51 protein-coding genes (1 of these 51 running past the window's edge) are annotated in these 57671 nt (G+C 38.2%); 43 read left to right on the top strand and 8 right to left on the bottom strand.

The window, feature by feature from the left end; genetic code table 11:
• Positions 1 to 318 precede the first annotated feature (318 nt).
• From noc to BKP57_RS10625, 4 genes are all read left to right on the top strand, one after another.
• Positions 319 to 1203 (top strand): nucleoid occlusion protein, encoded by an 885-nt coding sequence (gene noc / locus BKP57_RS10640; RefSeq protein ID WP_072741514.1) that lies wholly within the window; start codon positions 319 to 321, stop codon positions 1201 to 1203.
• A gap of 237 nt (positions 1204 to 1440) precedes the next feature.
• The gene (locus BKP57_RS10635) at positions 1441 to 2214 is read left to right on the top strand and encodes a ParA family protein (protein ID WP_050350593.1); all 774 of its coding nucleotides are present in this window, start codon (positions 1441 to 1443) and stop codon (positions 2212 to 2214) included.
• Positions 2195 to 3031: a ParB/RepB/Spo0J family partition protein gene (locus BKP57_RS10630; protein WP_050350594.1), complete on the top strand. Its 837-nt coding sequence runs from the start codon at positions 2195 to 2197 to the stop codon at positions 3029 to 3031. Before BKP57_RS10635 ends, BKP57_RS10630 begins: the two co-directional genes overlap by 20 nt.
• A gap of 461 nt (positions 3032 to 3492) precedes the next feature.
• Positions 3493 to 4200, top strand: a complete 708-nt coding sequence (locus BKP57_RS10625) for a DUF554 domain-containing protein (protein ID WP_050350595.1) — start codon at positions 3493 to 3495, stop codon at positions 4198 to 4200.
• Between the two features lie 700 nt (positions 4201 to 4900).
• Here the strand turns inward: BKP57_RS10625 and yyaC are convergent.
• A complete protein-coding gene (yyaC, locus tag BKP57_RS10620) occupies positions 4901 to 5521 on the bottom strand; it encodes a spore protease YyaC (RefSeq protein WP_072741513.1) in 621 nt (206 codons plus the stop codon).
• Positions 5522 to 5609: 88 nt separating this feature from the next.
• Between yyaC and BKP57_RS10615 the strand changes: the two genes are divergently transcribed.
• From BKP57_RS10615 to rpsR, 7 genes are all read left to right on the top strand, one after another.
• Positions 5610 to 6635 carry a YkvI family membrane protein gene (locus tag BKP57_RS10615; RefSeq protein ID WP_050350597.1) on the top strand — a complete coding sequence of 342 codons (1026 nt, stop codon included), beginning with the start codon at positions 5610 to 5612 and terminating at the stop codon, positions 6633 to 6635.
• 27 nt (positions 6636 to 6662) lie between these two features.
• Positions 6663 to 7682 carry a mechanosensitive ion channel family protein gene (locus BKP57_RS10610; RefSeq protein ID WP_082240870.1) on the top strand — a complete coding sequence of 340 codons (1020 nt, stop codon included), beginning with the start codon at positions 6663 to 6665 and terminating at the stop codon, positions 7680 to 7682.
• A 183-nt stretch (positions 7683 to 7865) separates the two neighbouring features.
• Positions 7866 to 8063, top strand: coding sequence for a DUF951 domain-containing protein (locus BKP57_RS10605; protein ID WP_050350598.1), 198 nt, complete (start codon positions 7866 to 7868; stop codon positions 8061 to 8063).
• A gap of 243 nt (positions 8064 to 8306) precedes the next feature.
• A complete protein-coding gene (ychF, locus tag BKP57_RS10600) occupies positions 8307 to 9407 on the top strand; it encodes a redox-regulated ATPase YchF (protein ID WP_072741512.1) in 1101 nt (366 codons plus the stop codon).
• A gap of 166 nt (positions 9408 to 9573) precedes the next feature.
• A complete protein-coding gene (rpsF, locus tag BKP57_RS10595) occupies positions 9574 to 9864 on the top strand; it encodes a 30S ribosomal protein S6 (RefSeq protein ID WP_050350600.1) in 291 nt (96 codons plus the stop codon).
• Positions 9865 to 9879: 15 nt separating this feature from the next.
• Complete coding sequence (gene ssb, locus BKP57_RS10590; RefSeq protein ID WP_050350601.1) at positions 9880 to 10368, top strand: single-stranded DNA-binding protein; 489 nt, start codon at positions 9880 to 9882, stop codon at positions 10366 to 10368.
• Between the two features lie 17 nt (positions 10369 to 10385).
• Entirely contained in the window at positions 10386 to 10616 is a 231-nt protein-coding gene (gene rpsR, locus BKP57_RS10585) for a 30S ribosomal protein S18 (RefSeq protein WP_050350602.1), read from the top strand.
• 22 nt (positions 10617 to 10638) lie between these two features.
• Here rpsR and BKP57_RS10580 read toward each other — a convergent pair whose 3' ends face one another.
• Positions 10639 to 11286, bottom strand: coding sequence for an MFS transporter (locus BKP57_RS10580; RefSeq protein WP_072741510.1), 648 nt, complete (start codon positions 11284 to 11286; stop codon positions 10639 to 10641).
• The gene (locus tag BKP57_RS10575) at positions 11270 to 11563 is read right to left on the bottom strand and encodes an MFS transporter (protein ID WP_257786714.1); all 294 of its coding nucleotides are present in this window, start codon (positions 11561 to 11563) and stop codon (positions 11270 to 11272) included. The genes BKP57_RS10580 and BKP57_RS10575 overlap by 17 nt, the downstream gene beginning before the upstream one ends.
• 1088 nt (positions 11564 to 12651) lie before the next feature.
• Here BKP57_RS10575 and BKP57_RS10565 point away from each other — a divergent pair.
• Positions 12652 to 12873: a hypothetical protein gene (locus tag BKP57_RS10565; RefSeq protein ID WP_050350605.1), complete on the top strand. Its 222-nt coding sequence runs from the start codon at positions 12652 to 12654 to the stop codon at positions 12871 to 12873.
• Between the two features lie 476 nt (positions 12874 to 13349).
• On the opposite strand, the gene modA is transcribed toward BKP57_RS10565, so the two are convergent.
• Both modA and BKP57_RS10555 read right to left on the bottom strand, forming a co-directional pair.
• Entirely contained in the window at positions 13350 to 14138 is a 789-nt protein-coding gene (gene modA / locus BKP57_RS10560) for a molybdate ABC transporter substrate-binding protein (RefSeq protein ID WP_050350606.1), read from the bottom strand.
• Between the two features lie 76 nt (positions 14139 to 14214).
• Complete coding sequence (locus BKP57_RS10555) at positions 14215 to 14700, bottom strand: DUF1189 family protein (protein WP_050350607.1); 486 nt, start codon at positions 14698 to 14700, stop codon at positions 14215 to 14217.
• A gap of 446 nt (positions 14701 to 15146) precedes the next feature.
• On the opposite strand from BKP57_RS10555, the gene BKP57_RS10550 reads away from it, so the two are divergent.
• The 11 genes from BKP57_RS10550 to BKP57_RS10500 all read left to right on the top strand — a co-directional run bounded on the left by BKP57_RS10550 (position 15147) and on the right by BKP57_RS10500 (position 29664).
• Positions 15147 to 16088, top strand: a complete 942-nt coding sequence (locus BKP57_RS10550; RefSeq protein WP_050350608.1) for a YybS family protein — start codon at positions 15147 to 15149, stop codon at positions 16086 to 16088.
• A gap of 106 nt (positions 16089 to 16194) precedes the next feature.
• The gene (locus tag BKP57_RS10545) at positions 16195 to 18165 is read left to right on the top strand and encodes a DHH family phosphoesterase (RefSeq protein ID WP_050350609.1); all 1971 of its coding nucleotides are present in this window, start codon (positions 16195 to 16197) and stop codon (positions 18163 to 18165) included.
• Entirely contained in the window at positions 18162 to 18608 is a 447-nt protein-coding gene (gene rplI / locus BKP57_RS10540; RefSeq protein ID WP_050350610.1) for a 50S ribosomal protein L9, read from the top strand. Before BKP57_RS10545 ends, rplI begins: the two co-directional genes overlap by 4 nt.
• 113 nt (positions 18609 to 18721) lie before the next feature.
• Entirely contained in the window at positions 18722 to 20080 is a 1359-nt protein-coding gene (gene dnaB / locus BKP57_RS10535) for a replicative DNA helicase (protein WP_050350611.1), read from the top strand.
• A gap of 608 nt (positions 20081 to 20688) precedes the next feature.
• Positions 20689 to 21975 (top strand): adenylosuccinate synthase, encoded by a 1287-nt coding sequence (locus tag BKP57_RS10530; protein WP_050350612.1) that lies wholly within the window; start codon positions 20689 to 20691, stop codon positions 21973 to 21975.
• Between the two features lie 739 nt (positions 21976 to 22714).
• On the top strand, positions 22715 to 23419 hold the full coding sequence (gene yycF / locus BKP57_RS10525; RefSeq protein ID WP_050350613.1) for a response regulator YycF: 705 nt from the start codon (positions 22715 to 22717) through the stop codon (positions 23417 to 23419).
• A 9-nt stretch (positions 23420 to 23428) separates the two neighbouring features.
• The gene (walK, locus tag BKP57_RS10520; RefSeq protein WP_050350614.1) at positions 23429 to 25261 is read left to right on the top strand and encodes a cell wall metabolism sensor histidine kinase WalK; all 1833 of its coding nucleotides are present in this window, start codon (positions 23429 to 23431) and stop codon (positions 25259 to 25261) included.
• Positions 25261 to 26604 (top strand): YycH family regulatory protein, encoded by a 1344-nt coding sequence (locus tag BKP57_RS10515; RefSeq protein ID WP_050350615.1) that lies wholly within the window; start codon positions 25261 to 25263, stop codon positions 26602 to 26604. Before walK ends, BKP57_RS10515 begins: the two co-directional genes overlap by 1 nt.
• Positions 26605 to 26607: 3 nt before the next feature.
• Complete coding sequence (locus BKP57_RS10510; RefSeq protein WP_050350616.1) at positions 26608 to 27552, top strand: two-component system regulatory protein YycI; 945 nt, start codon at positions 26608 to 26610, stop codon at positions 27550 to 27552.
• Positions 27549 to 28334 (top strand): MBL fold metallo-hydrolase, encoded by a 786-nt coding sequence (locus BKP57_RS10505; protein WP_050350617.1) that lies wholly within the window; start codon positions 27549 to 27551, stop codon positions 28332 to 28334. Before BKP57_RS10510 ends, BKP57_RS10505 begins: the two co-directional genes overlap by 4 nt.
• A gap of 112 nt (positions 28335 to 28446) precedes the next feature.
• Positions 28447 to 29664, top strand: coding sequence for a S1C family serine protease (locus tag BKP57_RS10500; RefSeq protein WP_050350618.1), 1218 nt, complete (start codon positions 28447 to 28449; stop codon positions 29662 to 29664).
• Between the two features lie 1050 nt (positions 29665 to 30714).
• Here BKP57_RS10500 and BKP57_RS10495 read toward each other — a convergent pair.
• Positions 30715 to 31089 (bottom strand): DoxX family protein, encoded by a 375-nt coding sequence (locus BKP57_RS10495; protein ID WP_050350619.1) that lies wholly within the window; start codon positions 31087 to 31089, stop codon positions 30715 to 30717.
• Positions 31090 to 31456: 367 nt separating this feature from the next.
• Here BKP57_RS10495 and BKP57_RS10490 point away from each other — a divergent pair, with 367 nt between their 5' ends.
• The 18 genes from BKP57_RS10490 to cysC all read left to right on the top strand — a co-directional run bounded on the left by BKP57_RS10490 (position 31457) and on the right by cysC (position 51918).
• Positions 31457 to 33172 (top strand): ABC transporter ATP-binding protein, encoded by a 1716-nt coding sequence (locus BKP57_RS10490; RefSeq protein ID WP_072741507.1) that lies wholly within the window; start codon positions 31457 to 31459, stop codon positions 33170 to 33172.
• A 528-nt stretch (positions 33173 to 33700) separates the two neighbouring features.
• On the top strand, positions 33701 to 34363 hold the full coding sequence (locus tag BKP57_RS10485) for a peroxiredoxin (RefSeq protein ID WP_050350621.1): 663 nt from the start codon (positions 33701 to 33703) through the stop codon (positions 34361 to 34363).
• 637 nt (positions 34364 to 35000) lie between these two features.
• The gene (locus BKP57_RS10480) at positions 35001 to 36413 is read left to right on the top strand and encodes an MBL fold metallo-hydrolase (protein ID WP_050350622.1); all 1413 of its coding nucleotides are present in this window, start codon (positions 35001 to 35003) and stop codon (positions 36411 to 36413) included.
• Positions 36414 to 36740: 327 nt separating this feature from the next.
• Positions 36741 to 37688: an IS110 family RNA-guided transposase gene (locus tag BKP57_RS10475; RefSeq protein ID WP_232231385.1), complete on the top strand. Its 948-nt coding sequence runs from the start codon at positions 36741 to 36743 to the stop codon at positions 37686 to 37688.
• 5 nt (positions 37689 to 37693) lie between these two features.
• Complete coding sequence (locus BKP57_RS22840) at positions 37694 to 37972, top strand: hypothetical protein (protein ID WP_232231383.1); 279 nt, start codon at positions 37694 to 37696, stop codon at positions 37970 to 37972.
• Positions 37973 to 38760: 788 nt separating this feature from the next.
• The gene (locus BKP57_RS10470; protein WP_050350623.1) at positions 38761 to 39333 is read left to right on the top strand and encodes a TetR family transcriptional regulator; all 573 of its coding nucleotides are present in this window, start codon (positions 38761 to 38763) and stop codon (positions 39331 to 39333) included.
• 202 nt (positions 39334 to 39535) lie between these two features.
• Positions 39536 to 39883 carry a DMT family transporter gene (locus tag BKP57_RS10465; RefSeq protein WP_050350624.1) on the top strand — a complete coding sequence of 116 codons (348 nt, stop codon included), beginning with the start codon at positions 39536 to 39538 and terminating at the stop codon, positions 39881 to 39883.
• Positions 39883 to 40197, top strand: a complete 315-nt coding sequence (locus BKP57_RS10460) for a DMT family transporter (protein WP_050350625.1) — start codon at positions 39883 to 39885, stop codon at positions 40195 to 40197. Before BKP57_RS10465 ends, BKP57_RS10460 begins: the two co-directional genes overlap by 1 nt.
• Before the next feature lie 436 nt (positions 40198 to 40633).
• Complete coding sequence (locus tag BKP57_RS10455) at positions 40634 to 41371, top strand: phosphoadenylyl-sulfate reductase (protein ID WP_072741506.1); 738 nt, start codon at positions 40634 to 40636, stop codon at positions 41369 to 41371.
• 101 nt (positions 41372 to 41472) lie between these two features.
• A complete protein-coding gene (locus BKP57_RS10450; protein WP_072741505.1) occupies positions 41473 to 43311 on the top strand; it encodes an assimilatory sulfite reductase (NADPH) flavoprotein subunit in 1839 nt (612 codons plus the stop codon).
• A 63-nt stretch (positions 43312 to 43374) separates the two neighbouring features.
• Positions 43375 to 45090, top strand: a complete 1716-nt coding sequence (gene cysI, locus BKP57_RS10445; protein WP_072741504.1) for an assimilatory sulfite reductase (NADPH) hemoprotein subunit — start codon at positions 43375 to 43377, stop codon at positions 45088 to 45090.
• A gap of 41 nt (positions 45091 to 45131) precedes the next feature.
• A complete protein-coding gene (cobA, locus tag BKP57_RS10440) occupies positions 45132 to 45905 on the top strand; it encodes a uroporphyrinogen-III C-methyltransferase (RefSeq protein ID WP_072741503.1) in 774 nt (257 codons plus the stop codon).
• 19 nt (positions 45906 to 45924) lie between these two features.
• A complete protein-coding gene (locus tag BKP57_RS10435) occupies positions 45925 to 46656 on the top strand; it encodes a sirohydrochlorin chelatase (RefSeq protein ID WP_072741502.1) in 732 nt (243 codons plus the stop codon).
• A 30-nt stretch (positions 46657 to 46686) separates the two neighbouring features.
• Positions 46687 to 47328, top strand: coding sequence for an NAD(P)-binding protein (locus BKP57_RS10430; protein ID WP_072741501.1), 642 nt, complete (start codon positions 46687 to 46689; stop codon positions 47326 to 47328).
• Positions 47312 to 48124, top strand: a complete 813-nt coding sequence (locus tag BKP57_RS10425) for a uroporphyrinogen-III synthase (protein ID WP_083547242.1) — start codon at positions 47312 to 47314, stop codon at positions 48122 to 48124. The genes BKP57_RS10430 and BKP57_RS10425 overlap by 17 nt, the downstream gene beginning before the upstream one ends.
• Before the next feature lie 210 nt (positions 48125 to 48334).
• On the top strand, positions 48335 to 49504 hold the full coding sequence (gene sat, locus BKP57_RS10420; RefSeq protein WP_373688090.1) for a sulfate adenylyltransferase: 1170 nt from the start codon (positions 48335 to 48337) through the stop codon (positions 49502 to 49504).
• 18 nt (positions 49505 to 49522) lie between these two features.
• A complete protein-coding gene (locus tag BKP57_RS10415; protein ID WP_072741499.1) occupies positions 49523 to 51301 on the top strand; it encodes an SLC13 family permease in 1779 nt (592 codons plus the stop codon).
• An 11-nt stretch (positions 51302 to 51312) separates the two neighbouring features.
• Entirely contained in the window at positions 51313 to 51918 is a 606-nt protein-coding gene (cysC, locus tag BKP57_RS10410; RefSeq protein ID WP_050350634.1) for an adenylyl-sulfate kinase, read from the top strand.
• Positions 51919 to 52587: 669 nt separating this feature from the next.
• Here the strand turns inward: cysC and BKP57_RS10400 are convergent.
• Together BKP57_RS10400 and BKP57_RS10395 are read right to left on the bottom strand one after the other, a co-directional pair.
• Entirely contained in the window at positions 52588 to 52869 is a 282-nt protein-coding gene (locus tag BKP57_RS10400) for a hypothetical protein (protein ID WP_072741497.1), read from the bottom strand.
• A 156-nt stretch (positions 52870 to 53025) separates the two neighbouring features.
• Complete coding sequence (locus BKP57_RS10395; protein ID WP_050351152.1) at positions 53026 to 53595, bottom strand: histidine phosphatase family protein; 570 nt, start codon at positions 53593 to 53595, stop codon at positions 53026 to 53028.
• A gap of 427 nt (positions 53596 to 54022) precedes the next feature.
• Between BKP57_RS10395 and BKP57_RS10390 the strand changes: the two genes are divergently transcribed.
• Positions 54023 to 54889, top strand: coding sequence for an SDR family oxidoreductase (locus BKP57_RS10390; protein ID WP_050351153.1), 867 nt, complete (start codon positions 54023 to 54025; stop codon positions 54887 to 54889).
• Positions 54890 to 56426: 1537 nt separating this feature from the next.
• Positions 56427 to 57671, top strand: partial view of an LPXTG cell wall anchor domain-containing protein gene (locus BKP57_RS10380; protein WP_072741495.1) — the 5' portion only. The gene runs 4761 nt beyond the window's last position; only the first 1245 of its 6006 coding nucleotides appear in the window; it begins with the start codon at positions 56427 to 56429; its stop codon lies beyond the right edge, outside the window.

Genomic DNA, 57671 nt, shown 5'->3' with positions numbered 1-57671 from the left:
AATGCCCGATTCGTTCATCTAATCAGTGGGTTATGAATGAACTCCCCACTGATTGAAGATTCACTTTATTTATAATATATAAAGACGATCAAAAGGAATAGTGAAATGAATTATTTGAATGAATACCCACTATGAATTTTGCTTACCCAATAACAGGCATCGTTCATCACCTCATACGGGTAAATCATTATTGATTTATATGAGCCTTTCCTATGCTATAATATTCATAGTTATTCCATATAAAATGTTCCACGTGAAACATTTTATATTTTATACATAGATAAGATTATAAAAGTATATTAGAGGTGGTGTGGGATTATGGTGAAGCCCTTTAACCGTTTTTTTGGAATAGGCGATAAGTCTGAACAGGAAGTTGATTCTGGTTCAGAAATTGATATTCATTCCAATGAAGTAATACAGATCCCTGTTAAAAATATAGAACCTAATCGATATCAGCCCAGGTCCATTTTTAGTGAAGAGAAAATAAAGGAACTTGCTCAAACAATTCAAACCCATGGAATGATACAGCCTATCATTGTTCGTCGTTTAGAAGAAACGGAGCAAGAGGAGCAAAAGTATGAGATTATCGCTGGAGAACGGAGATGGCGTGCAGTTGATTCATTAGGCTGGGAAAATATTTCAGCGATTGTTAAAGAGATGACCGATACAGAAACAGCTTCGGTAGCACTGATTGAGAACTTGCAGCGTGAAGAATTAACTGTTATCGAAGAAGCAACGGCGTATGCACAATTGCTTGAACTTCATTCCTTAACGCAAGAAGCTCTGGCACAACGATTAGGGAAAAACCAATCAACCATAGCGAATAAGCTTCGTTTGCTAAAGTTACCTCAGGCTGTTCAGGAAGCGTTGTTAGGAAAGTATATTACAGAAAGACATGCGCGTGCACTCATTAAATTAAATGATGAAGAGCAACAAGTAAAGCTATTACAGGAGATCATTGAAAACGAATTAAATGTAAAGCAAACAGAAGATAAGATTGCTAAAATAAGTGAAAAACAACAAAAAAAACCAAAAAAGAAGACAGTAAAACGAAAGGGATTTAATAAAGATATTCGGATTGCTATGAATACGATACGCCAATCATTAAATATGGTTTCTGATACGGGAGTAAAAGTAGAGTCTGATGAGCAGGATCTAGAAGATTACTACCAAATTACAATTAAAATTCCAAAAAAGAAATAATTTATTGCTCTTATAAGCTTTTTAAATTTGTTTGAAAGAAGTGTACAAGTAAAATTAGGTTGTTAGGTTCCCGTGTCTGTATACCCATCTTCGTATTGAAAGATGGGTATTTTACTCGATAATAAATGAATTAACGTAAATGGCAAATTACGAATTGCTAACAAAAATGAAATAAATCCACCATTTTGAAGAAAAAATGATAGAATAGATAGTATATCGTTTTAGGTAGGTGTCAACATGGGAAAAGTAATGTCCGTCGCAAACCAAAAAGGTGGCGTAGGAAAAACAACTTCATCGGTTAATTTGAGTGCTTGTTTAGCACATTTAGGTAATAAAGTTCTTCTTGTAGATGTTGATCCACAAGGGAATGCAACAAGCGGAACAGGGGTTAATAAAGCAGATGTCAAACATTGTATTTACAATGTTCTTGTAGAAGACCTACCTGCTGAAGAAGTTTGTATTCCAACAACTATCGACAACTTAGATATTATACCTGCTACTATACAATTAGCCGGAGCAGAAATTGAACTGGTGCCAACGATTTCCAGAGAAATACGACTTAAAAAAGCGTTGGAAAACCTTAAATCGATCTATGATTATATTATTATTGATTGCCCGCCATCGTTGGGATTATTAACGCTAAATGCATTGACAGCTTCAGATACAGTAATTATTCCAGTTCAATGTGAGTATTATGCGTTAGAAGGGTTAAGCCAATTATTGAATACAATCAGACTTGTTCAAAAGCACCTTAACAAAACACTCATGATTGAAGGGGTGTTATTAACAATGCTAGATGCTCGAACCAATCTTGGGATCCAAGTTATAGAAGAAGTAAAGAAATACTTTCAAGACAAAGTCTATCAAACTATTATTCCAAGAAATGTAAGATTGGGCGAAGCTCCAAGTCATGGTTTGCCGATAATTTCGTATGATGCCAAATCAAAGGGCGCTGAAGTATATCTTGAGTTAGCGAAGGAAGTGATGGCCAATGGCGAAAGGGTTAGGTAAAGGAATTAACGCTTTTTTTCCAGAGGTTGAAGAAAGTCAAGATGATATGATTGAAGAGATTGCAATTGCTGAATGTCGACCAAATCCATACCAACCACGAAAGACATTTCATGCAGATGCGATTGAAGAGTTAAAAGAATCAATTTTAGAATACGGCATTATCCAGCCTTTGATTGTTCGGAAAAGCATTAAAGGTTATGAAATTGTCGTAGGAGAAAGAAGATACCGTGCTGCTAAAGAGGCAGGGTTAGAAAAGATCCCAGTTATTATTAAGGATTTATCTGATAACAAAATGATGGAACTGGCACTATTGGAGAACTTACAACGCGAAGATCTAACTCCAATAGAAGAGGCACACGCTTATGCCAACTTAATGAATGAACTAAAAATTACCCAGGAAGAATTATCAAAACGCTTAGGAAAAAGCCGATCACATATTGCTAATATGGTGCGATTACTTTCTTTGCCAGACTCTGTCATTGCTTATATTAATAATGGAGAGCTTTCAATGGGACATGGTCGTGCAATATTGGGACTTAAGGATAAAACAAAGTTGCAACCATTAATAAAGAAAATCAGGAAAGAGAAATTAAACGTAAGACAGGTAGAAAAGCTGATCGTTCAACTCAATGAAAAACCAGTAAAGAAAAAAGAAAAACCTCAAAAAGATATCTTTCTTCAAGAAAGAGAAACCTTCCTTAGAGAAAGATTTGGTACTGCTGTGACCATTCAACGTGGGAAGCGAAAAGGTAAAATAGAAATTGAGTTTTATAATGATAATGATTTACAGCGTATCATTGATACATTAGAAAATTAAAAGTCAAATAGCTAACAATCAAAAGAATATTAGATAGAATAAATGGATGTACAGGAAACCAAGTCATGTCTTTTCATTTCACTTTTGTTTTACTATCCAATTGTGAACGATCCCTTAAAAATTAAATATGTAATACAACAGGGGAGGGCTGACAATAGTGTCAGTCTTTCATTTTACATAGACTAAAAACATAATTAAGTTTTCATGTTTGTAAAAATTATAAGAAAATGTTCCACGTGAAACATTTATCCCGCATATAAAGTGCTGTAAGACTCCGATGTCAGGAGATGGATAATCTATACTGCAACAAGTCTAAGTGGGAGATAACAGCATCTAAATGCCCTATTTCGTAAGAGGCGTTTAGGTCATACCATTACGGTACTAACAATCATTGGGTGGATGAATGAACCCTCCATTGAATGAAGATTCACTTTATAGAAAGTATGTAGGGGGCGGAGAAAATAGCGCTATACGGTACACTTATCAACGTAGCCTTAATTGTAATTGGAAGCTTCCTTGGGTTAGTATTCACTAAAATTCCCGAAAGATATAAAGAAACAGTCATGCAAGGAATTGGACTAGCTGTAATGCTAATTGGTTTACAAATGGCATTTGTAATGGAGCATATTATTATTGGATTACTAAGTCTATTAACAGGTGCTATAGTAGGGGAATGGCTTCAGTTAGAAAGTGGTTTGGATCGACTAGGAAAATGGGTCGGCAATAAGCTGGGTTCTGAAGAAAACGACAGTCGTGTGTCACAAGGATTTGTTACAGCTTCCTTAATCTTTGTCATCGGAGCAATGTCTATCATTGGGGCATTAGATAGTGGGTTGCGAGGGGATCATGAGGTTTTAATAACAAAAGGAATACTAGATGGGTTTGTCGCTTTAGTATTGACAACAACACTTGGTTTGGGTGTTATTTTATCCGTTTTTCCTGTACTTTTATATCAAGGCTCCATTGCCCTACTTGCTACACAAATTGAAGGGGTCCTACCCGAGAGTACTTTAAACGGTTTCATTACTGAATTAACAGGAGTAGGTGGTTTACTTATTGTAGCAATCGGGCTGAATTTGTTAAATATCACTTCTATAAGAATAGGTAATCTATTACCGGCTATTATAATGGTAGGTGTCATTTACTATGTATACCAATTATTTTTGTAACAAGAAGCAACGTCGTCTCAATCAATAAGACAATGAGTTGAATAGGAATTAACGAAATTGTTTGGGATACCTAAGGAAACTCAGGCATAGAAAAATACAGTCCTCTCTTATTCATATACACATGAGAGCGACTGTTTTTTATTATTAGGTGCTTGTGGATAACGAAATAACCGACTAGTCACGTCCGGATTCATCGCCCAGCAACGATGCGACTTTAGAAATGCGACCTACGATAAGTCATCATCGGTTCGTTACTCACCGTGATTCCTTTATCTCCGTTGATTCGTTCCATTTGCTACGTTGCTAAACGGGCGCTTGCGCCTTTGTTCCACTATAGGAAAGTATAAGATTTTTTTGGTTTATAGTATAAGAAAAACAAAGGCTTCCGCCATAAGACTTGGCGACAAGCCAAGTTTTTCTAATTAAACTGATACTTTATGGGTAAATGAGACTAGGATGAAATACGAAAACATCCAACGAGGAGTGAACTACATTCCATCCTGATTTTTTACTGCCAAGATGATGTAACATAGATAAGAAAAAATCGCAAGTAACTAACATTGCACATATTTAAGGAGGATATTCAATTATGTCTTAAGTTCTTATCTACTAGCCTTTTCAAAAACACTCCAAAATAGGCCTCTTTTATTTCATCCACTTAATAGGATAAACAAAGAGTTAAATGAATATCCTAAGTATTCTACATCAAATTGGATTGAATATGTTTGGTAATTACAGCAGCAGGCATTCTTTTTCTGTATGTTAAACGTTGATCGACAGCGTCTAAAAGATTGGCAATCGATTTTGCCATCGCCATTACTATTTGTAATCTGGTATTTTGTAAAACGGAATATTCCATAAATCCACTCACATTAACAACCCCAGTTAGGTGAACATCCCCTATAGCAGGGAGGGCTTTGTTTAATGCTGCACCTGGTTTTATAGCTCCTGTACCAGCAATAACTTTTCCTACAGAATGCTGCTTTCCTAAACAGGCGTCAATAGCGATAATAAATGGATGGCGATAGGTTGCTTCAATTTGATGGATGTATTCGGTCAAATTGACAGCATGAACAGGGTTATCCAGTGTACCATAAACAGACATATGCCTTGGTTTTTTTTCTGAAAGTAAACTCCCTGCTAGCGGTCCTAAAGCATCCCCTGTAGAACGATCTGTCCCAATTGAGACAACTATATACTCGTGGGGAGATTGAGGCAACAATGATAGAAAATTTTCCAGCATAACAGTATGAAAATTAGGGTCTGTATGGAGCATACGATAATCACTGCTTCTATCAGTTATTTTGTTTTTTAAATTCATAGCTTTTCCTCCAAAGACATATTGGTATAGTATACGGGTATTTTTCAAAATCTATACATGAATGAATAAAAATAATGGAGGAAATGAGATGATAAGAGCGGGAATGCAATGGATGTTTTTAATTATCGGCACAACGATAGGGGCAGGCTATGCTTCTGGAAGGGAGTTATGGCAATTTTTTGGTCATGAAAGTGGACTAGCCATCGTTCTATTTACTTGTTTTTTTACCATTTGTTGTATAGGTATTATGAATATTAGCTACGCTCGAAAATCTACCCACTATTTACCAGTACTGCGGGATATTGTTGGGGTAAAATTAACAAAAGTGTACGATGTGATGATATTTATTTATCTGTTCACAACAACTGTTATTATGATTGCTGGGAGTGGGGCAACATCTCAAGCGTTTAATTACCCTTATTCGTGGGGTATAAGTATAATAATTATTGCGCTTATTTTGCTGTTTTTAAAAGGAGTGAATGGTCTACTTTCTATCAATCAATTTATCTTACCGTTGTTATTAACAGGACTTATATTTGTTCTCTTATGGTTCACGATCGATCAAGAATTGGATCTTTTTTCTCATTGGCATGAACAACGAAATTGGATGGCGGCCTTTCCATTTACAGCATTAAATATCCTTCCTCTAATTGCCGTCTTAGGGGCGATTGGACATAAAGTAAAGACGAAACAGGAAATATGGATTGCTTCAATTGGAAGCGGGCTTACTCTAGGAGTCATCACGTTTATTTATAACAACAGTTTAATTCAGATTGCTGATGAAATACTAGTTTATGAGATTCCTTTATTTGCTATTATGAAGCATTATCCGTTGCAAATGCTCGTTTTTATGAGTGTGTTATTATGGTTTGCCATTTTTACAACAGCTGCTTCAGGAATCCTTGGAATCGTTACACGTATACAAGATTATGTAAAGCAGCCATTATGGTTGATTGTTTGCATTACCTTGGTTACAATGATTCCATTAACAGCTTTCGGTTTTTCAACGCTGATTCAATACTTATATCCGATCTATGGTATATTAAATTTATACGTATTAACTCGACTATTATTTCTTCCTTTTTGGGATAAATTGGAAAATACAAAAACATAGAGTCTATTTAGGTATGGGAGGATTAGGATGGAGCTTTCGCAAAGTACAGTAGAAGAAAATGTAGAAAAAGAAGTAGATAAATTCAATAAATTAATGAATGATGCTTGGGAGTATGTAACAGGAGCAGATTTATGGTTTACAATTGGTAAAGGTATCTTGCAAATCATTCTTATTCTCGTTTTATCTTACCTTGTAGTTCGCATCTCTCGTAAGGTTGTTGATCGATTGTTTAAAAAGCGGGACAAAGGGCCGATTCGTATAACCGAGCGTCGTGAGAATACATTAAAGAAATTAATCAAAAGCGTCGTCGCTTATGTCGTGTATTTCATTGCGCTAATTATGATTTTGGATGGCGTATTTAGTTTAGAAGTAGGCGCATTAATAGCTGGTGCTGGTGTTGCAGGTTTAGCAATTGGTTTTGGTGCCCAAAATTTAGTACGAGATATTATTTCTGGTTTCTTCATTATTTTTGAAGATCAATTTTCAGTAGGGGATTATGTTGGCGTAGCTGGCATTGAAGGAACCGTAGAAGAGATAGGACTAAGAACAACGAAAGTATTAAGTTGGACAGGCGAAATGCATATTTTACCAAATGGAAATGTTACACAAGTCATCAATTATTCTGTTCATAATGGGTTAGCTATTGTTGATATTAACGTTCCTTATGAGAACAGTGTCGATGATGCGGAACGTTTAATTAATGAAGTAGCAGTTACACTTCCTGATAAATATGAATTTATAGTTGGTACCCCAGAAATTATCGGAGTGCAAAATTTGGAGGCTTCCTACTTTGTTATCCGTGTTATTGCAGAAACATTGCCTGGATTTCAATGGGCTGCGGAGAGAAATATTCGCCGAGATATGCAAGATCACCTATATCGGTCAGGAATTGAAATTCCTTCTCCAAGGATTGTTATGTATTCTCGTGAACAAAAAGAAAGCTTACTGGATTACAGTCAAAAGCAGCGATTTGAGGAAAATCAGGACAAGCGACAAGGATACCCGGATGTTGAATCGCATGGCGAGCAGTCTCCAGAAAATGATTAAACAAGCTGGGTTACATGCTCTTTAAAAAAGACGCGATGTAAGGAGGCTTTCTATCCGTTGTATGCAACAACCGCTGAAAGCCTCTACTCTGTATAAGAATATAAGCAGTAAAGTGGAAGCTGAAGTCAACTATTGTATGGAATAGCTTTTTAGAATCATTAATAAATGAAGGAGAAAAGGGCAATGGAAGGAAAACAATTTGCACTACATGACGTCGTACAAATGAAAAAGCCGCACCCTTGTGGAGAAAATCGTTGGCGGATTATTCGAATGGGAATGGATATACGTATCAAGTGCTTAGGCTGTGATCATAGTGTGATGATTCCACGTAAACAGTTTGAAAAAAAAATGAAAAAAGTGCTTGAACAGGCAGAAGACTAAGGAAATTACAGAGGAAAAAAGAAAATTTTTCTTGCTTAAGAAAATAGCGATTTCGTTAGTAAAATGGTATAATTGCAAATAGAGAAAAAGAAAAGTGCAAATATAATAGGGTAAAGAGTGAAAGTAGACAGTTTATTCTGTCTACTTTTGCTTTTTGTTAGCTTGTCATTTTGATGGCTTGTATCTATAATGAAAAGGACAAACGCGTTCATATGAATGGAGTCTTTAAGGAGTGAAATTTGCATGTCTTTAACAGCAGGAATTGTCGGGCTTCCGAACGTTGGCAAGTCAACGTTATTTAATGCGATTACCCAAGCTGGAGCTGAAGCAGCAAACTACCCGTTTGCTACGATAGACCCTAATGTTGGAATCGTAGAAGTACCGGACAAACGCTTAAATAAATTAACAGAATTAGTAAAACCGAAAAAGACAGTACCGACTACATTTGAGTTTACGGATATTGCTGGTATTGTGAAAGGCGCAAGTAAAGGGGAGGGATTAGGTAATCAATTTCTGTCTCATATTCGCCAAGTAGATGCTATTTGTCAGGTTGTCCGTTGTTTTCAAGATGAAAATATAACCCATGTGTCGGGAAAAGTAGATCCAGTTGAAGATATGGATATCATTAATTTGGAATTGATTCTGGCAGATTTGGAAACGGTAAACAAACGTTTGCAACGTGTAGAAAAATTAGCGAAGCAAAAAGAAAAATCAGCGGTCGCTGAATTTGATGTGCTTTGTAAATTAAAAACAGGCTTGGAAGAGGAACTGCCAGTACGAGCATTGGAATTTAATGAGGAGCAGTGGAAGCTAGTAAAAGGTTTGCATTTGCTTACAAGTAAGCCAACGCTTTATGTGGCAAATGTAAGTGAAGATGAAGTTGCGGATGCCGATGCCAATGAGAACGTCCAGAAAGTGAAAGCATATGCAGCTAAGGAAAATGCAGAAGTAATTGTAGTCTGTGCGAAAATAGAAGAAGAGATCTCTGAATTAGATCCAGAAGAAAAGACGATGTTTTTGGACGATTTAGGGATTACAGAGTCTGGATTGGACAAGCTGATTAAAGCTTCTTATCATTTATTAGGTTTGGCTACGTACTTTACAGCAGGGGAACAAGAAGTTCGTGCTTGGACATTTCGTAAGGGAATTAAAGCACCACAAGCAGCAGGGATTATTCATACGGATTTTGAGCGTGGATTTATTCGTGCAGAAACGGTTTCCTATGACGATTTAGTAGCAGCTGGATCCATGGTGAAGGCGAGGGAAAATGGAAAAGTACGATTAGAAGGAAAAGAGTATATCGTACAGGATGGCGATGTGATTCATTTCCGCTTTAATGTTTAATGTATACGTAAATAGGATCTCTCGAAAGACTTGTCATTTGTTAAATGATTTGGTATAATACACTATCGTGAGTAATTAAATTATAGAATTACTCCTTGCTCTCATGACGACAGAATATTTTCGTCGAATAGTCGAGGGCCGCTAAGTCCAAAAGGAGGTGCTACGGATGAGAAAATACGAAATCATGTACATCATCCGCCCAGACATGGAAGAAGAAGCGCAAACAGCTTTAATTGAGCGTTTCAATGGAATTCTTACTGACAATGGTGCGGAAATTGAAAAAGTTGATGAAAAAGGTAAGAAGCGTCTTGCTTATGAAATCAATGACTATCGTGATGGATATTATGTAATCATTAACTTCAAGAGTGATGATCAGGCTATCAATGAGTTTGACCGTCTTGCGAAGTTTTCCGATGATATTATTCGTCATATTATCGTTCGAGAAGATGATCAATAATAAGGAGTGGTTCGGATGTTAAATCGTGTCGTACTTGTCGGCAGGTTAACGAAGGATCCTGATTTACGTTATACCCCAAGTGGAGTAGCCGTAGCTAATTTTACGCTTGCGGTTAACCGTCCATTTTCTAATCAGCAGGGAAACCGAGAAGCGGATTTTATTAACTGTGTCGTTTGGCGTAGAGCAGCGGAGAACCTTGCGAATTATATGAATAAAGGCAGTATGGTTGGTGTGGACGGACGTGTGCAAACACGCCGATTTGAAGGTCAAGACGGAAAAACCGTATTTGTCACGGAAGTGGTGGCAGAAAGTGTTCAATTTTTGGAAACAAAAGGTTCTTCTCAAGGCGGGGGGCAAGGTGCATCAGGATTTCAACCAAATAGAAACCAAAGCCAATTCGAACCACAATCTAATCCATATGAACAAAACCAAAATAACCAGGACAATCCATTCCAAAATAATGGAGAGCCTATTGAAATATCAGATGATGATTTACCATTTTAATTAAAGGAGGTCATATGATGGCAGCTCGTCGCGGTCGTGCAAAGCGTCGTAAGGTGTGTTATTTTACAGCGAACGGAATTACACACATTGACTATAAAGATGTTGATTTGCTAAGACGTTTCATTTCTGAGCGTGGAAAAATTCTTCCTCGTCGTGTAACTGGAACCTCTGCAAAATATCAACGTAAACTAACTAAAGCAATTAAACGTGCTCGTACAATGGCATTATTGCCATATGTTGCTGAGTAATAAAAAAGCCATCATCAGCTTTCTATAAGCTGATGATGGCTTTTCTACAATATTTAAAGTCAATAATATTTTGAGCTGGCGTTCGGTTAAACCTATTATTCAACACTCCTACGGTGGGCGATAACATTATGATACTACCATTTAAAGCAATCGCGATCTGAATATTAATATGATCGATTAACAATCCAAAGATATAATAACCTAATGGTAGAAATAAAAGACCACCAAATATTTGTAGACTTGTAACACGACCTAGATATTCTTCTTCAATCAATTCCTGAACGGTGCTATCCCATATGATGACAAATGATGTGATGGAAAATCCTATGCAGAACATGATGATTAAGGATATAAGAAAAAGATTAGAAAATGATAAACACAATACTAACCGTCCAACACTAAACATAAATATATAATATTTTTTAAAGCTCTTAGAAACTTGTGATTGTCTACTGATTATCCATGCCCCTAAAAAAGCCCCTAAAGCCATACTACTCAACAGCCAACCAAAACTTTCAATTCCTTTAAAATATTCGTTTGCATAAATTGGGAGGATGATCACGTCAAATGAAGCAATACCTATATTAACAATAGATGCAATCAGGATACTTAACCCTAACCATATATGATTAAATAAAACTTGGAATCCCTCTTTAAATTGTTGAACCATGTTTTTTTTGGTATCTATTTTTGTCTATAAAGATAAACGCAAATGCAAAGGCAGCAAGTAAAAATGATAAACCATTTATTTCAAATGTGATAAATATGCCGAAAGTTGCAACTAAATAAGCTGCTAAGATCGGACCTACCATTTCCATAATTTGTTGTGCCATTGATCTGTAGGAATTGGCTTTAATTAGATACTTTTTATTTACAATATTAGGGAATATGGCTTTTAGTGTTGGACGATATAAAGTGTTTAACACTCCTAAAAAAAGTAAGCATATAAATATGCCAAATCAAGATATTGTCACTCCAGATTAGGTAAGTAATGAGTATAAGCGCAGCTCCTCACATAATATTAATAATTAAAATCAGAGATTTCTTAGGAAGTAGATCTACTAATATTCCCCCAAAAAGCAGAATGAGTAGCTGAAGTATAATAAACATACTTTGAGTACCACTGATGTCACTTGTTGACCATCTAAGTATATTACTAAATAAGGTAACGAAGTTGTAAATAATGCAATTCCAATAAATGAAACGATTTGACCACTAAATAACATCATAAAATTTTTGTTGCTCCACATATCAATCCCTCCTATTTAAGATCTTAATACATATATCCAGATATATATAATTATATAACTAAAAGTTCTGAATTTATTAAATATATATATAATACTAACTTGAAGTAATTGCGTTTAGATTTTAAGGTGAGATTAAAAGAGGGAGGTGTTTTAATTAAACCATAATAGTTCCTATAATTTAGATGATCACTCTGTAATATGGAAAAGTGTTAATCTAACTAAGCAGGGGATGATATAAATGCAAAATGCGAAGCTGGATTTATCAAAGGGAAAAGTTGAAGTATTTGCAACCAATCTACAAACACCTTCGCATATAGAATGAACAAAAGATGGCAAATTATTAGTATCTGAAACGAGTGCTGGAAGAGTAAGTGATGTTACCAAGGGTGGAAAAATCCCAGAGGATAACACTATTTTTGAAGGCTTAAAAGGTCCTTCAAGTATTGCTCCTTTAGAAGATGGAAGAATTTATGTTTGTGAAACATTTGCGCACAAAGTAACGAATATAGGGATAAGCAATAATGAAAAGTTGAATTTTAAAAAGTTTAACCGTCCTTACAGTATAGTTATAAAAGAAGGTAATTTAGAAGTAGTTGTAAGAGAATCAAACTTTTGAAATAGAGTAGTTAAAATTGATATGGAAACCGGGGAGGAAATAGCGAAAATAACACATATTCTAGCTTTGCCATTACCTGATTAGAAGGTTTACTACAAAGGATCAATTTAATGACAACGTTAAAGAGAATTGATCCCTGTATTCTGCATGTTCTGGTTGGAAAACAGATTTGCTAGATAAGGAGGGCATATTCACTCCTTCTAGCAGCTCTGTTATAGGGACCATCGTTTATGATCCAGATATAACAACTCCATTCTTAGATCTAGTTGATATGATAGAGCCAATTGCTACTGGATTTGACTTAATGGGTGGGATAATTCAAAACAAAAAAACCTTATGTTATATGTTACTCAACCAGAAAAGGAACTGTAATGGAGATCAATCCATTTGAGAGTAAAGATTACTCCCCTAATTTTACAAGGATTAAATTCCCCTACTTGTATTAGGTTTAGCCCAGATTATAAAGAAGCTTATGTTTGTAGTTCATTCACAGGTTCTATTTGGAGATTTTATGATTTTGATTGATACTCGTTTTCAAAAATAGCCTATGTCCATATTTTTATATAGCAGAGGCTATTTTTTATGGCACATTGTAATATTAAGTGCAATAGCTAAAATGGTGGCTAAAATAAAACAAGCCCATAACAGTGTTGTGTAAAATGTAAGTAAGAGCCCATCGACACATATACAGAGATACTGTTATAGCTACAATTTGAAAAAGAACATAGAAAGGGTTTTAATCACCCACCCCAACATTTGACATAGGAACCGCTTGAATAAACTTGAAAAAACAACGTAGTGATGCAGAGTCGTTTTATTCCATATAATTAATGAATGTAAGTAAATAACGTCGATTAGAAGTATAGACTATTCCACAAATCCATACTCTTTAAAAGTTTTCGCAGCCTGTTTGGATGATAGAAAATCCGTTAATACTTTTGCATCATGATGATTCGTACTATATGAAGTAATCCCTGTTTCATAAATAATGGGTGGATGAAGCGTTTTGTCTATCTCATGGACAATGTTCACTTGTTCATTTTCATAGGCGTCAGAGGCATAGACAACGCCAAGTGCTCGTTTATGTTCGTTTACATGATTGATGATATCCGCTATATCTTTGACATCGATCGTTTTATTTTTTAGTTTATCCCATAGATTTATTTCGCTTGATTGAAAAGCTTTTTGAGCATAATCACCAGCTGTAACATTCACTGGGTCGCCTAAAACCAGTTTTTCAAAAGATTTCTGTTGTAGATCTTTCAAATTTGATAGTTGTAGTTTGTTTGTCGGATGCGAAATCAGAACAAGTCGATTATGGGCAAAGCTTTCTTGTGACTTTTTAACGATTAACCCCTCTTTTTCTAGTGTATCGGTCCACTCTTTATTTGCAGATAAGAACAGGTCAACAGGCGCACCTTGTTGAATATTACCTGCTAGTTGTCCAGAGCTTGCAAATATGATATCCACCGATATTGTAGGTTGCTGTTCTTCAAAACGAGAAATTAGTTCTGGCAGGACATCTGTTAAGCTAGAATCAGCTGCTACGAGTATTTTATTTTGTTCAGCAGGCTTTTCGAATAGTTGTTCTTCATCAGACATAGAGCACCCTGATAATAAAACTATGCTGATGCAAAAGGTAAAAATATGCTTCATGTAAGTCCTCCTAGTGCTATTATTCATCCTTATTTCGTAACTACTCTAATTAACTCTCCTGCGCTTTGTTTGTGCTTTATTTTTTACGGCGCTTTGGATACACAGAAATAATGAAAAAAAGAAACAGCAATGAATAAGCACAGAACAGAAATAAAAAACGGTCTTGGATGGAAAAAAAGAGTCCGATAAGTGCATACAACAGAAAAGGTATCGTTGTTGTAAAAACAGTCATTTTCCATAGAATAGCGAATTTTAATTTTCGATCCATTAATTTTGCCAGAAGTGTTCCAATACCTGCAATAATAGATAGCAGTGCAAATACCATGATGGATAAAGGCAAATAATGAAAGATAAAATAGTAAATAATCTTAAAGAAGAGGTTTAATTGTTCAGCCACTCCATCACCAGCCAGTACATACTGCACAAAGGAAGGAATGGATACAAGTAAATTGAGAAACAACATGTAGATGATCGCGATATCCATCCCAATACGATTAAGCTGGAATATTGCGTTCTTTTTAGGCAATTTGATACTATGAGCAAATGCATGAAAAAATACCATTACCGTCATCCTTATCTTTATTTCTAAATCTATTATAGTAGAAATAAAGAATAATTGCCTTGTTAGCGGATTGAAAAGAAATAATATCTTAATAAGTAGACGTGTTTGTTACGTTCTTTACTCAATATAATGATGAATTTCTATATATATAAAGAATAGCTCCCAATAAATAAAATGATGATGTGTACAAAAAGTTACCATCCATCATTTTCTCAACCACTTCTTCGATGCCAATTCTCGTTACAATGAGGTTTGCAAAAAAGATCTAATTTTGTTACTGACCAAGGATCTTTATTAAAGTAAGCAATCTTGTTAAAGTTCCTATGATATATTTATATTATTACCCGGGAAATATTTTTTCTATGCTTTTCGACAACTATTCGGGTGGAAAACATGTTATCATATTAGAATGGAATAGTAACAACCTAAGGTAGATGAGGTGCAAAATGAATCAATCAAAAAAACAAGTAGACGGTGCTATGTTTACCGCTCTATTCATTATTATATTGTTAACGGGAATCTTTATTCCCTTTTTAACACCCATCACTATCTTTATACTACCACTTCCTTTCGTTCTGTATACAGCAAGACATGGTTGGAAGCCAGCTTTAATAATGGCCGTTGCAGCTATTCTTTTGTCGATACTGCTGGGAACGATTGTTACATTACCGTTTGCTGTTCCTGCAGTAATTGGTGGTATAATGATTGGTGAAGCAATTCATAAGAACATATCTGCTTATGAAACTTGGGCAAGAGGAACATTCGGGTATATCATTGGACTATTATTTGCTTTTGTGTTTATTCAGCTTGTTCTACAAGTAAATATAGTCGAAGAGTTTCAACAAGTGATGGACGAATCCTTAGCGAGGTCAACAAGCATTATGGAGCAGTTTGGTAATCCTGAACAAGCAGATGTGGTTAAGGAAACGATGGAGCAATTATTAGAAGGACTGACTAACTTACTTCCGTTTTATCTTTTAATAGCGTCGGTTTTCCAAGCATTAATCAGCCAATGGATTTCTTATAAAGTGATGAATCGGATAGAAAAAAGGGAATTACGCTTTCCGCCTTTTCGATCATTACGTTTTCCTTCTAGCACCTTGTTTATTTATCTTTTTGTTCTCCTTGCAGCTTTTATGATTACAGACACAGATAGTGGAACATTAACGATGGCTATTCAAAATTTACTAGTCATTGCACAAATGGTTTTGACAATTCAAGGATTTTCCTTTTTATTTTTCTATACACATTATAAAAAAATGTCAAAAGCATTTCCGATTATATTTGTCGTCATTGTATTTCTAATGCCAACATTTATGTTTATCATTCGATTTATTGGTATTCTTGATATCGGAATGAATTTAAGGGAACGGCTGGGACAGAAATAACCATATTACAGCAAAGGTGAATAAGTTCCTTAATGGCAAACCGTTATTGTGGAAGGATATATGAAGAAATATAAAAATAAGTGTTGCACAGTAGGAGCTGAATGTGATGCCCGATAAGCAGAAAAAGCCGACACTACGAAATCATGTATGGTTTATTTACGCGTTATCCATCATTTTGCTGGTGTTTATTTGGTATTTTCAATGGGTGCTGGGAACTATTATGACTGTATTATTAGCTGTGTCGTTATATTACAGCATTCGTTCGGAGCAAGCTTTGCAGGATCAGGCAGAAAAGTATATCACAACATTATCATATCGAGTTAAAAAGGTCGGCGAAGAAGCATTATTGGAAATGCCATTTGGAATTATTTTATTTAATGATGATTTTAAAATTGAATGGGCAAACCCATACATGAACCGTTTTGATGATGGCAGTTTAGTCGGCGATTCGCTGCATAAATTATCTGAGGATTTAATTCCAATGATTAAAGAAAACAAAGAAAAAATTTGGTTTGAATTACAAGGTTTTGTGTTTGAGACCGTCGTCAAAAAGGAAGAGCGTCTGCTTTATTTATTTGATCGCACGGAACAATCAGAATTACAAGCGCAATATCGTAATGAACAAACTGTACTTGGGTTTATTTTTCTTGACAATTATGAAGAAATTACCCAAAACATGGATGATACAAATAAAAGCCAGCTGAATTCGCAGGTTACTTCAGTATTAAATAAATGGTCAAAGCATCATGGACTTTATTTAAAACGAACTTCCCAGGAGCGCTTTTTGGCGGTTGGTACAAAGCAAATATTGGCAAATTTAGAGAAAGCAAAATTTGAAATTTTAGATGAAGTGCGTGCATTAAGTGGAGAACGCAACACACCTGTCACACTAAGTATTGGGATTGGCGCTGGTGACGTTGATCTTCCCACCCTTGGTGAATTAGCGCAATCCAGCCTTGACCTTGCATTAGGGCGAGGTGGCGATCAAGTAGCCATTAAGGACGAATCTGGAAAAGTTCGCTTTTATGGGGGGAAAACAAACCCAATGGAAAAGCGAACAAGAGTGAGAGCAAGAGTGATTTCCCATGCTTTAAAAGAATTAATCCGAGCAAGTGATAATGTGATAATCATGGGACATAAAGCCCCGGATATGGATTCGATAGGTGCTGCCATTGGGATCTTAAACATTGCGCTTGCAAATGATGTAGAAGGGTATATTGTTTTTGATCCAAATGATATTGATACAGGTGTATATCGTTTAGTCGATAAAATTAAGCAAGATGAGGAAATTTGGCATTATTTTGTTGAACCGGATGAGGCGCAATCCATTGTAAATAACCGTAGCTTAGTAGTTGTTGTCGATACACACCGTCCATCCATGGTTGCGAATGAAGCCCTGCTACAAAAAACGGACTATAAAGTAGTAATCGACCATCACCGTCGTGGCGAAGATTTTATTGATAACCCGACTTTAGTGTATATGGAACCATATGCTTCTTCTACCGCTGAACTGGTGACAGAGCTACTGGAGTATCAACCGAAGAAGCTAAAATTACGCATGCTGGAAGCGACGGCTTTATTAGCTGGGATTATTGTTGATACGAAAAGCTTTACATTACGGACAGGTTCAAGAACATTTGATGCTGCATCTTATTTACGAGCGAAGGGTGCAGATACTGTACTTGTCCAAGAACTGTTGAAAGAGGATATCGATGTATACGTGGAGCGAAGTAAATTAATTGAACGAGCAGAATTGTATCGTAACCAAATTGCAATAGCGAAGGCAAAGGAAGGGCAAGTGCATGGTCCTGTACTCATTGCTCAGACAGCCGACATTCTATTAACCATGAGTGGGATAGCTGCCTCTTTCGTTATTTCGGAGCGTAAGGATGGCAGGATAGGGATTAGCGCGCGTTCATTAGGAGATATCAATGTTCAAGTAATTATGGAAAAAATGAATGGTGGCGGTCATTTAACCAATGCCGCAACACAAATGGAAGATACAACGATTGACGAAGCGGAACAGTTATTAAAAGAGATTTTAGATGAATATTATGAGGGGAGCGAATCAGAATGAAAGTGATATTTCTTAAAGATGTAAAAGGAAAAGGGAAAAAAGGCGATGTGAAAAACGTTTCCGATGGTTATGCACGTAATTATTTGTTGAAAAATAACTTAGCTCAGGAAGCAACACCGGCAAATTTAAAAGCTTTAGAAGCAAAGAAGAAAAAACAGAAGCAATTAGAACAGGAAGAAAAAGAAGAAGCGATCAACTTAAAAGACAAATTGGCTGATTTAACAGTAGAATTAACTGCTAAATCAGGTGATGGTGGTCGTTTGTTTGGTTCAATTACTAGCAAACAGATTTCAGAGGCATTAGAAAAAAATCATGGCTATAAGATTGACAAACGAAAAATTGAGTTAGAGTCACCAATCAGGTCTTTAGGCTATACGAATGTACCAGTAAAACTGCACCCTGAAGTATCTGGTTCGATAAAAGTACATGTTACTGAAAAATAATCATTTTAGTTTGCAACAACATTGCCAACTTATTGAAGATCCCTTAATAAGGAAGCACAAATGCCCTCATTTGTGCTTCTCTACTGCTATCTTTACTAAAGGGGGGACTACACATGAATAACCAGATAGATCGCACCCCGCCACATAATCTTGAAGCGGAACAATCCATTATTGGAGCAATATTTATTGATCCAGAAGCATTTACTACAGCGTCTGAAATACTACTTCCAGAAGATTTCTATAAAGCCGGGCATCAACGTATTTTTTCCAGTATGATGGCACTATCTGATCGGGGTGAGCCCATAGACGTTGTAACCGTGACGGCTTATTTACACAATGCCAATCAATTAGATGAAGTAGGCGGTGTTCAATATCTATCGCAAGTAGCAGAGAGTGTGCCGACCTCAGCAAATATTGGTTATTATTGCCGTATTGTAGAAGAAAAGGCATTACTGCGGAGATTGATTCGTTCGGCTACAGATATTGTAACGTCAAGTTTCGAACGGCAGGATGAAGTAGAGGATGTATTAAACGAAGCTGAGAAAACAATACTTGATGTCTCCGGTAAAAAAAATTCCGGTGCATTTAAGAATATTAAAGATGTTTTAATTGAAGTATACGATAAGATTGAACAGTTACACCATCAAAGCGGCGATGTAACAGGAATTCCTACAGGGTTCCGCGATTTAGATCGAATTACTTCTGGGTTTCAGCGCAATGACTTAATCATTATTGCTGCACGTCCTTCTGTAGGTAAGACAGCCTTTGCATTGAATGTAGCTCAGAATGTAGCCGTAAACACAGATGAGAATGTAGCTATTTTTAGTTTAGAGATGGGAGCAGATCAGCTTGTACAACGGATGCTTTGTGCTGAAGGAAATATTGACGCACAGCGACTTCGTAACGGACAATTACAAGCAGATGACTGGAGTAAGCTGACGATGGCAATGGGTAGTTTATCCAATGCGGGAATTTATATTGATGATACGCCGGGTATCCGGGTTGCCGATATTCGCTCCAAATGTCGAAGGCTAAAGCAGGAGCATGGTTTAGGAATGATATTAATCGATTATTTACAGCTTATTCAAGGGAGCGTAAATTCCAAAGAAAACAGGCAACAAGAGGTATCAGAAATATCTCGTTCCTTAAAAGGTCTAGCAAGAGAATTAAATGTTCCATTGATTGCTTTATCACAGCTTTCTCGTGGAGTAGAATCACGGCAGGACAAGCGTCCAATGATGTCTGACTTGCGTGAATCCGGAAGTATTGAACAAGATGCGGATATTGTCGGATTTTTATATCGTGATGACTATTATGATTCGGAATCCGAAAAACAAAATATAATTGAAATTATTATATCGAAACAACGTAACGGTCCTGTAGGTACAGTCGATTTAGCATTTGTGAAAGAGTATAATAAATTCGTTGATTTGGATCATCGTTATTCAGATAGCGATATCCCTCCCGCATAGTAGAGCAGCCTTTTGTATCAAGGCTGTTTTTTATTTGTATAGAAAAACTAAGAAAACTATAAAATGAGGTGCTTATGGATAAAGAAATAACCGACTTAGTCACGTCCGGCGCAAGCGCCCAGCAACGATGCGACTTTAGAAATGCGCCCTACGATAAGGCCTCATCGAATCGTCACGAAAAGGAGGACCGACTAAAAACGGGCTTGCCGCCCAGACGTCGGCATACCCCAGTTTTAGTGGCATGATTCCTTATCTTTAGTTGATTCGTTCCATTCACTACGTTGCTAAGCGGGCGCTTGCGTCTTTGTTTTGTTCTTGGTTAATATGAACAGAATTGGGCATTCGCTTGCAGTTGGGGATACATTTATCCCACTGGAAAGTAGGTCTTACTCCCAGTTGCATGCGGGATAGAATTGTCAATAATTGATAAACTAAATGTAAAGGGCCCATTTGTTAACGAATAATAAAACTAATAAACGAATAATATAACTAAAATTTCTATTAACGTTCGTGTTTTACATTGACTGGGTCGAACATTATTGGTAAAATGAGTCTTGTAATAAAACAAAAAGCAAATAATCACAGATTAAACTCAGTGGAGGTGCGCTATGTCCTCAGTAGTAGTAGTTGGAACGCAGTGGGGCGATGAAGGTAAAGGAAAGATTACCGATTTCTTATCGCAAAATGCAGAAGTTGTTGCGCGTTATCAAGGCGGTAACAATGCTGGTCATACCATTAAATTTGATGATATTACGTATAAACTACATTTAATCCCATCTGGCATATTTTTCAAAGAAAAAACATGCGTATTAGGAAACGGGATGGTTATTGATCCAAAGGCTTTTGTAGAAGAAGTAGCCTATTTACATGAGCGAAATGTGACGACAGATAACTTACGAATAAGTAATCGTGCGCATGTCATCCTTCCTTATCATTTAAAGCTGGATATTTTACAAGAAGAAGAAAAAGGCGACAACAAGATTGGGACAACAAAAAAAGGTATTGGACCTGCTTATATGGACAAAGCTGCACGTTGCGGTATTCGCATTGCTGATTTAATGGATAAAGATATATTTCGGAAAAAGCTGGAACAGAATTTACAAGAGAAAAACCGTTTGTTTGAAAAGGTCTATGAAGTAGAGCCGATGCATGTAGAAGATATCGTAGATGAGTATTACGCTTATGGTCAACAAATGGCTCCATATGTGTGTGATACATCCGTCGTACTTAACAATGCATTGGATGATGGGCGACGTGTCTTGTTTGAAGGTGCTCAAGGCGTTATGCTTGATATTGATCAAGGAACGTACCCATTTGTAACCTCTTCTAACCCGACTGCTGGTGGAGTGACAATAGGCTCAGGAGTTGGACCGACAAAGATTAATCATGTGGTTGGTGTTTCCAAAGCTTACACAACCCGGGTTGGTGATGGACCTTTTCCAACAGAACTGCATGATGTAATAGGGGATCAAATTCGTGAAATAGGACGCGAATATGGTACAACAACAGGGCGTGCCCGTCGTGTTGGTTGGTTTGATAGTGTAGTTGTTCGTCATGCCCGCCGCGTTAGTGGGATTACCGACTTATCTTTAAACTCTATTGATGTGTTAACTGGAATCGAAACATTAAAAATTTGTGCCGCTTATCGTTATAAAGGCGAAATGATGCACGAATTTCCAGCAAGTTTAGCGGTATTAGCTGAATGTGAACCAGTCTATGAAGAAATGCCTGGCTGGACAGAAGATATTACAGGTGTGAAAAGCTTGCATGAATTACCTGCAAACGCAAGACATTATTTGGAGCGTATTTCTCAATTAACAGGAATTCCTGTTTCCATATTTTCTGTTGGTCCAGATCGTTCCCAAACAAATGTAGTACGAAGCGTATATAGCTAAAAGGCTAAACAGGTTTTTCTATATACAAGCACAGAAGTTTAAACAGCATCTTCTGTGCTTTTTTGTATGTCTTGATAAACGAATACCTTCAAGTTAGACCTCATCAAACACAGTAGATAAAGGAACGAAGATAGGAGTAATGCGTACAACAGGTCATTCAACGGGGTGTATTTGCGTTTGGAAATATATAAAAATGACCAACTGCTAAATTCCATTAAACTACGTAAGAAGATAGTGGGGACATCAAGAGAAATTCGTCGGCACGGCGATATGTCTTTCTTTTGAGAACAGAGACGTACGTTAGATAAACTAGCTTTTTCAATCTACCATGCAATGATAGTGAGATCTGCTCTGAACATAGGGGGATAAGTGGACATTTCAGCCGAAAGCCATTTATTAAATAATCAGTAGGAATTTTTTAATATTCTTCATAGATAATGCTTTTCTGACAGTTTTAACGTAGATGTTATGGTTAAAACGAAACAAATCTTAGGTAATTAGAAATAATATTGGACTGGTATAAAGAGGAAGTCTCTTGAATCCGTTCTTTTTCTAGTATAAAATTGAGGTGTTAGATAACAATGAAGTAACAATCAACAGATGCCCCCATTTAACTGCAGCAATTATTTCCGCGAAATTCATGTAATAGTTATATTATCCACCGTAGTTATAGCAACAGACATTTATTACGTAGTACGATAAGATAGATATATTGGAATAAAAGAAGGATGTGGCAAAGATGAGTCAAAAAATATTAGTAGTGGACGATGAACAGCCAATTGCAGATATATTGAAATTCAATTTGGAAAAGGAAGGATATGAAGTCGTTGTAGCTTATGATGGAGATGAAGCCATTAAGTTAGCGACAGAGGAAAACCCTGATTTAGTTTTATTAGATATTATGTTACCAAATAAAGATGGCAATGAAGTTTGCCGAGAAATACGAAAAACGCAAACGATGCCAATAATTATGCTGACGGCGAAAGATTCGGAGATTGACAAAGTACTTGGACTTGAATTGGGAGCAGACGATTATGTAACGAAGCCATTTAGCAATCGGGAATTAATTGCCCGCGTAAAAGCAAATTTGCGCAGGCAGCAGGTTGTACCTGAGGATACAACGAAGGCTACCAAGGATATTGAGATTGGCTCGTTAGTGATTCATCCGGATGCTTATGTTGTCTCTCGTAATGGTGAACAGATTGAACTAACACATCGTGAATTTGAATTGTTGCATTATCTTGCTCGCCATATGGGACAAGTTATGACACGTGAGCATTTGTTGGAAACCGTATGGGGGTATGACTACTTTGGTGATGTCCGTACAGTCGATGTTACGGTACGAAGGCTGCGCGAGAAAATTGAAGAAACTCCAAGTAACCCCATGTGGATCGTTACACGTCGTGGGGTAGGTTATTATTTGCGAAATCCTGATCAGGAGTAGGTTTATTACATGAAAAAAGTCGGTTTTTTCCGTTCTATTCAACTAAAGTTTATTATTATTTATATTTTGTTATTGCTGGTAGCTATTCAGGTTATCGGCTCCTTTTTTACGACTGAATTGGAAAAGAATTTAGTGAACAGCTTTGAAGACTCGATTGGGTCACGGGTGGAATTACTTAGCTACAATTTGGAGAAAGCATTTAATCGGGAGCGTGATGAGAATAACCCAAACGAACCAACATTGGAAGAAGAAATTCAAAGCATTGTAGCAGAAATAGATGCACAGGATATTACGAGTCTGCAAGTTGTTAATAATCAAAGTAAAGTAGTGGCAACAAATGACTACAATTCTCGTGATGAAGTTGGTAAAAAAACGACGCGAGGGATTATTCAGCGAACACTGACAACCAATTCAACAGAAGAAAATAAAAATGTAAAAGGAAATGATCGGTTTTATGTGCTTGCTCATCCTATTGTAGATGAAAGAAACAGGGATATAGTTTTAGGTGTGATTTATTTAGAAGCATCTTTAGAGCCAGTTTATGATCAATTAATGAGCATTAACGAGATCTTTTTTCAAGGATCAGTATTAGCCATTACTGTATCTGCTTTTATTGGTATCTTAGTCGCAAGAACAATTACGAAACCGATTATTGAAATGCGCCGACAAGCTCAGAAAATGGCTAGAGGTGATTTTACCCAAAAGGTTAACGTATACGGATGGGACGAAATCGGTCATCTAGCTGAAACCTTTAATGATTTAAATAGTCAATTAAAGCATTCCTACGCAACGATCGAAGAAGAACGGAGGAAGCTGAGTTCTGTTTTATCCAATATGTCGGATGGTGTTGTTGCAACAGATAGTTCTGGAGCCATTACGTTAATGAATGAGGCGGCAGGGCGATTAATTGGTCATAATCCAGATGATGTGATCGGCTTGTTTTTATTAGATGTATTACATTTAGAAGAGAAAGTCGTTGATATTTCTGAAATACACAATAGTGGTTCCATGATTATTGACTTTGGGGATGATGAAGAGGACTTCATTATCCGAGCCAATTTTTCTACTGTACTAGATGAGGAAGGAGAAATCACCGGATTTATTACGGTTATCAGTGATGTAACGGAACAGGAAAAGGTGGAAGCAGAGCGGAGAGAATTTGTATCAAATGTATCACATGAGCTTAGGACGCCGCTTACAACAATGAAAAGCTATGTCGAAGCTTTAAATGATGGAGCGTGGGAAGATAAAGAAATTGCACCTAAATTTCTGAATGTAGTGCATAATGAGACCGAGCGAATGATCCGCATGGTCAATGATTTGCTACAGCTTTCTAAGATGGATGCGAAAGAATACCCACTGCTTAAGGAACGCGTTGAATTTGTAAGTTATTATCATCAAATTATTGACCGATTTGAAATGCAAATACCAAAGGGAATTCATTTGCAGCGGGAGTTGCCAAACGGCAGCTACTACGTGTGGATGGATAAGGATAAGATGACGCAAGTACTCGACAATATTATTACCAATGCGATCAAATATTCTCCTGAAGGTGGGACCATTAGGTTAAAAGCAGAATATAGACGCCACCATCTTTTAATCAGTATTCAAGATCAGGGAATGGGTATTGCGTATGATAAATTGGAAAAGATATTTGAACGCTTTTATCGTGCAGATAAAGCACGAACAAGAAAACTTGGTGGAACAGGACTTGGGTTAGCCATTGCTAAAGAACTTGTGGAAGCACACCATGGTCAAATTTGGGCGACAAGCAAAGAAGGTAAAGGAACAGTGGTTTACTTTACGCTTCCGCTTATGAATCAGAAGCGGAGAGGTGCATAATGAAGCTAGAAACGTTTAAATCCATTATATTAGTTTTATTAATCGGTCTTAGTCTGTTACTGACATTTGGTTTATGGAATTACCAATCCGAATTTGAAGAACTAGAAGACTTGGAAAATGTCAGTGAAACTAGCGTTGGTGGCAAACAGATGGAAACAAAAAGCAATGTAATTGAACCAAGTTCTATTATTTTTCACGCTGGTGAACAGCATTTAGGTTATAAAAATCCGCAAAAAAACAAGCAATTTTTTCTAGATATGCAAACATGGATATTTACAGACTTTAGTGTAAGAGAGTCAAACCGAAACCGGGCTCCAAAAGGGTATGATGCAGAAATTATTTTTCCAGATGCACTTCCGATTCAAATTGCCGCTAATCTGTTTCATTTTCCAGATACGGAAGAAATCGAAGCAACTTGGTCCTTTGATCGAATCTATTTATATCTGGACAAGGATACAGCTACGATTTCTGTACAGTTTCCATCAATAGATGGAAGACGACAAGCGATGGCTTCCTTAAATGATTCCGTGAACTATAATAAGCTTGAGAAACTATTTGCATCTCGTGAAGGCCTTACCGAGTATATATTAGTTAACGAAGATGAAAAAGAAGAAAACAATCAGAGAATTTTCATCCCTAGTAATACAGACGGTCTACAAAAGCGTTCGCTTATTGTTAACAAAATTCCTCCAGACTTATTTGTAAGGGCGTTATTTCCTAACCTTACAAGGGTGAGCCGCTCTGATAAAGGGGATAGAGGTATTGGAGAGTTTTATTTTGCAGATAGTGAGCGGGAGATGCGAATTCAGCATCATGAAACGAAACTAGAATTTTATAATCCAAACGCGGTTGGTAATCCCTCTGGTAGTGTCAATCCGGTTGAATTAATTGATCGTAGTATTTCAAGGGTGGATTCACACGATGGCTGGTTTGGGGACTATAGCTTATATGATTTAGATGCTGCTTCTAATCGTGTAATTTATCAAATGCGTTACAATGGATATCCTGTTCATAGCCGCAATGGACTTTCTTTTATCGAAATTCAATTTGAAGGGCAAGACATTTATCAATATAACCGCTCGTTATTGAAGCTAAGTAATGAAGTAAACACCGAAGAAGTCGATGTTCCTTCAGGAGAAAAAGTAATCCAATATGTAACCAATGAGTTATCTGACACATGGAGTATTGAACAGATTCAAAATATCCAATTAGGCTATGATTTTCAATATCAGACGGATAACTCCGTCATTTTAGAACCGACTTGGTTTATACAAATTAATGGAGAATGGAAAAGACTGTTCCCAGAACAAGATACTTCTGCTTCGCAACAGAGGGGGGATTAAGAGATGCAGTGGAGTCAAATTAAAACCTTATTTATTTTATGCTTCTTAATCCTCAACATTTATTTGTTTGTCGAATTTATGGATAAACAAGATAGTGTAGAATCTTACGACCGAACAAATCCGGATGATCCCACCGTGGAAGAAAAGCTGAAGCAGGAAAATATTAAGGTTAGTGATAAGCATGTAGATGTGTCGAAGGACACGTATATAAATATTGCTCCGAAAAAATTTACGGAAGCAGATTATCAAAAAATAGCTGCATTAAAGCAACAGGAAACAGAGGTCATTAATGAAACGCTTCTTGTATCTGTCTTTAAGGAGGCGATTCCATTACCAAAAGCATCAGATGCTGCGAATATTAGCCAGCTTGTAATGAGCTACACTGCTTTTCCCGATGACTATAAGTATTATGGCTGGGATAAGGATTCAAACGTGTTGTTATTCTTTCAGAAAAAAAAGGATCGGCCCATTTATTATAATCGTTACGGCTTGATGCTTGTTTTTCTAAATGATGATAATGAGATGATATTTTATACACAAACCATGTTAGGGAAAGAACAAAAGCAGGGGGAACCTAGCACACTTTATGAACCAATCAGTGCTATCGGTACTTTATTCAACCAAAATGAATTGTACCCAGAAGATAATGTCACCTCTGTAGAATATGGATACTATACACGTATTGCGTCTGATACAGGATCATCGCAAGTATTTGCGCCAACGTACAAAATAACGGTAAATAAAGAGCGAAATTACTTTGTGAATGCAGTTGAAGGGTATGTGAGTACTGGTGATGATACGAAATTTATTTCAGATACCATAAAGAGCTATAAGAGCCTAGTGCAACAGTTGAATAATGATGTAGAGTGGAAACAGGATTTGTTAGATGTTATGAATCGATTCATCGTGGAAGACAGTATAGAGGATAATCGGAGTGACTTTGAATGACTTTACGTTTTAGTGTATTAGCTTCAGGTAGTACAGGCAATGCATTTTATATTGAAACAGAGCGGGAAAAATTACTCGTTGATGCTGGGTTAAGTGGAAAGCAGATGGACCGGTTATTTGCAGGGATTGACATTGATCCGCGGCAGCTTTCAGGTATTTTAGTAACCCATGAACATAGTGATCATATAAAAGGCTTGGGCATTCTTGCTCGTAAATATCAATTGCCCATTTATGCAAATGAAAAAACATGGAAAGCGATGGAAAAATCGATTGGAAAAATATCTATCGATCAAAAATTTTATTTCCATATGGAGGAAGTAAAGACATTTGGTGATATGGATGTTGCATCCTTTGGTGTATCGCATGACGCGGTAGCACCAATGTTTTATACATTTCACCATCAAGGCAAGAAGGTAGCGCTGGTAACCGATTTAGGCTATGTATCGGACCGAATTAAGAAAACGGTCGAAGGGGCAGATGCATATATATTTGAAGCAAATCATGATGTAGGCATGCTGCGAATGGGGAAATATCCCTGGAATGTCAAGCGGAGAATACTCGGGGATTCCGGGCATATTTCTAATGAAGATTGTGGACTTGCCTTAGCGGATATTATTGATAATAATACCCAACGCATCTATTTAGCGCATTTAAGTTTAGATAATAATATGCGTGATCTGGCGAGAATGTCTGTGGATCAAGTTTTACAAGAACGGGGAATAGCTATCGATCTGTTAGATACGTATCATGATAAACCTACGCCACTTTTCGAGGTAAGCTAGTAAATTTGGTTATTTTTGCACGCATTCGGGGAATAATAAGAGACAATCATTTGTCAATCAGGAAGAGGATAATTTCCTATTTCGTAATTGATAAATTTAAAGGGGTAGGTATATGGGATATTATGATCAGCACTATCCACCGAATCCGAAAAAGAAAAAAAGAAGCTGGCTTGTACCATTGCTGCTTGGTGCCATCCTTGGTGTTTTACTTGTAACGGTAGCACTTCCTGCACTTGTAGATACCGGGCTTCTGTCAAATTCGCAGCAACAACAGGATAATCAGCGTGGAATAGATAGTTCAGATGGGGGAAGTAGAGGACCAACAGAAGTGGTGAATGTAGATGTATCAACGCAGATCACAGAAGTTATTAATCAAGTAGCCCCTGCAGTAGTTGGAGTAATTAATATTCAGAACCAAATGGATTTTTGGCAACAACAAGAGGAATACAACCAGGCTGGTGAAGGTTCAGGTGTCATTTATAAGAAGGCAGATGGAACGGCTTTTGTAGTAACCAATCATCATGTTGTAGAAGGTGCGGATACGATTGAGGTTGTGTTAGCTGATGATACACATGTTGAAGCTGAATTAGTAGGGTCCGATCTTTTTTCTGATTTAGCCGTGTTAAAAATGGATGGATCTCAAGTGGATCAAGCTATCGAAATTGGCTCATCTGCAAATGTAAAAACAGGCGAACCTGCTATTGCGATTGGGAATCCACTCGGACTCATGTTTTCTGGATCGGTGACACAAGGAGTAATTAGTGGAACAGAACGAACCATTCCACAAGATTTTAATCAAGACGGTCGAGCCGATTGGCAAGCAGAAGTGATTCAAACCGATGCAGCCATTAACCCCGGTAATAGTGGTGGGGCGTTAATCAATATACGTGGTCAATTGATTGGGATTAACTCCATGAAAATCAATCAAACAGCAGTAGAAGGGTTAGGCTTTGCCATTCCAATTGATTCTGCTCTGCCAATTATGGAAGAACTAGAAACAGAAGGAAAAGTGACCAGGCCGTATTTAGGAGTAGAAATTTATTCATTAGATGAGGTACCTCAAACAGAGTGGGACAATACGTTAGGCCTTCCAGAAAATATTAAAGGGGGCGTCTACGTTTGGAGTGTAGAACCACTATCCCCTGCAGATCAAGCTGGTTTGAAGCGGTTGGATGTTATCACAGAATTAGATGGAAAACAAGTAATGAATATGATTGATCTTCGTAAAATTCTTTATCAGGAAAAAGAAGTCGGTGACGATATATCTGTCACATACTATCGAGGTGGTAAAAAACAAAAAACAACGATTCAATTAGGGACGCAGGAATAAAAAGCTAGGTTGCCCACATTGTGGATAACCTAGCTTTTGTTCTGTAAAGAAATCATGTTTGACTTAGTGGATAACTTTTTGCAAGTAGCTTCTTGTAGCGCGACAAGAAACTTTACCGTTATTTATTATATGCGCAAAGTTTATTTCATTATCGTTCAAGCGGGAGACTAGAAGCTTCGATATAAAAAGGGAATAATCCGACAAGCGAGCTACTCACTTTTGTTCTGAGATAAGAAACCAGCATGGCTCACCAAGAGCGCAAGCCACCATCTATGATGAAAAATTTTGCTTTATAATGTTTAGATTCTTGAAATACTACCTAAGTTATATAATGGTAAATAGCGTTTTTTTTCATACAAAAGTATAAAATTAGGTTCTTGTGGATAATGAAATAACCGAATAGTCACGTCCGGCTCCATCGCCCAGCAACTAGGCGACTTAGAAATGCGCCCTATGATAAGGCATCATCGGTTCGTGGCAAAGAGGAAGGCCGACTAAAAACGGGCTTGCCGCTCAGGCGTCGGCATACCCCTGTTTTTAGTGGCGTGATTCCTTTATCTTTAGTTGATTTGTTCCATTCGCTACGTTGTTAAACGGGCGCCCCGAGCCTTTGTTCTTAATACTGGGACTGATCACCCAACTCCACGATAAAAAATTATTTATAGATCTGCTTCATTATGTGTATCAGAAAGCTGTCAGGAGAAGATGTGATGTTGAAAATTAAATAGTTATCCACAGAAACACAGAAGTTATACACAAATTGTTAATAATTTTTTGGTTAAAAATCAATATATTGTATGTGAAAAAAAACACAAAACAAAATAGCTGCGAACACCTGTGCATATGTGGATAACTTTGTGGATGACAACAGCTTTTCAACAGGCATAACCCTATTTATACACCAGTTATCAACAGTAGGAGAGGATAACTTATACTTTGTTCACAAGTATAAAGGAAATTGTAGAGAAAGTAGTAAAACTAAACGAATTAAAGCTGTCTCCTATGTTTAGAGTTTTGCTATAGATAGCATGGTACAAATTGGTTCTAGAGTTAGTTCTCCTTCCTATCCCAGATGATTAATAATAAAATTAGCATAACAATATCTAACCGTGCCTCAAATAAAAAAGATAGTAATCCTTGGCTTAATAAAATAGGGAGCTTTGTTAAATATAATGCTACAAGCATAATTAAAATTAAAGGTGGTACAGCTAGATGAAGGTAAGACCTCCCAGCTATAAACATCCCACAAGCAATTTCGAGAATTGCAACGATAAATAGGGTTAACTCTGGAAAAGGTAAACCTAATTCAGCAAAAGACACTTTAAAATCACTTACAACGAGTTTCATAGTCCCCGATGTTAAAAAAACAAATGCAATGGAATAGCATACCCAAGAATACAGTGGTTTGGTTAATTGTTTTTTCATCGTATCCGCCTTTCTTTTCAAAATAGATTCTTTTCCTATCTTCCACACACTAACGAAGCAAATTATGTTGAGGTTTATCCCGTATATAAGGTGCTGTAAGACTCCCACTTCAGGAGTTGGATAAAAACAAAGTCTAAGTGGGAGATAACATCTAAATGCCCGATTCGTTCATCTAACAATCAGTGGGTAATGAATGAAAACCCACTGATTGAAGATTCACTTTATCCTTGTCCTAAAGAGTTAAACTGCTCATTACATAAACAGCTCCTTTATTTTCAAAGATATGCATGCAATGAGACAAACTTGCCAAGCTGTATGATTAACCGTATAATTCCTGTAGGTTGAGGAAGGGGTGTGTAAGGGAGTTATGTTACGACGTTTTTTTTCGTACTATAAGCCACATAAGCGTTTATTTATCGTCGATTTTACATCAGCAGTTATTGTCGCCACTTTAGAGCTAGCATTTCCAGTCGCGGTACAGTATTTTATCGATGATTTGTTGCCGGGAAACGATTGGGATTTAATTGTACTTGTCAGTGTGCTACTCTTGCTTGTTTATATACTTAGTACAGTATTGCAATATGTTGTCACATATTTTGGACATAAGTTAGGAATAAATATTGAAACAGATATGCGTCAGGAATTGTTTCATCATGTACAACGGCAATCATTTCGATTTTTTGATAATACAAAAACAGGTCATATTATGAGCCGAATAACCAATGATCTATTCGATATTGGTGAATTGGCACACCATGGACCGGAAGATTTCTTCATTTCCTTGATGACCTTCGTTGGAGCATTTATGATTATGTTTACTATTAATATGAAGCTCGCACTGATTATCTTATTTGCTGTACCTATACTGGTTTTTCTAATTGCTTTTAGTAATATTCAAATGAATAAAGCATGGAAGAAGATGTATGAAGACATTGCTGGTGTCAATGCTCGTATAGAAGACGCTGTATCAGGAGTACGTGTTGTCCAATCATTTACGAATGAAGCATACGAAATGAATCGGTTTACCAAAGATAATAATAGCTTTCGCAGAGCAAAGATCAGAGCTTATAAAGTGATGGCAATTGTCCATTCAAATATTTATATGCTTATGCGTGTCATTACACTACTAGTATTAGTAGTTGGTGCATGGTTGACTTATCGTGATGAGTTGTTAATTGGCGAACTTGTCAGCTTCGTTTTATTTGTTAATGTACTATTTACGCCGATTCAAAAAATTACCGCTTTATTGGAGTTATATCCAAAGGGGATGGCCGGCTTTAAACGGTTTATTGATTTATTGGATGTTGACCCAGATGTGCAAAATAAAGCCGATGCGCAGCCTGTAACTTACTTACATGGAAATATTGCCTTTCATAATGTCACTTTTACATATGAAAAAACGCAAAAGCCGGTTTTAAATGATTTAAGCTTTCACATTCAGGCTGGAGAAACAATTGCTTTCGTTGGACCTTCTGGAGCTGGAAAAACGACTATTTGTTCATTAATTCCTAGGTTTTATGATGTCAATGGCGGAAAAATTACTATCGACGGCACTGATATTCGGGATATGACAAAGGAAAGCTTGCGTCAGCAAATCGGTATTGTCCAGCAGGATGTATTTTTATTCACTGGGACGTTACGTGAAAATATTGCTTATGGCAAGCTGAATGCGACAAATGAGGAAATTGAATTAGCAGCACGTCGGGCTCATATGGAAGAATTTATTAATGACTTGCCTCATGGTTTTGAAACTCAGGTTGGTGAACGAGGCTTAAAGCTGTCGGGAGGGCAAAAGCAACGCATAGCAATCGCACGTATGTTTTTAAAAAATCCACCAATTTTAATTTTAGATGAGGCGACTTCTGCTTTGGATACTGAAACGGAGATGATCATCCAAAAGGCATTAACAGAACTTGCTAAAGATCGCACGACACTTGTCATTGCACATCGGTTAGCCACTATTAAAAATGCTGATCGAATTATGGTGGTTACGAAGGATGGAATTGAAGAGGAAGGCAGTCATGAGCAGTTACTGGATCGTGATGGTATTTTTGCTCATTTGCATCGGGTGCAAATGCGTTAGCATATTTAGTTCTTCATGAGAAAGACCTGCCTTTTATGAAGCGAAACCTAGAAGTAAATTTAAACGTAATTTTAAATCAAATGCTTTCTTATTCAGCCAGTTGAGGATAACGAAATAACCGAATAGCCACGTCCGGCGCATGAGCCCAGCAACTAGGCGACTTAGAAATGCGCCCTATGATAAGTCAGCATCGGTTCGTGGCAAAGAGGAAGGCCGACTAAAAACGGGCTTGCCGCTCAGGCGTCGGCATACCCCTGTTTTTAGTGGCGTGATTCCTTTATCTCAGTTGATTCGTTCCATTCGCTACGTTGCTAAACGGGCGCTTGCGCCTTTGTTCTAATATAGAGCATATTTGAATATACGTCCGTATGAAATTTGTATAAGCTGCCAAAGGATTATCTGTCCCTTTCTTGCTATAATTGTTAATAATTTATGACAATTTCAATTTTTAGAGTAAATTACGTTTCACTCAAATAAGATAGAGGTACACCAACTAATAAATGAATAAAAGTAGAGAGGGGATTTACGATGGATCATTTGGAACAAGCGACACAAGGATATAGTTTGCCGAGAATAGGAGAAAAAGCACCTGATTTTACTGCAAAAACGACCCACGGAGATATTTCTTTACAGGATTATAAAGGGAGATGGGTCGTGTTGTTTTCGCATCCAGCTGATTTTACGCCCGTATGTACCTCTGAGTTTGTAGCTTTCCAGGAAGTCTACGACCGTCTGCGTGATATGAATACAGAATTAATTGGCTTAAGTATTGATAGTGTCAGCTCTCATATTGCTTGGGTCAGAAATATGGAAGAGAATTTTAATACAACGATTGAATTCCCAATCATTGCTGATTTGAACCAGAAAGTTGCTACGAAATATGGAATGATTATGCCTGAATCCGATGGTACAGAAACATCACGAGCGGTATTTGTCATTGATGATAACCAGACGATTCGTGCGTTAATCTATTATCCTCTATCAACAGGACGTAACATAGAAGAAATTGTTCGCCTTGTGAAAGCTTTGCGAACTACTGATGAACATGGGGTTTCAACACCTGCAAATTGGCAACCTGGTGATAAGGGGATCGTTAAACCGCCTCAAACAAAAGCAGAAGCGAATGAACGTATGAATAATAGGGAATACGAATGCGTGGATTGGTACTATTGCAAAAAGGAAATTAACTAAGCAAAATGGATATCCCCAGCTGCATAATTGGGTTCTTTCTAGAAAGATAAGAAAGTATAAACTTAGGTGCTTATGGATAACGAAAAAACCGACTAGCCACGTCCGGCGCAAGCGCCCAGCAACGATGCGTCTTCACGAGATCACCTTACGATAAGGCCTCATCGGTTCGCCGCTAAGAGGAAGGCCGACTAAAAACGGGCTTGCCGCCCGACGTCGGCATACCCCTGTTTTTAGTGGCATGATTCCTAAATCTTTAGTTGATTTGTTCCATTCGCTACGTTGCTAAACGGGCGCCCTACGCCTTTGTTCCACTATAGGAAAGTATAAGATTTTTTGGTTTATAGTATAAGAAAAACAAAGGCTTCCGCCATAAGACTTAGCTCAAACCAAGTTTTTCTAAGGTAAATAAAGTGAATCTTCAAGCAGTAAGGTGTTCATTCATTCCTCACTGCTTGTTAGTACCGTAATGGTATGATCTAAAGGCCTCTTACGAAACAGGGCATGGAGGTGCTGTTCTCTACCACTTAGACTTGTGGCAGTACAATTTATCCAACTCCTAAGCGGGAGCCTTACAGCACCTTATATGCGGGATAAACCAAATATGCAACGTACTTTATGAATGAAAGGGGGTTATTTCATGTATTTGAAGTATTTTTATGATTCTTCATTAGCGCAAGCATCCTATATGGTAGCTTGCCAAGCTACAGGGGAAGCTGCTGTTATTGATCCTGCAAGAAATATAGAAGATTATTTAAAGATTGCCAGAGAGCAAGGTTTTCATATTGTCGCAACAGTCGAGACCCATATTCATGCTGACTTTGTATCAGGAGTCACCGAGCTAGCACGGAGAACAGGCGCAACTATTTATCATTCTCTAGAAGGAAACGAAAACGGAGGGTATGAATGGGATAACGCATTACCCGTTCAAGGCGTACGCGACCAAGATATAATCCGCTTAGGTAATGTACAGCTAAAAGCACTTCATACCCCTGGGCATACTCCAGAGCATATGGCGTATGAATTAATAGATGGGGCAACTGCTGATAAGCCAATGGGTGTGTTTACAGGCGACTTCGTATTTGTCGGGGATGTTGGTCGCCCTGATTTATTAGAGAAATCAGTAGGTGTAGCAGGATCAGCAGAAGAAGGTGCACGGCAAATGTTCGCATCCTTACAAAAGTTTAAGAAGTACGCTGATTATGTACAAATTTGGCCTGGTCATGGAGCTGGAAGTGCTTGTGGAAAAGCGCTTGGGGCAGTTCCGACAAGTACGGTCGGCTATGAGCGATTGTTTAATCCAGCTTTTCAGCCAACAGAAGAAGCTGCTTTTGTCGAATTCTTATTGGATGGTCAACCAGAGCCGCCTGCTTATTTTGCAAAGATGAAGGAGGTAAATAAAACTGGCATGACGCCACTATCCAAAGTTCCATATTCGGTAGAAATGCAGCTGGCTGGCGATGGGGTTGCTGAATTAGCTAATGATAAGCAGACGATTGTCATCGACACACGAAGCATCCAAGCATTTGCTACGGGGAGTATCCCTAAAACGATTAACCTTCCTTATCCCGATATGTTTGCCGAATGGCTCGGTCGTTTAGCCGATTATGAAAAATCGATATATCTTATTGCCGAACCATATCAATTTGCTCATTTACGTAAAATAATGCTTAGTATGGGAATGGACAATTTACAAGGATTTTTTTCCACATCTGTTATTGATAGCGCATCCAAATTGTTAACGTATGAAACGCAATCACCATCTGAAGTGGACAAAAAAAGAAAACATGACCATATTCAAGTGGTAGATGTAAGATATACGGATGAATGGGATGAAGCGCATATCCCAAATGCTAAGCATATTCCACTCCCAGAATTAGCAGAAAGAACGGATGAATTAACTCCGGATAAGCCTGTCGCGGTCCATTGTCGTTCAGGAAAGCGTTCGGCAATTGCATCAAGCATTTTAATAAATCAAGGATTTGACGTCATTAACGTAAAAGGCGGATTTATAAATTGGGAAAATGAAAATCTAGAAACGACGAAAGCATAGAGACAAGAGGGCTAAGTGTCCTCTTGTTTTTTTGTAAAGATAAGAAACCACCATGGCTCGCCTAGAGCGCGAGCCACCATCTATGATGAAAATAAATTTTAAATCGAAATAGAGGTATATACCGTATTCAAATGTGGGTATAACCCTAATAACAATACAACCAGATCGAATATACATTGGCGGATCCTGAAAGGGGATACCCTGCGTAAGAAACGGGTTGTGACAGTATAGAAGTACCATCTATTGTGACTAGATCACGAATACAAAAATTTTGCAAGAAAACTACTGTCATTTGTATTGTTCATTTAATGATGAGGAGGTTCTTCCATGGAAGCAATGATGGAAAGATGTGCAGGCTTGGATGTACACCAGAAAACAGTGGTAGCTTGTGTATTATATGGTCCCTTAGACAAACGACCAAAAAAGTCTATTGAATCTTTTTCAACATCAACGAAAGGATTGCTAGAACTTAATGACTGGCTGGTATCATTTGGAGTAACGGATGTGGTGATGGAAAGTACGGGTGTTTATTGGAAGCCGGTATGGAATATTCTCGAAAATCAGTTTCGTCTTGTGCTTGCCAATGCCAAACATGTTAAAAATGTCCCTGGCAGGAAAACAGATATCAAGGATGCAGAATGGTTAGCAAAGCTACTACGCAGTGGACTTATTGAAGGCAGCTTTGTGCCTCCTGAGGATATTCGGGATTTAAGAGACTTAACCCGCTATCGTAAAAAGCTGGTTAATAATCGTACAGCTGAACAGAATCGTATCCATAAAATTCTTCAAGATGCCAATATCAAGCTTACTTCTGTTCTGTCAGATATTTTTGGTGAATCGGGGCGAAAAATTTTGGAGGCCATTATAAATGGTGAAAAAATAGAGGAAAAAAGCCTTCGGGAAATGGTCCACAAGCGCGTCAAGTCCAGCCTAACAGACATAGCAGAATCGATCAACGGTCGAATTCGTCGCCATCATCGGGATATGTTGCGTTATCACTGGGAACACATGATTTATCTGGAGGAAACATTGGAAAGATTGGAAAAACAAATTGACCAATGTTTAGAGCCTTATCGGAGAGAAGTAGACCTACTGGATACCATTCCTGGTGTGAATAAAGATGCAGCCGCTGTATTTGTTGCTGAGATGGGCGTAGATATGTCCGTCTTTAAAACAGAAAAACGTTTAGCTTCATGGGTAGGGGTAAGCCCCGGAAATAACGAAAGTGCTGGAAAAAAAAGAACAGTAAAACGACCAAAGGGAACAAAGCGTTAAAAACCATGGCAATAGAATGCGTATTAGGAACATCAAGACAGAATAATCGAATAACCGCACATCGAAAAAGAATAGCAAAACGACAAGGAAGAAAAAAAGCAAATATGGCTTCCGCTCATTTACTTATAACCATTGCTTATAATATTTTAAAAACAGGAGAACCTTATCAGGAATTAGGACCAGATTATTTGAAACAGCATCATAAAAATAAAGAGTTAAAAATGATCGAATATTTAAAGAGGAAGGGATATCGTATTTCATCATCATATCAGCAACCAGCTTAGGTAGATTTAAAAACAAAGTGATATAAATATGAGCCCCTCAAAAAAAAAAAATCAATGATGAAGGGCTTAGCTTCGTATTGCCTTTAGCCAAGGGTATTTTCATACAAAAGTATAAAATGAGGTGCTTGGAGATAACGAAATAACTGAATAGCCACGTCCGGCACTATCGCCCAGCAACGATGCGACTTTAGAAATGGACCCTACGATAAGGCCTCATCGGTTCGTCGCAAAGAGGAAGGCCGACTAAAAACGGGCTTGCCGCCCATCGTCGGCATACCCCTGTTTTAGTGGCATGATTCCTTTATCCCGTAAAAAGGCGTTGTAGACTCCCACTTCAAGAATGGAAGCGGTGAGCTAAACAAGTTGAAGTGGGAGGTAACAGCACCTAAATCCCCGATTCGTTCAAGGGCCTTTAGGTCATACCCTGGTGGTACTAACAATCAGCGGGGATGGAAGAACCCCCCGCTGATTGAAGGTTCACTTTATCTTTAGTTGATTCGTTCCATTCGCTATGTTGCTAAACGGGTGCCCTGCGCCTTTGTTCCACTATAGGAAAGTATAAGTTTTTTTGGTTTATAGTATAAGAAAAACAAAGGCTTCCGCCATAAGACTTGGCGACAAGCCAAGTTTTTCTAAAATATATGATGTGTGTTAAGTTAATTCTTTTCGTTCGTTATTTTTCGTAAGCAGTAAGCGTAAGAAAATCCGGTAAGATGGTAAGTTGACAGGATTATTAAGTTATTATAAAATGACTGATAGTCAGTCAAATTCTTTATCGAGGTGAGGAGATGGATAATAAGAAACAAAAGATTGTACAGTCAGCCATCCACGTTTTTCGTGAAAAGGGGATCGAAAAAACGAAGGTATCTGATATTGTTAAAGGCGCTGGCGTTGCCCAAGGAACTTTTTATTTGTACTTCCCATCCAAGCTAGCAGTGATGCCGTCCATTGCTGAAGTAATGGTTAAAAAAATCGTTGAAGCAATGGAAGAAGAAGTCAATCGCGATGAAGCATTTATCGAACAATTAGAACAGGTGGTTCATGTTGCCTTCCAAATAACGAATGATTATCGAGAAATTTACGCGCTTATGTTTGCAGGATTGGCATCGAGTCAATATTTAAGTGAGTGGGAGAAAATTTATGAGCCCTATTACGCCTGGATGCAGGAATTTTTAAATCAACCGAAAGCTGCTTCTATTTTGCGTGAATATATGGACGTGGAGGCAACAGCTAAATTACTGATCGGATTAATTGAAGCAGCGGCTGAACAATCCTATTTGTTTGATAAGCAAGATGAAGAAAAAGCGAATCAGAAAAAGAAAGAAGTATTGGAATTTGCCAAACATGCATTATGCAAATAGTTTGGGGAAATGAAGGAAGAGAAAACAAACCTGTATGTAACCGACTTGGCGTAAACCAAGTTTTTCTTTCCCACAGAAATGACTGATAGTCAGTCATAAGAAGTAGAAAAATATAAGTCTAGAATAGTGAAAAATTGCTCAGGACATTGATAATCCATGCAATTTTATGCCTTGAGCAAAGCGAAAGGAATGGTTATAAAAAATGAATAAATCATGGATTTACGTTATTTTAACAAGTGTATTTGAATTAATTTGGATTTATGGCTTTAACATAGCTTCCACCTGGTGGCATTGGGTGTTCATTATTAGTGCTATCTTATTAGATCTACATTTTTTATCCAAAGCATGCGAAGGAATCCCAACTGGAACCGTATATGCTATCTTTGCGGCAGCTGGAACAGTAGGAACAGCTTTGATGGATGTATATATATTTGATGGCAGTTTAAGTATGGGGAAAATTTTCTTTATGTTTCTTCTCGTCGTAGGCGTAATCGGCTTGAAACTATTTGATGCGCCAAATCAATCAGCAAAGCAGGAGGTGCATTCATAATGGGCTGGCTTTTAGTAGCATGTGCATCCGTATTTGAAATCTTAGGAGTTTTAGGCTTGCGATTATATAGCCAAAATAAGACGGTTGCAAATGGGTTATTGTATCTTGGGGGGCTAGGTGCATCCTTTGCCTTTCTTTATGCTTCCTTTTCGCATTTACTTGTAAGTGTTGCCTATTCTGTGTTTATGGGAGTCGGTACGGCTGGGGCTGTATTAATGAATATGATTTTCTTCGGCGAATCGACGAATAAGCTACGCGTTTTTAGTTTAGTACTGATTATTATCGGTGTCGTCGGACTTAAAGCATTATCCTAATAAGCGGAGAGATGCAAGTAAAGCGGCAAATCGATAGATTATTTTTCTGGTCCCTATTAAATTTACGGTCACACTTATCTGTTTCTTGAATATAAAGAGAATATCAAATTATTCTCATGTTTTAGAAAAAGGGATTGACTTTTCTTGGGAAAACATTTAATATATCAAGCAATATATGCATAGATTCTTTTTTAGAGAGACTTGGTAACTCTATAATTGGAAACAGGTTTTACTATTGTTGTGCTACATTGCCTAACGAGTCATCTGATAAGTAAGAAGAGCATAAGATAAATGGAATAATTGCTCTTCTTATCATTTGAATAAGAAGCGTAACTTCTATCCACTATTTTTGACTTCACTCTCTATTTCCAGCACAACAAATGATCTAGATACCCTAACGCTCTTATATTTGAGAACAACGTAGGAGGGGAAATGTTTGACACGTCAAATACTTTCTTATCAAAATTTTACTGCCGATCCTTTTCAAGATTTCTACCCTAATGATGATACGAAGGGTGCCATCACTATTTTAAGCTGGGCATATGATTTATATGGAGATTCCATTGTATATGCATGCAGCTTTGGTGCAGAAAGTATGGTACTAATTGATTTACTATCTCATGTGAAGCCAGATGCGCAGATTGTCTTTCTAGATACAGGATTACATTTTCAAGAAACGTATGATCTTATTGATGAAGTAACGAAACGATACCCTGATTTGCGAATACGTCTAAAGCAACCTGATTTATCCGTCGAAGAACAGGCTGCAAAGCATGGCTCAGCCTTATGGAAGCGACAACCAGATCAATGTTGTTTTATCCGTAAGATCAAACCACTGGAAGAGGTACTTGACAGTGTGCCTGCTTGGATTTCTGGACTGCGCAGAGAGCAGTCATTAAGTCGTAGAAAAACTGACTTTGTGAATAAAGATGAACGATTTAAAAGCATTAAAGTATGCCCATTGATACATTGGACTTGGGATGATGTCTGGAATTATATTCGAAAACGACAATTGCCATATAATGAACTACATGACAGGAATTACCCAAGTATTGGGTGCATTCCCTGTACTTCGCAAGTAATGGAATCTGATGATTTGCGTGCAGGGAGATGGACGGGGCAAACGAAAACAGAATGTGGTCTGCATACGGCAAATAATAAACATGATTCGTGATGGTCTGAGAACTCATCTTTTTTATTTCATTTAATTCCTAGTAATTTAATTGGTATACTAAGTTTTAGCTTGCATATAAAAATAGTAGTGAGGTGAGAGCGTTGTCGTTGGATGTAACAAATAGCCCATTTAATCAAGAGCAAATAGAACAATTAAGTCGATTGTTACCAACCTTAACGAATAATCAAAAGGTTTGGCTAAGTGGCTACCTTTCAGCTGTTATATCTAAAAAAATCCAGCACACTAGTAATCAAGTCCTGCAAATGGATAGTCAGCTGGTGAGTGCTGGTGGTCCATCCCAGAGAACAGTAACGGTATTATACGGCTCAGAAACAGGAACAGCCCGTTCACTAGCAGAAAGGATGGCTGAGAAACTAGATGAAGCTAATTTTATGGTGATCTTCTCAGCTCTTGATGATTTTAAGCCAAGTAAATTAAAAAAGACAGAGGATTTATTCATTATAACGGCAACCCATGGCGAAGGTGAACCACCAGATAATGCGATATCTTTTTATGAATTTCTTCATAGTAGAAAAGCACCTAAATTGGAACATTTGCGTTTTTCCGTGTTGTCACTTGGTGATGAGTCATATGAATTTTTTTGTCAAACTGGAAAGGACTTTGATAAACGCCTAGAAGAATTAGGTGGAGAGAGGATATATGACCGAGTAGATTGTGATTTAGATTTTGATGAACAAGCGGCTGCGTGGATGGACGGTGTTCTCGGTATTTTAAAGAAGGCAACGGATGCTGCTGACCAGAACGCGCTTTTAAGTCAGCAAAAGGCAGGTATGAACATTTCAGAAAACCCTGTTTTTTCAAGAACAAATCCATTTATGGCCGAGGTTATAGACAATATAAACTTAAGCGGTCGCGGTTCTAAGAAACAAACACATCACTTGGAACTATCTCTCGATGGATCCCACTTTACCTTCAAACCAGGAGATAGTTTAGGGATTTATCCGAAAAATGACCCTGTATTAGTTGAGCAACTCATAAAAGAGCTGGAATGGGACGCTGAACAAGATCTATCTGTGAATAAGCAGGGGGAAATAAAGTCATTACGTGAAGCTTTGCTTTCCCATTTCGAGCTAACCGTTTTAACCACATCTATGTTAGAAAAGGCAGCAAGATTGTTTGCGAATGAAGCATTAACCAAACTTTTAGAAGCAACTAATAAAGAAAAATTAAACTCTTATTTAAAGGGAAGGGATGTTCTCGATTTAGTAACCGATTTTCCACCGAAAAAGCTGGCACCTAAGGATTTTGTGAGCATATTGCGAAAGCTGCCTGCTCGACTTTATTCCATAGCCAGCAGTTACAAAGCCAACCCTGACGAGGTTCATCTAACGATTGGAAAGGTAAATTATGTTGCTCATGGACGTAAGCGATTTGGTGTTTGTTCTAGTCAAGTTGCAACAAGAGTGGAAATAGGTGACAAGTTACCGGTGTATATTCACCAAAATCTTAATTTTCAATTTCCTAATGATCCCCAAACGCCTGTCATTATGATTGGACCTGGTACGGGAGTGGCTCCGTTTCGTTCCTATTTGGAGGAGTTGGAGGAAACCGAAGCCAAACGAAAAACATGGCTTTTCTTTGGCGAACAGCATTTTTCATGTGATTTTCTCTATCAAGTAGATTGGCAAAAGTGGCTAAAAGCAGGTGTGCTTTCGAGAATGGATGTTGCATTCTCAAGGGATACCGATCAAAAAGTATATGTGCAACACAAGATGCTTGAAAAAAGCAACGATTTTTATAACTGGTTAAAAGCAGGCGCTGCTGTTTACGTATGTGGAGATGAGAAGCATATGGCGAGGGATGTCCATCAAACGATGATGACCATATTAAGACAGGAGGGAGACATGAGTGAGGAGGAGGCTAAAGCATACTTGCAGCAAATGCGTCTAGAAAAACGATATCAGCGAGATGTATATTAATTTACTGAATTAATAGGGTTATAGGCTAGTTAAAACGCATGTTAGTGAAGGGAGTTCAACTCAATGGCAAAGGAAAAAGATGCACTTCATAAAGCACCTCTAGATGATATGGAGCGAATAAAGGAAGCAAGTAATTTTCTACGAGGAACGATAACGGAAGGGCTTGCAGATCCGATCACAGGAGCAATTTCTGCTGATGATAATAAGGTGCTGAAGTTTCACGGAAGTTATCAACAAGATGATCGTGATCTACGAGATGAACGTAGACGTCAAAAATTAGAGCCTGCTTATCAATTTATGCTTCGAGTACGGGTTCCAGGAGGGATTGCTACACCTGAGCAATGGCTTGTGGTGGATGAGCTTGCTGACAAATATGCAAATGGAACCATTCGTTTAACTACAAGGCAAGCATTTCAACTGCATGGCATTTTGAAATGGGATTTGAAAAATACGATAAGAGAAATTAATCATACACTTATGGATACATTAGCCGCTTGTGGTGATGTAAATCGAAATGTGATGTGTAATACCAATTCGTATCAATCGGCAGTCCATACAGAGGTTCAGAAATGGGCTCAAGAAATTAGTGACCATCTCTCCCCAAGAACGGGAGCATATCATGAGATTTGGCTAGATAAAGAAAAAGTGGTGGATTCACGAGATGAAACGGAAACAGAGCCAATTTATGGAGCAACCTATTTACCAAGAAAATTCAAAATTGGCATTGCAGTACCTCCATCAAATGATATTGATGTATTCTCACAAGACCTCGGTTTTATTGCCATTCAAGAAGCTGATGAGCTGGTAGGTTTTAATGTTTCTGTCGGTGGTGGGATGGGAATGACGCACGGAAACTCCAATACGTATCCGCAATTAGGGCGGGTGATTGGTTTTTGTACTCCTGGTCAAGTGATTGCTGTAGCAGAACAAATTGTTGCAATTCAGCGAGATTATGGAAATCGGTCCGACCGAAAGAATGCCAGATTCAAATACACTATTGATGCAAGGGGTATAGATTGGCTAAAGCAAACGTTACATGAACGATTAGGCTGGGAGCTGAAGAAACCGAAAGATTACCAGTTTGAAAATAATGGGGATGGCTACGGATGGGTGGAGGGAAACGGCAAATGGCATTTCACATTATTCATTGAAAATGGCCGTGTAAAGGATACGGATGACTATCCATTAAGAACAGGACTAAGGGAAATAGCAAAGATTCATACGGGAGATTTTCGCTTAACACCTAATCAAAATCTAGTGATTGCAAATGTTACGAAACAAAAGAAAGATCACATCGAGCAACTAATCCAAACGTACAAACTAACAGATGGTGGGCAGCTTAGTGGGCTGCGGCGTAATTCCATGGCTTGTGTAGCTTTACCGACTTGTGCTTTAGCAATGGCAGAATCAGAAAGATACCTACCTTCATTAATCGAAAAAATAGAAGCGATTCTTCAAGAAGCAGGTCTGCACCAAGAAGAAATTGTCATACGTATGTCAGGCTGCCCAAACGGTTGTTCACGACCAGCTCTAGCTGAAATAGCTTTTATTGGTAAGGGTCCTAGCAAGTACAATATGTATCTTGGTGGAAGCTTCACCGGAGAACGATTAAGTAAGCTCTATCGGGAAAATATAGGAGAACAGGAGATTTTAGATACACTCGGACCGATTATAAATCAGTATGCAAAGGAAAGGCTTGTTGGGGAGCGTTTTGGAGACTTTGTTATTCGCGCAAATTATGTAGAAGCTGTATATTCCGGACTCGATTTTCATCGATAGTGGAGGTTTTAGGCGATATTAATAGAGAGGCGGAGGGAGCTATGGGAAAGGTATATTTGGTGGGGGCAGGTCCAGGAGACCCCGATTTGATTACGGTAAAAGGTGTCAAGATCATCGGTCAATCAGATGTTATTTTATATGATCGTTTGGTGAATGAACAATTATTAGATTATGCACCTGAACAAACAACACGAATCTATTGTGGGAAACGTCCAGATCACCATGCGTTAAAACAGGAAGAAATCAACCGATTACTCTGTCATTATGCAAGAAGAGGAAAGATTGTTACGAGATTAAAAGGTGGAGACCCATTTATTTTCGGAAGAGGGGGAGAGGAGGCTCTAGCTTTAGGAAAATATCAGATTCCATTTGAAATTGTACCAGGAATCACTTCTGGATCAGCCGCGCCAGCTTATGCAGGGATCCCGTTAACCCATCGTCAGATTAGTTCCTCCGTTGCCTTTGTATCGGGTGTAACTAGGAAGGAAGAAGATAGTGAAGCATATTGGGAGCATCTTGCTAAGGGCCCGGATACCCTATGTATCTATATGGGCGTAAAAAACCTTCCTGAAATTTGCAAGTATCTGATTCGATATGGCAGGGATGCAATGACGCCGATTGCCGCTATCTATTATGGGACAATGGAAGTACAACAAACGGTCACAGGTACGTTGCAAACAATAGCAACAAAAGCGAAACAGATTAAAAACCCTGCGATGATTATTGTTGGCGATGTTGTTCGATTGCGTGAGCAGATACAGTGGTTTGAAGAGATGGCTTACGAAGTCGAGTCGCCAAGTGCTGTAAGCAGTTGATGAAAGGGGAAATATGATAATGCAAGGAGTGCTTTATGTAAGTCATGGGAGTCGCTATGCTGATGCTACGGCAGAGGCAACGGCATTTCTTGAGGCAGTGAAAGAACAAGTGAATCTCCCCTTGCAGGAAATCTGCTTTCTCGAATTGGCTTCTCCTAATATGATGCAGGGAATAGCTAATTTGGTAGCTCAAGGGGCAACCAGCATCGCAATCATACCTGTTCTATTATTACAGGCAGGTCATTATTATCATGATATCCCGCAGGTCATTGCGCAACAAAGGGCATTATATCCAGCGGTTTCGTTTTCCTATGGTCAGCCTCTCGGTGTACAGGATCGGATTATCCAGATATTAGCTGAGCGCATCGACCAAGCAGTTGCAGAACGGAGACCAGATATGAAGATACTGTTAATAGGCAGGGGAAGTAGCAATCCACAAACAGTTATGGATATAGAAACGATTGTATGTAAGCTGAAACGAATAACGACGCTGAACCACATTGAAGCCTGTTATTTAGCAGCTTGTGAACCATCTTTTGATAAAAAGCTGCAAACGGCGGTTACAGAGAAAAATTCGCAAATCGTCATTGTCCCATATATCTGGTTTACCGGATTTCTAATGCGACATATTCATAAAAAGGTTACAAAATTTAAGGGTACAGATAAAGAAATCGTTGTTTGTCAGCATTTAGGGGAGCATCCCGCAATGCAGGAAGCATTAAAGGATCGTGTTATCGAGGCAATATCGTAAAGCTAATATGATAAAAAGGGTGTTACATGAATGGCCCGTATTCCATTAATGGTTGAATTAAAAGAAAAGCAAGTAGTTATTGTTGGTGGAGGCATAATAGCAGCAAAACGTGTAAATACAATGATGGAAAGCTGTGCGCAAATTACCGTTATTAGTCCTACGATTAATCAAGCAATTCGAAGGGCTTGGGAAGCTGGCTTTCTTATATGGCGACAAAAGACATTCGAGGCTACGGATATTCAACAGGCTGTGCTCGTTATTGCAGCTACTAACAATCAATTGGTGAACCAATTCGTATGTCGGTCAGCACCAGCTGGGTGTCTTGTAAATAATGCTTCCGATGCAGTGGAAAGTCATGTTCATTTTCCTGCTCATTTAAAGCAAGGAAGATTATCTATCAGTATTTCAACCAATGAAGCAAGTCCAACGCTAGCAGCCAAAATTAAGCAAGAACTCGAAGCTGTCTATAACAAGGACTATATAGGCTATGTGGAATTCTTATATCAAAGCAGGCAGCTACTGAAACAATCCACATTGGATAAGCAGCAACAGAAAAAGCAATTGCAAGCTCTCGTTTCCGATGAATTTCTATGTAAAGATAAACAGCTGCAGGCACTCCAGTCGCTGAAGCAGATAGCGGGAAGGATGAATGCGAGTGAAGGGGTTATATAACAAAAGGATAGGTATAGCTGCTACACGAAAAGCAGACCAGATAGCAACATTAGTAAAAAAATATGAGGCTATACCTTCGTTTTTTCCTATCCAAGGCGAACAAGTATTGGATGAAGATACATGTGTAGAAAATATCTCTTCTTTATTGTCAGAGCCGTTTGACCTTATCATTCTAACAACTGGGATAGGAGCAGAAAGCTTAGAAAGGGTTGCCCGAGATCGAAATTGCTGTTCAGATTTTATTCAGAAGCTAGAGCGAACGACGTTAGCAGTTCGTGGCAGTAAAACACTTCATTGGTTAAAAAAGCATGCGATTTCTCCTGCTTTTGTATCGCAAGACGGCACCATGGCAGACTTATTGCTAACACTTGCTAATGCTGATCAGCAGGGGAAATGTGTATATATACAGGCATATAACCAAGACGATGCGTGGTTAGAAGCCGCATTAGAGAATTTAGGCTATGCTGTCTATTTGGCAAAACCTTATTATTATAAGCAACCGAATGCGGACATATTACGAGCGTTAAAAGATGCAATAATAGGCTCATGGTTAGATGCTGTTATATTTACAAGTAAAACACAGGTTCAGAATCTGTTCCAATCCCTTTCAGATCAAGAACAAAAGCAGGTGATAGCTGCATTTCATGAACATGTCTTAGCTGCCGCAATTGGGATGGTGACCGCGCAGGAATTAAAAAAATATAACATTTATGATGTTTTTTATCCAACGAAGCCCAAGATGGGCCGAATGATCGTAGAAATGAACTATTATTACGAACAATATATTGTCCCATAAAGTGAATTATCAATCAGTGGGGTTTTTATCTCCCCCCACTGATTGCTAGTACAGCAAGGATGTGACCTAAAGGCTTCTGAGCGAATTGGGAATTTCGGTGCTGATATCTCCCACTTAGACTTGGTTGTAATGGTCTGGAAGAGGAAGTCTTACAGCACCTTATATCGGGATAAATAGGTACGTAATGAAAATGAATAGGAGGGAGTTCAAGTGATATCAACAACGGAACAGTTAGGAAGTATTCCACATGGTGGCAAATTGATCCAAAGGCAAGTTGATCGTGAAGAACGAGATATGTATTTACAAACCATAGCGAACTTAAAAACAATCACATTAAATAGTTGGCATCTATCTGATTTGGAATTGATAGCGAATGGTGGGTTTAGTCCTCTCATTGGTTTCATGGGTAAGTCTGATTATACGAGGGTTGTAGAAGAAATGCGGCTAGAGGATGGTACGATTTGGAGCATTCCTATCACACTAGATGTAGAGCAAACCCAAGCAGAAACATTGGAAATAGGTGACCAAATTGCACTTATGGGAGAGGATAATGAAGCCTATGGTGTCTTAGACCTTACCGAAAAGTTTCGCTATGAAAAGGAAAAAGAAGCAAAATTTGTGTATGGCACAATCGATCCTGCACATCCAGGCGTAAAAAAAGTTTATGAAAAAGGGGATGTATATGTAGCTGGACCTATTCGGCTCCTACAAAAGAAAACCAATAATCAATTTGCTAACTATCAGCTTGATCCTGTGGAAACAAGACAATTATTCAGAGATTTAGGATGGAAAACCATTGTTGGCTTCCAAACGAGAAATCCAGTGCATCGTGCCCATGAATATATTCAAAAATGTGCTTTAGAATCGGTTGACGGTCTATTACTCAACCCTCTAGTAGGAGAAACAAAGTCCGATGATATTTCAGCCGAGATTCGAATGAAAAGCTATGAGGTAATCTTAGACAAATATTATCCGCAAGATCGAACAAGACTAGTAATCTACCCCGCAGCGATGCGTTATGCCGGTCCAAGAGAAGCAATACTACATGCGATTGTCCGAAAAAATTATGGTTGCACACATTTTATCGTTGGACGGGACCATGCAGGTGTCGGTGATTTTTATGGAACTTATGAAGCGCAGGAGTTAATTTGTCAATACGAAGCGGAGCTGGGAATACAAATTTTCGCCTTTGAACATGCCTTTTACTGCACAGCATGTGAAAATATGGGAACCGAAAAAACATGCCCGCATGATCGAACCTACCACGTGCATTTAAGCGGCACGAAAGTACGTGAGAAGTTACGTAATGGCGAAGATTTGCCAAAGGAATTTTCGCGGCCAGAAGTAGCAAAAGTTTTAAGAGAAGGCTTAAGACGTTAATTAAAGGGAAGGTTTCGCATGTCGAATGAAATGATCGTTGTTTCTATCGTAATATGTTTCATGATTGGTGCGCTTATCATGGACATTGCTCGTCCAGTCATCATTGTGTTTACCGCGTTAACCATCTTTTTAATAACAGGTATTTTAACACCAGAGGATGCACTTATTGGTTTTTCAAATGAAGGGATGCTCACCATTGCTCTTTTATTTGTTATAGCAGGGGCGATTCAAAAAAGCGGTATCATTGAAGATATTATGAAAGGCTGGCTAAATAAAAGTAATAGTTTAATTGGTTCCATGATCCGTGTGCTTATACCAACATCTGTACTTTCTGCCTTTTTAAATAATACGCCGATTGTTGTTACGTTCACCCCAATGATTAAAAGTTGGTGTGAGGAGCGTCAAATTGCTCCATCTAAATTCTTAATCCCCCTTTCATATGCAACCATTTTAGGCGGAACCATTACGTTAATGGGGACATCCACCAACCTCGTTGTCCATGGCATGCTAATGGATTACGGCTATGACGGGTTTTCCATCTTTCAGTTAGCAGTTATCGGCATTCCGATTACCGTTGCTGGGCTCATTTATTTGCTTGTTATAGGGAGACATCTTTTACCTGACCAGAAAGGATTGCAACAGCAAGTAAGAGAGAGTTCAAAGGAGTACATTGCAGAATTGATGGTAGAAGATTCATTTTCAGGGGTAAATCGGACGGTAAAAGAGGCTGGATTAAGAGAGTTAAAGGGGCTCTATTTATTGGAAATTATTCGTGATAAGGAACGCGTATTCCCGGTTCGCTCGACAACTAGAATTCAAGCAGGAGATCGCCTTATTTTTACTGGTTTAATTACGGCATTAGCTGGATTGCAAGCAACGAAAGGGCTAACAGTTAGCATGGGAAAGTCTGTAGATGTTGATGATTTACAAAAGGCTAACTCAACCATTGTAGAAGCTGTGGTATCGCATCAATCTTCTTTACTTTACAAATCAATTAAGCAAGCTAAGTTTCGATCCTTATATGATGCTGGAGTTATCGCAGTTCATCGAAATAACGAACGTCTTAAATCCAAGATAGGTGATATCTTGTTAAAGCCAGGTGATAGCTTACTATTACTGGCGGGAGCGGATTTTATTGAAAAGTATCAGCAATCCGAAGATTTTTATGTCGTAACGCCGTTTCATCGTCCGCATACGTTTCATCGCAATGCCTTTAAAGGGTGGATAACGATCATCTTGTTTTTAACGATGATTTTACTAATTACAATCGGAATTCTAAGCATGTTTAAGGCGATGTCTATTGTAGTTGTGGTTATGTTAGCAATGAAGGTAACCACGATTGAAGAGGCAAAGAAATATATCCATTTTGATGTCCTGTTACTTATTGCTTGTTCATTTGGTATTGGAATGGCGACGATGAAGTCAGGTCTTGCATCTTGGATTGCTGATGGGATATTAGCTGTAGGAGAGCCGCTGGACTTAATTATCGTATTGTTCCTTATTTATATAGTAACCAATATATTCACGGAAATTATTACGAACAGCGCAGCGGCTATTTTGATGGTTCCGATTGCCTTCGAGATGGCAGCTACACTAGATTTAGATCCAATGGGTTTTGCGGTTACAACGACGATTGCAGCTTCTGCCAGCTTTATTACCCCAATCGGCTATCAAACGAACCTAATTGTTTATGGTCCTGGAGGCTACACATTTAAAGACTATGTAAAAATAGGGACACCACTAAGTATCCTGGTTATGCTGATTACTGTAATTATTGTATACTTTTGGTGGTTTTAGGAGGGGAAAATTTGAGTAAATCGAAGCATATTTCTTGGCATGAATCTATGGTAACAAAGGAATTTAGACAAAAGCGAAACAAGCATAAAAGTGCAGTACTTTGGTTTACGGGGTTATCCGGATCTGGAAAATCAACTCTCACCGTAGAGTTGGAAAGGAAGCTTTATCAACTAGGTATTTACACGTATCGGTTAGATGGCGATAATATCCGCCATGGGTTGAATAAGAATCTTGGATTTTCTCCAGAGGATCGAACAGAAAACATACGAAGAATTGGCGAAGTATCGAAGCTATTTATCGATGCAGGGATTCTTACATTAACTGCCTTTATTTCGCCGTATCGAGAAGATCGAAATCTGGTAAGAGCGCTGTTACCAAGTAACGAATTTATTGAAATTTACGTGAAATGTAGTTTAGAAGCATGTGAGGAACGTGATCCAAAGGGGTTGTATAAAAAAGCACGTGCTGGTGAAATTGCGGGATTTACTGGCGTTGATGCACCTTACGAGGCACCAATTGCTCCTGAATTAACGATTGATACGGAGAAACTATCTGTGGAAGAAGCAACGCAACAGGTTATGAATTACTTGTTAGAAAATGAATATTTAACAGAATAAATACCAAATATACCCATTGTGAAAACAACAAAGTGTGATCAAAAAGGAGGTAAAGAGAACCGAGGTCGGCTAATCTTTGCGTCCTTGAAAAAGAAAAACACTATTTCTGCGTGCGAAGTATTAATGTCGTAGCTTTCTTATCCTGTGCGGGAACCGATACTAGCACGTCTTGAGCGCCTAAGTTATGAAGTGGCGACGGTATCGGTAGCGTACTTGTACAGATGTACTGGCTTTTACGCCCGTCACAGGACGTGGGCAGTTTTAGTAGCAGCTCCCATCTTCCATAGAACATATAGATACATGGGTACTAGTGAATCCCTCCTCGAAAAACATTCTCACGTAGGAACAGGGGGTACTCTTTTCCAAGGAACGGAGAACCGAGTCAACTAGCAACGTCGATGTGTCATCTTTAGTACACTTTTTGAACGATCTTTAAAAGGGAAGTACTTGCGGCTATGTAAAAAAAGAGCCCACTAAAACACACCAAAAAAAGCGTGGGCGAGTACTTCCAACTCTAGCTCCAACGCCTAGTCATCTATAGTAGCTTACCATTCGTAGAACGGCAATAGCTATCTTATCGGAGTTTCGATACTTGCTTGGGTATTTGTACTTTTGTCTAACGGTGGAGCTATAATACCCTAATGTTTAATATGAGTGGGTTATTTGTTGCTAAAACGAACAGACTTCCAGTTTGTTACCGAATAGATCATAAACAAAAGAGCTCATACTATCATATGTTTCGATTGCTTTTACCGTAACATCCTTATTTTGCAATTGGCTGTGTGTTACTGCTATATTTTCTGAGAAAAAGTTAAAATGCGGCTGACGACTTCTTTCATAGGTTGTATCTGCTTTCAATAAAGTAAGCGGTGTCTCTCCTAGTTTTAATACGATAAGATTATTTTTTAGATCATCAAATAGTACGGTAGATCCAATATATCGGTATACCAACTTTTAGCTGCTTCTAAATCATGAATGAACACCGTATCCATTCGTTGAAATATCATTAAAAACCACCTTCCTATATTCAGTCAGAATTTAGAATAATGACATTTTAGGTTAAAAGCAACCCCTTTATTTTTTCTCCTCCCACCACAGCCCCGTGTTTTACTGTAAATGTTCTACTTGGTTATAATTTTCCACCCGCCAAGTTTCGTTTTTCAATTGAATATTGCTAATGCATCCATTTATGAGGGATGTTTTGCCTGAACCGATCTCTCCATTGGAAACTTCAGCTAGTATAGCATTGATGGCAGCCCCGTGTGCAACTAACAAAACACGTTGATGAGGATAATTTTGATTTACTTTTTCTACCCCAGCCATTACGCGCTGACGAAACGCTATTCTTTCTTCCTGATTTGGAAAGTGACCATCTGGATACGCCTGTGCCCTCTCTTCCATCGTCATACCTTCTGCATCTCCAAATGAACGTTCTTTAAAATCATCCATTTCTATTAATGGCAGCTGTAAGTACTGATTTATGATTTCGGCAGTCTCTTTTGCACGCAGTAAAGGACTACAAATAAGGATATCATAATCATCAGCGTTTAAATATTTTCCACATGCATGTGCTTGCTCTCTTCCAGTATCATTCAGCGGGATATCTGTTTTTCCTTGTAGCTTGCCTTGTTTATTCCAGTTCGTTTGTCCGTGACGGATAAAACAAATCGTTGTAATGGTTCTTCTCTCCCTTTTCATCATCTATTTTTATTATATCAAATAGTACTAAAAAATTCGCTGTAAACCTATACAAGACTGTTTCCTTCGAACGAAAATGCAAGCTATGTATACACGTATATTTTTTACCCGGATGAGAAAAATAAGCTTTATTCCGTATGTATTTTAGCAGTAGGTTCTCCACATCCCTCCTGTGAGAGAAACTTGAGGAAAAGTGGAAGGGTCCACTGCTATTACGTGTGTCATTCTGTTCAGAGATCTTTAGGTCATTCCCTTGGGGTGCTAATAATCACTTAAGGATAACCAAAGCCCAATGTTTAAAGATTTCCATTACGCTATTGGTGAAAAATGATTTAGATTATGTTTGTTTAATGGCTTATCGTGGAATCGAACACTATGTGTTATGAATAGAGGAGGTAATTAGATGATGAAACCTGAAGATATGCAAAAAGGGAGCACACCACGTCAACACCAAAACCGGCAGCCAGGATTTGAATCCGAAATGAATCCATTACCGCACCAGCCGCTAGATTATAAAGGTTCCGAGAAATTAGCAGGCAAGGTGGCATTAATAACTGGAGGAGATAGCGGCATCGGTCGTGCAGTAGCTATTTTGTATGCAAAAGAAGGAGCTCATGTAGCTATCTCCTACCTTGATGAGCATGCAGATGCTGAAAAAACAAAAGAATTCGTTGAAGCTGAAGGAGGAAAATGTATTCTGCTTCCTGGGGATATTAAGAGTGCTGCCCATTGCCAGGATCTCGTGGAAAAGACGGTAGAAGCATTTGGAAAAATTAATATTTTAGTTAACAATGCTGCCATTCAATTTATACGCGAGGACGTATTAGATATATCCGATGAACAACTGGAGGATGTATTTCGAGTTAACTTCTTCTCGCAATTCTATTTAACCAAAGCAGCTGTCCGTCATATGAACTCTGGGGATTCGATTATTAATACGTCATCCATTAATGCGTATAGAGGAAATCCGATATTAATGGATTACTCTGCCACGAAAGGAGCGATTACTGCATTCACCCGCAGTATTGCCCAAAGCTTGGCCAAAAAAGGCATTCGTGCAAACTCGGTAGCTCCTGGTCCCGTTTGGACACCACTCATACCAGCATCTTTTGATGAAAATGGCGTAGAAAACTTTGGTCAAGATACGCTGATGAATCGACCTGGTCAGCCATCTGAACACGCATGGCCGTATGTAATGCTAGCGTCAGATGAAGCTTCTTATATGACGGGGCAAGCGATTCACATTAATGGTGGTACATGGACTTCCTCTTAACTGTGTTGATAAAACTATGGAAAGAAAAGCTCCGTTAACAGCGGAGCTTTTTTTACGTGCTTGTATAGAGAAGTATAAAATGAGGTGCTTGAGGATAACGAAATAACCGAATAGTCACGTCCGGCGCATGAGCCCAGCAACGATGCGACTTCACGAAATCGCCCCTACGATAAGTCGTCATCGGTTCGTCTCTAAGAGGAAGGCCGACTAAAAACGGTCTTGTCGCCCAGTCGTCGGCATATCCCTGTTTTAGTGGCATGATTCCTTTATCCCGGATATAAGGTGCTGTAGACTCCCACTTCAAGAATGGAAGCGGTGAGCTAAACAAGTTGAAGTGGGAGGTAACAGCACCTAAATCCCCGATTCGTTCAAGGGCCTTTAGGTCATACCCTGGTGGTACTAACAATCAGCGGGGATGGAAGAACCCCCCGCTGATTGAAGGTTCACTTTATCTTTAGTTGATTCGTTCCATTCACTACGTTGCTAAACGGGCGCTTACGCCTTTGTTCATATGCGAAGACTGGATTGGTGTCTAAACAGAAGTCCATAGATTCTGTTTTGTATAGTTTTTGTAAAGTTGTATTTAGTATAATCTAGACGCAAAGTTATGGTAGAAAAACTCATTCTGCGTATGTAATGTTTGCTGTCTTTAAAAGGGGCGTTAACAGCATCGGTAAGACTATCATCGGAAATATGTGCGCAGTTTGTGTTTATCCCATAGATAAGGTGCTGTAAGACTCCTACTGGAAGAGTTGGAGAAACCATACTACAACAGACTAAGTGGGAGATAAGAACACCTAAAATCTCCGTTTCGTAATGAGATTTTTAGGACATATCCTTGTGGTACTAACAATCCGTGTGGGATGGAAGCCCCCACTGATTGAAGCTTCACTTTATCGTACTGAAGTGACTCTCTGCAGATGATCAATGAGAAATAGAAAACAATAGCCAAAAGAGCTTCAGTAAATTCAATGAACGTAGAAGAAAAACGATCGAATAAGGGGGGATGAGCAAAAAATAGGAAATCAAACTAATTGGCATTTGTTATCAACGTGTAGTGAAGGCTTATATACATTTCAGCGAATTGCCAATTGTAGATGTAAGATCGTATATCTCTTAGTTGATCAATAGATTTAAGACTTCTGTATGTTCAGCTTCAAGGGAATATTTTTGTGTGTATGAACTAGTTTATTATTCAACACGTACAAAAGCTGTAAAAATTTCACTCCTTTTTTGCTTGTCAAATACCATACGTTTCACACAACAACACATCATTTCGTATGAAAGTTTTGATCTTAATGAATTGAAAAACGATTTATTAATGAACTATTCGCTATTGTAGAACAGATAAAAGAATCTAAATATCATCGAATTCTTTTTACCGTTATTGGTATCAAGATGATCTTGTTTTAAGAGGAAATATATAAGGAAAGCACCATGTGAACTACAAGGTTTTCCATGCTTTTTAACATTCTATGTAAAGGGCTCTACTATTCCTCTAAAAGATACTAACACCTATATGGAAAGGGGTAGCACATTGAAGAAGCAGTTAAGTGTGCTTTTTATTATTTTCCTTCTAATGCAAACAATTTCTAGTAGTCTAGCATTTCCTATGCAAGTTAAAGCTCAAGGCTCAACTACAGATGAAATTGTAAAGAATATGGAGCTGGTTAATGAATTAGGCGGATCCATTCAGCAAGAAGATAAACAAAAAGCAACACATGTAAAGGTAAGCTGGTCTATTAAAGGGATAACAGTTGAACCTGACAAAGATTATACCCAACAGCTCCCTGCTGTTATTGAAATGGATAAGAAACAGACAGGTAAGTTATTGGTCGAAGAAGGTGAAGTGGGTACTTATATTGTAAATACAGACAACACCCTAACGATTCGCTTTAACGAAGGAATAAGGCAATTTCCAGAAGCGAGCGGGTCGTTTACAGCAGAAATAGCTCCAAGTGCAGAAGATAAGGATCAAGAAGAGAAGGCTGATGAAACTACACCAGAGCAAGATGAAACTGCATCAGAGCAAGAAGATGTGGGATCAACGGATGCGGAAGAAATTGCCGAAGACCCAAAAGAGGAAGTAAACCATGCTGAAAATGCAAATTCTGAAGAAGCAGTTGCAAAACCTGCTGAGGGAGAACAGCTTGAAAAAGCGGCACAAAAAACGGAAGAAATTGATCCGTTAAAAGCGATTAAAGAAAATATTTTAACTCGTGCTGAAGTTATCTATGAAAATAGCGAAGGAGAATCCATAGACAAACCAGGCTTGGGTTCGATCATTGCTATAAAATATTGGTGGGAATTACCAAATGGGCATAAATATAAAGAGGGCGACACCTTTACATTTCAGGTACCGCCAGAGTTAGACATTTATAATGAAATTGATCGTTTGGAAATGAAGTTTAATGGAGAAACGATCGGCTATTTATCTGTAACCAAAGATGGAACAGCAACGATTGAATTTACCAAGTTCATTGAAGGATATTCTAATATCAATGGAAACTTCGAGATTTTAACGCAATTAAGCGAGGAAATTATTATTAACGAAGAGAAGGAAGTTATTATAACCCCAATTGAAGGGAAAGACTCGATCACTATTCCCATAGATTTTAATCCAGCGGGCCCGGCGGTAGAGAAGCAAGGTATTCCAAATCGTACTTACAATGCCGAAGAAATTGAATGGACAGTTGACTTTAATAAAACGTTAGACACGATAAGAAACGCTACCATAAACGATCCGATTCAAAAAGGGCAAGCGCTCAAAGAAGGCTCCATT

Source organism: Virgibacillus sp. 6R, assembly GCF_001895305.1.
GTDB lineage: Bacteria > Bacillota > Bacilli > Bacillales > Amphibacillaceae > Virgibacillus > Virgibacillus pantothenticus.
This window is presented reverse-complemented; position numbering and strand designations above follow the sequence as displayed.

Bases quoted from the DNA above. Each gene is read 5' to 3' on its own strand.
- BKP57_RS10390 (WP_050351153.1), top strand. From the start codon at position 54,023: ATGAAACCTGAAGATATGCAAAAAGGGAGCACACCACGTCAACACCAA.
- dnaB (WP_050350611.1), top strand. From the start codon at position 18,722: ATGAATAACCAGATAGATCGCACCCCGCCACATAATCTTGAAGCGGAA.
- BKP57_RS10550 (WP_050350608.1), top strand. From the start codon at position 15,147: ATGAATCAATCAAAAAAACAAGTAGACGGTGCTATGTTTACCGCTCTA.
- BKP57_RS10495 (WP_050350619.1), bottom strand. From the start codon at position 31,089: ATGAAAAAACAATTAACCAAACCACTGTATTCTTGGGTATGCTATTCC.
- ychF (WP_072741512.1), top strand. From the start codon at position 8,307: ATGTCTTTAACAGCAGGAATTGTCGGGCTTCCGAACGTTGGCAAGTCA.
- cobA (WP_072741503.1), top strand. From the start codon at position 45,132: ATGGGAAAGGTATATTTGGTGGGGGCAGGTCCAGGAGACCCCGATTTG.
- rpsF (WP_050350600.1), top strand. From the start codon at position 9,574: ATGAGAAAATACGAAATCATGTACATCATCCGCCCAGACATGGAAGAA.
- BKP57_RS10630 (WP_050350594.1), top strand. From the start codon at position 2,195: ATGGCGAAAGGGTTAGGTAAAGGAATTAACGCTTTTTTTCCAGAGGTT.
- BKP57_RS10505 (WP_050350617.1), top strand. From the start codon at position 27,549: ATGACTTTACGTTTTAGTGTATTAGCTTCAGGTAGTACAGGCAATGCA.
- BKP57_RS10635 (WP_050350593.1), top strand. From the start codon at position 1,441: ATGGGAAAAGTAATGTCCGTCGCAAACCAAAAAGGTGGCGTAGGAAAA.
- walK (WP_050350614.1), top strand. From the start codon at position 23,429: ATGAAAAAAGTCGGTTTTTTCCGTTCTATTCAACTAAAGTTTATTATT.
- BKP57_RS10510 (WP_050350616.1), top strand. From the start codon at position 26,608: ATGCAGTGGAGTCAAATTAAAACCTTATTTATTTTATGCTTCTTAATC.
- cysI (WP_072741504.1), top strand. From the start codon at position 43,375: ATGGCAAAGGAAAAAGATGCACTTCATAAAGCACCTCTAGATGATATG.
- yyaC (WP_072741513.1), bottom strand. From the start codon at position 5,521: ATGAATTTAAAAAACAAAATAACTGATAGAAGCAGTGATTATCGTATG.
- BKP57_RS10430 (WP_072741501.1), top strand. From the start codon at position 46,687: ATGGCCCGTATTCCATTAATGGTTGAATTAAAAGAAAAGCAAGTAGTT.
- BKP57_RS10530 (WP_050350612.1), top strand. From the start codon at position 20,689: ATGTCCTCAGTAGTAGTAGTTGGAACGCAGTGGGGCGATGAAGGTAAA.
- BKP57_RS22840 (WP_232231383.1), top strand. From the start codon at position 37,694: ATGGCAATAGAATGCGTATTAGGAACATCAAGACAGAATAATCGAATA.
- BKP57_RS10500 (WP_050350618.1), top strand. From the start codon at position 28,447: ATGGGATATTATGATCAGCACTATCCACCGAATCCGAAAAAGAAAAAA.
- BKP57_RS10605 (WP_050350598.1), top strand. From the start codon at position 7,866: ATGGAAGGAAAACAATTTGCACTACATGACGTCGTACAAATGAAAAAG.
- BKP57_RS10610 (WP_082240870.1), top strand. From the start codon at position 6,663: ATGGAGCTTTCGCAAAGTACAGTAGAAGAAAATGTAGAAAAAGAAGTA.
- BKP57_RS10460 (WP_050350625.1), top strand. From the start codon at position 39,883: ATGGGCTGGCTTTTAGTAGCATGTGCATCCGTATTTGAAATCTTAGGA.
- BKP57_RS10480 (WP_050350622.1), top strand. From the start codon at position 35,001: ATGTATTTGAAGTATTTTTATGATTCTTCATTAGCGCAAGCATCCTAT.
- BKP57_RS10415 (WP_072741499.1), top strand. From the start codon at position 49,523: ATGTCGAATGAAATGATCGTTGTTTCTATCGTAATATGTTTCATGATT.
- rplI (WP_050350610.1), top strand. From the start codon at position 18,162: ATGAAAGTGATATTTCTTAAAGATGTAAAAGGAAAAGGGAAAAAAGGC.
- BKP57_RS10490 (WP_072741507.1), top strand. From the start codon at position 31,457: ATGTTACGACGTTTTTTTTCGTACTATAAGCCACATAAGCGTTTATTT.
- BKP57_RS10465 (WP_050350624.1), top strand. From the start codon at position 39,536: ATGAATAAATCATGGATTTACGTTATTTTAACAAGTGTATTTGAATTA.
- BKP57_RS10435 (WP_072741502.1), top strand. From the start codon at position 45,925: ATGCAAGGAGTGCTTTATGTAAGTCATGGGAGTCGCTATGCTGATGCT.
- BKP57_RS10545 (WP_050350609.1), top strand. From the start codon at position 16,195: ATGCCCGATAAGCAGAAAAAGCCGACACTACGAAATCATGTATGGTTT.
- rpsR (WP_050350602.1), top strand. From the start codon at position 10,386: ATGGCAGCTCGTCGCGGTCGTGCAAAGCGTCGTAAGGTGTGTTATTTT.
- modA (WP_050350606.1), bottom strand. From the start codon at position 14,138: ATGAAGCATATTTTTACCTTTTGCATCAGCATAGTTTTATTATCAGGG.
- BKP57_RS10555 (WP_050350607.1), bottom strand. From the start codon at position 14,700: ATGGTATTTTTTCATGCATTTGCTCATAGTATCAAATTGCCTAAAAAG.
- noc (WP_072741514.1), top strand. From the start codon at position 319: ATGGTGAAGCCCTTTAACCGTTTTTTTGGAATAGGCGATAAGTCTGAA.
- BKP57_RS10475 (WP_232231385.1), top strand. From the start codon at position 36,741: ATGGAAGCAATGATGGAAAGATGTGCAGGCTTGGATGTACACCAGAAA.
- BKP57_RS10470 (WP_050350623.1), top strand. From the start codon at position 38,761: ATGGATAATAAGAAACAAAAGATTGTACAGTCAGCCATCCACGTTTTT.
- yycF (WP_050350613.1), top strand. From the start codon at position 22,715: ATGAGTCAAAAAATATTAGTAGTGGACGATGAACAGCCAATTGCAGAT.
- ssb (WP_050350601.1), top strand. From the start codon at position 9,880: ATGTTAAATCGTGTCGTACTTGTCGGCAGGTTAACGAAGGATCCTGAT.
- BKP57_RS10615 (WP_050350597.1), top strand. From the start codon at position 5,610: ATGATAAGAGCGGGAATGCAATGGATGTTTTTAATTATCGGCACAACG.
- BKP57_RS10485 (WP_050350621.1), top strand. From the start codon at position 33,701: ATGGATCATTTGGAACAAGCGACACAAGGATATAGTTTGCCGAGAATA.
- BKP57_RS10580 (WP_072741510.1), bottom strand. From the start codon at position 11,286: ATGGTTCAACAATTTAAAGAGGGATTCCAAGTTTTATTTAATCATATA.
- BKP57_RS10515 (WP_050350615.1), top strand. From the start codon at position 25,261: ATGAAGCTAGAAACGTTTAAATCCATTATATTAGTTTTATTAATCGGT.